Origin of the sequence: Pseudomonas sp. 2995-3 (assembly GCF_002742565.1) — a bacterium.
GTDB lineage: Bacteria > Pseudomonadota > Gammaproteobacteria > Pseudomonadales > Pseudomonadaceae > Aquipseudomonas > Aquipseudomonas edaphica.
This window is the reverse complement of the sequence record NZ_LJSB01000187.1, coordinates 57,672-113,225: the sequence shown is the minus strand read 5'-3', so window position 1 is coordinate 113,225 and position 55,554 is coordinate 57,672. Positions and strand designations below refer to the sequence as shown.

Sequence of the window (55,554 nt, the reverse complement as noted above, 5' to 3'; positions counted from 1 at the left end):
AGTCGAGCTGTATCAATTAGCTCAAAAAGACTTGGACAATAATAGCTACACCAGTGCCACAGCCAAGCTGAAGGCCCTGGAGTCGCGCTATCCGTTCGGGCGCTATGCCGACCAGGCACAGCTCGAGCTGATCTACGCCAACTACAAGAACGCGGAGCCGGAAGCTGCAAAATCCGCCGCCGAGCGTTTCATCCGCCTGCACCCGCAGCACCCGAACGTGGACTACGCCTACTACATGAAGGGCCTGACCTCGTTCGACCAGGATGTTGGCCTGCTGGCGCGCTTCCTGCCGCTGGACATGACCAAGCGTGACCCTGGTGCTGCCCGCGACTCCTTCAACGAGTTCGCCCAGCTCACCAGCCGCTACCCCAACAGCCGCTACTCGCCGGACGCCAAGCAGCGCATGATCTACCTGCGCAACCTGCTGGCGTCCTACGAGATTCACGTGGCCGACTACTACCTGACCCGTCAGGCGTATGTAGCTGCCGCCAACCGTGGTCGTTATGTAGTTGAGAACTTCCAGGAGACCCCATCCGTGGGTGATGGCCTGGCGGTGATGACCCAGGCTTACCAGGCATTGCACCTGGATGCATTGGCAACCACCAGCCTGGAAACCCTGAAGCTCAACTACCCGGACTCCCCAAGTCTGAAAGACGGCCAGTTCGTGCCTCGGGTAGCTGAAGCAGACAACCGTTCCTGGTTGAGCAAATACACCCTGGGCCTGATCAGTTCCCGCCCACCGTTGCCGCCGGGCGAAACCCGCGCCAACCAGGACGTGATGAAGCAGTTCCAGGACGCCAAGGAAGCCATTCCTTCGGAGCTCAAGCCGCATGACGCCAATGGCGACGTGATCGAAGAAGAAGCACCGCAGGCCCTGGGCAACAATGAAGACCGTTCGTGGTTCAGCTACATGACCTTCGGCGTGTTTGACTGATTGCACACAGCGTCATCAAGAAGGAGCCTCTCGAGGCTCCTTTTTTGTGGGCGTCTTGTTATTGCGCTGTGCGCTTGCCACGCGCTTGGCTAAACTGGCGCATTCCCTGTCGAGAAACTGCCCATCATGCTTCGTCTACTGTTCTGGATTGCCGTCATTGCTGCCGCGGTATGGTTCTGGCGCAAATTCAAAAGCCCGGCGGCTAAACAGCAACGCTCCGCCGAGCCGGGCGCGGCCCTGATGGTGCGCTGCGCCCACTGCGGCGTGCACCTGCCGCAGGATCGCGCACTCAATTCACGCCAGGAGTGGTACTGCACCCAGGCGCACCTGGAACAAGCGCCGAAGTCTATTCAGCGTTGATCCGACCGGCGGGCGCATACGGCGCCGGGTCAATGATCGGGGGACGCCCCAACAGCAAGTCAGCGAACAGTTGACAGGATGCCGGCGCGAGCACCAGCCCATTGCGATAATGCCCGCAGTTGAGCCAAAGCCCTTTGAAACCGGGCACTTCACCGATGTAAGGGATACCTTCCGGTGAACCGGGGCGCAAACCGGCCCAGTGACCTACGACCTGCGCGTCTGCCAGCGCGGGAATCAACTCCACCGCCGATGCCTTGAGACTTTCCAAGGCCGACTCGGTCGGGGTCTTGTCGAACCCTTCATGCTCCAGCGTGCTGCCGATCAGAATGTGCCCGTCACGCCGCGGGATCGCATAACGCCCTTTGGCCAGCACCATGCTCGACAAAAAATCCGACGCACATTTGTACAAAATCATTTGGCCTTTGACCGGCTCCACTGGCAGCGACAGACCCAGCTTGCCGAGTATTTCGCCGCTCCAGGCGCCCGCAGCCAGCACCACCTGATCGCCCAGGATCGGCCCCGCAGCGGTATTTACACCCACGACGTTGCCACCTTCAATAACAAACCCCTCCACTTCGCACTGCTCATGAAGGGTCACGCCCGGCAACGCCAACAGCGCAGCCTTGAGGGATTTGACCAGACGCGGGTTGCGCACATTGGCCACGTTCGCCATGTAGATCGCCTGGGAATATCCACCGCCCAGCACCGGCACGGCATCATGGGCGGCCGACACATCTACCTTGCTCAACGGGCGACCTTCTTGGGCAGCCCAAGCCAACGCTTGGGCTTCATCTTCCAGGTCCAACCAGTACAGGCCTGTGGTGTGAACCTCTGGATCAACCCCGGTGGCCGCAAACAGCCGCTCTGCCAACTGCGGGTAAAAATCCTGCGACCAATGGGCCAGTGCGGTGACCGCCGGGCTGTAGCGCCATGGATACAGCGGCGAAACAATGCCGCCACCCGCCCAGGAAGACTCCTGCCCAAGCCCCGACCGCTCCAGCAGCACCACGGCCTGCCCCTCCGTGGCCAGGTTAAACGCGGTCAACAAGCCGATGACACCGCCACCGACAATCACCACTTGCTGTTGCTTAGCCATCATTTGATCCAGCCGATAAAAAGGGAAAAGCGCACCCGGCGCCCATTCATCCAGTACTCTCATCATTGCCCCCAACACGCCTGGCGCGACATTTCAGGTATCGCGCCCGGGTTGCTGCGCACGCCGGTGCTGGACAAGCTGAACTCACCGCATGGGTCATTTGCCATGATGGCGCCGACTGCAGGCGAGGCGACCAGTGTGAATGACTGGGGGCTCAATGCAGTGCTGATTCTATAGTGATCATTGCCGGCACTGGCGCCGCTTGCATCAATAAAAGTGCCGTGGCGCGTGTAAAAACGTTCGAGGTGCTGCGCCTGCTCAATCAACAGTGCAACGATCTGCGCGCGGTAGGCTTTTTTCACCTGCCCGGTATACGCGGGGTAAGCAATCCCGGCCAAAAACGCGATGATCGCGACCGCGCCCAGTAACTCTATCAGGGTAAAACCTTGGCAATCCTTGCCCATTGATACGCTCCTTACTAGTGAAGTTGTCGCCATAGCACCCGATGAACGCTCAGACCGCCCTCTGCCTGTGCATAGACCGCCTCCAGCACCGTGCGCACTTGGCCACTGCTCCCAACCGCCGTCACGCGGTACAACGGGGCCGGTGTTTCGGCAGGCAAACCCGCCATCCCCACGCCCACTCCCAGGGATTGCACGCCATACAGGCCGCCCTTCAGGGCAACCCAAGTGACCGCTGACACGGGGTTTGTGCCAGCCTCTATCACCTGCGACGACTCGATCGGCGGCGCACAGGTATTGACTGCCCGACACACCGGCAGTGTCGCGCCTGCCCGCCGGATCACCGACTCACCCAACCGCAGGCCACTTTCGGCGCTTTGGAATGACTGGTTTCGATGCCATACGCTGCCGGTAATCTTTTGTTGGGACACCGCCCCTTGCATCGATGCCAGGCCGATCAGTGACAGCACCAGCAGAAACACCAGGCTGATCAGTAAAACCATGCCGGCTTGCCCTGCATAAAAGCGTTGAAGATTGAACATGCTGCCCTACCCCAACCGGTTTCGCAGGGCTGCGACGACGCTGTAGGCCTGATCTTTCACGCGCCCGGTCGGGTCTTGCAGCGTCATGCGCAGGCGTACGCTGCGGATCAGCGATTCATCCGCCGGGCTGGCGTCATAGCGCGCTACCTGAGGCGAACCTGGTTTGCCCGCCACGCCGAAACTGATGTCGAAGGCCTGCACGTTGTCCAACAGCACCGCCTTGGCCGGCGCCGCAGGCGTACTGACCTTCAATTGCCCAGTTTCATAGGTGTAGGTGAGTTGGCGCAGCGCAAAGCGGATCTGCCCTGGCATCGGTGGCGGTGAATTCCCCGCGTAGGCTTGGGCCGTGCCGAGGCAGTCAGAGAGCACCGTCCAGTCAGGCGTGCCGCCCTCACCTGCGACATCGGCGGTGACCAGCGTCAGCGACCAGGAACTGCCTGCAGAATGCCAACCCACAGGTTGATCAAAGGCTGACGGTGCGTTGTCGATAGAGGCTGTCGCCAGGCAGCCGAACATGCCCGCCTGGCGGATATCCCGGATCATCTTGCCCAGCACAAACCGCGCGTCATCCTGCAGCAGCATGGCGGCCTGTTGGCTGGCTTGAGTCGCGCGAGCGCTGATCGTCACCTGGCTGACACCCAGCACCAGCAGCAACCCGATAGCCAGCGCGAGCAACAACTCCACCAGGCTGAAGCCACGGACAAAGCTTCTCATTGAGGCGCCTGCGGGTCGCTGGTAATGCGGCTGGTGAGGATGAAGGTTTCCCGCGCCCCGGGCGTATTCGCCCCACGGGCATCATCCCAACTGATGCTCACGGTTACCTCGCCACTGCTGATCACCACCGAGCCTTTGGCGTCCTCGCCGGCGAAGCCGATGATATTGGCTTCGAAGTCATGCAGGTCCAGGTCCCGCACGCTGGCCGTCGCGCTAAGGACGGGGGCGGTTTGCGCGACCCCCCATGCATAGTCGGCGCCTGAGTTGGCGCGGATTCGGTCGAGCATATCGTAGGCAATGAAACTGGCCTGGCTGGTCATCCTTGAGCTGTCGGTGTACTTGAGTGCATTGAGCTGGGTCACTGCGGCGCCCAGCAACCCGACGGCGAGAATCAGCACCGCCACCAGCACTTCGATCAAGGTCATGCCGGTTTGCTGTCGAGGCAGCGCGCAGGGAAAAAGTCTGTTCGGGCAGGCAAGCATTACCGTCGTCATCCGTGTCGAAGGCTGAAAAAAGCAGCGCAATGCTGCTGTGAGACCCAAGACTAGCGCCGGTTTTTGGCTCGCGCTGCTATCGGAACAAAGGGAAATACTTTGGACATAAAGGCCATCATTCAGCCCCGCCGCCGGGCGCTATACCTAGGTCTCCAAACCCATTTTTACCCTTGCCCATGGAGGGACAGACTATGCAACAACGCGGTTTCACCCTGATCGAACTTCTGTTCGGCCTGTTACTGGGCGGCATCCTGGTGACCGTGGCAGTGCCCGCCTTCAAGGGGTTGCTTGCGTCGCAGCAGCAACGCAGCGCGGCACAATCACTTGCCGAAGGCCTGCGGTTGGCGCGCACTGAGGCAATCACCCGCAATCGCGCAGTGATCATTCAGGCGCTGGAGAACGATTGGAGCCGAGGATGGCAAATCATCGTGGATACAAGCGGGCGCGGCGAGCCGGGTACCGACAACCCTATACTGCTGGAACGGCAGGGCAATGGGCGCGTGCTGATGGCGGGCAATGGGCCAGTCAAGAACCAGGTACGCTTCAGCGGGCTGGGTGAGCCGGTGTTTGCGGGAGGTGGCTTCCGCGCCGGTACGGTGCACATCTGCGGCACCGACCCGGTACAGAGCCTCTATCAAGTGGTGCTGGCGCCCAGCGGGCGCATCAGCCTGCGCAGTGAGGCCACCGAGCAGGCGCTGTGCGGCTCCGGCACCGTGGCACTCAGAGCAGCGAACGAACCCGCAGCTCTTTGGGCATGGAGAACGTGATGTTCTCTTCGCGACCGGCCAATTCATCCGCGCCGGTGGCGCCCCAGGCCTGCAGTTGCTGGATCACACCGCGCACCAGCACTTCTGGAGCGGAAGCCCCTGCGGTGATGCCAATACGCTCAACGCCGTCGAACCAACTGCGCTGCATGTCTTCAGCGCCATCGATCAGGTAGGCCGGCGTGGCCATGCGTTCAGCCAGTTCGCGCAAGCGGTTGGAGTTGGAGCTGTTGGGGCTGCCGACCACCAGAACCACATCGCATTCGTCGGCCAGTTGCTTGACCGCGTCCTGGCGGTTTTGCGTGGCGTAGCAGATGTCATCCTTGCGTGGGCCGCCAATTGCCGGGAAACGCGTGCGCAGGGCATCGATCACACGGCTGGTGTCGTCCATCGACAGGGTGGTTTGCGTCACGAAGGCCAGGCGATCAGGGTTTTGAACCTGCAACTCGGCCACGTCTTTTTCGTCTTCTACCAAGTAGATGGCGCCGCCATTACTGGCGTCGTACTGCCCCATGGTGCCTTCGACTTCCGGGTGACCGGCGTGGCCGATCAGGATGCATTCACGGCCGTCGCGGCTATAGCGCGCGACTTCGATATGCACCTTGGTCACCAGCGGGCAGGTGGCGTCAAACACCTTGAGGCCACGGCCCGCCGCTTCGGTACGTACTGCCTGGGACACGCCGTGGGCGCTGAAGATGACGATAACGTCGTCCGGCACCTGGTCGAGTTCTTCGACAAAGATAGCCCCGCGTGCGCGCAGGTCTTCAACCACGAATTTGTTGTGGACGACTTCATGGCGCACGTAAATCGGCGGCCCGAACACTTCCAGGGCGCGATTGACGATTTCGATCGCCCGGTCCACACCGGCGCAGAAGCCACGGGGGTTGGCGAGTTTGATTTGCATGCTGTGCCTCGTGTCTTGCAGGGCAAGAAATTGGATCAACTCAACTCTACAGGAGTGAGCCCCTGTGGGAGCCGGGCTTGCCCGCGATGCAGACGACCGGGTGTATCAGGTACACCGAGGTGATGCTATCGCAGGCAAGCCAGCTCCCACACAAGCCGGCCCCATAAGCGCCGGTTTCGTCAGTCAGAGCGCTTTAACGTCGATGATTTCAACGTCAAACGTCAAGGTTTTACCGGCCAACGGGTGGTTGAAGTCGATGGTCACTTGCGCGTCATCGAAGGTTTTAACCACGCCGGGCAGCTCGGTGTTCGCCGCATCGTTGAAGATCACCAACAGGCCTTCCGACAGGTCCATGTCCTGGAACTGCGAGCGCGGGATGATCTGCACGTTTTGCGGGTTGGGCTGGCCAAAGGCGTTTTCCGGCAGGATCTGCAAGGTGCGCTTGTCGCCGGCCTTGAAACCGAACAGTGCCGCTTCAAAGCCCGGCAGCAGGTTGCCATCACCGACTTTGAAGGTCGCCGGGGCTTTGTCGAACGTGCTGTCGACCGTGTCGCCATTCTCCAGGCGCAGTGCGAAATGCAAAGTGACTTCCGTGTTCTGGCCGATGCGTTGCTCAGCCAATACCTGATCAGTCATTGACGGTCTCTCCGGTTTTCTTGCTTTTGAACATGTCCAACGCCAGCATGATTGCACCGACGGTGATGGCGCTGTCGGCAAAGTTGAACGCAGGGAAGTACCAGCGGTTCTGCCAATGCACCAGAATAAAGTCGATCACATGGCCCAGGGCAATGCGGTCGTACAGGTTGCCCAGCGCGCCGCCCAGCACCAAGGCCAGGGCAATGGCGAGCCAGGTATCATCACGGCCCAGACGCTTGAGCCAGACCACCAGCACAGCGCTGACAACCACCGCGATCAAGGCAAACAGCCAGCGCTGCCAGCCGCCGCTGTCCGCCAGGAAGCTGAAGGCAGCACCGGTGTTGTAGGCCAGGGTCCAGCTGAAGTAGTCAGGAATGACCACAATCTGCTGGAACATCTGCAGGGAGCCTTCGAAATGAGCCTTGCTGACCTGATCAATGACCAGAACCAGCACGCTCAGCACGAGCAAACCCAGACGTCCGAAACGACTGGAAGCATTAGGCATAGTGGCGAACCTCGCCAGCACCGCTGATGTTGTCGACGCAACGACCGCAGATTTCCGGATGCTCCGGGTTCACGCCGACGTCTTCACGGCAGTGCCAGCAACGGGCGCACTTAGGAAAGGCCGACTTGACCACTTTGAGCTTGAGGCCCGGCACTTCGGTGGCCACTGCGTCCGCGGGTGCCTGGGCAAACGGTGCCAGGCTCGCGGTCGAGGTGATCAGTACGAAGCGCAGTTCGTTGCTCAGCTTGGCCAGGTCGGCGGTCAGGCCTTCCTCGGCAAACAGGGTGACTTCGGCTTGCAGGTTGCCACCGACGGCCTTGGCCGCGCGCTGAACTTCCAGCTCCTTGTTCACCGCAACCTTGACGGCCATCACGCCTTCCCAGTACTCGCGGCCCAGTTCGAAGTTGGCCGGCAATTCGGTCAGGCCTTCGTACCAGGTGTTGAGCATCACCGATTCGTTACGCTCGCCCGGCAGGTATTCCCACAGTTCGTCAGCGGTGAAGGCCAGGATCGGTGCGATCCAGCGCACCAGCGCTTCAGAGATGTGGTACAGCGCGGTCTGCGCCGAGCGGCGCGCCTTGCTGTTGGCGCCGGTGGTGTACTGGCGGTCCTTGATGATATCGAGGTAGAAACCACCCAGCTCCTGCACGCAGAAGTTGTGGATCTTGGAGTACACGTTCCAGAAACGGTATTCGCCGTAGTGTTCCTGCAACTCGCGCTGCAGCAACAGCGTACGGTCTACGGCCCAACGGTCCAGGGCGAGCATGTCCTCGGCCGGCAGGATGTCGGTGGCCGGGTTGAAACCGGTCAGGTTCGACAGCAGGAAGCGTGCGGTATTACGGATACGGCGGTAGGCATCGGCGCTACGGGCCAGGATCTGGTCCGACACGGCGATTTCGCCCGAGTAATCGGTCGAGGCGACCCACAGACGCATGATGTCGGCGCCCAAGGTGTCGTTGATCTTTTTCGGCTCGATCACGTTTTTCAGCGACTTGGACATCTTGCGGCCCGTCTCGTCGACGGTGAAGCCGTGGGTCAGCAGTTCGCGGTACGGCGCGTGGTTGTCGATGGCGCAGCCGGTCAGCAACGACGAGTGGAACCAGCCACGGTGTTGGTCCGAGCCTTCCAGGTACAGGTCGGCACGCGGGCCGGTGGCGTGACCCATCGGGTGCGAACCGCGCAGCACGTGCCAGTGGGTGGTACCCGAGTCGAACCACACGTCGAGGGTGTCGCTGATCTTGTCGTACAGCGGCGCTTCGTCGCCCAGCAGTTCGGCGGCGTCCAGCTTGAACCAGGCTTCGATGCCTTCCTGCTCAACGCGCAGCGCCACTGCTTCCATCAGTTCAACGGTACGTGGGTGCAGCTCGCCGCTTTCCTTGTTCAGGAAGAACGGAATCGGCACGCCCCAGTTGCGCTGACGGGAGATGCACCAGTCCGGGCGGTTGGCGATCATCGAGTGCAGGCGCGCCTGGCCCCAGGCCGGGACGAACTTGGTGTCTTCGATGGCTTTGAGCGAGCGCACACGCAGGGTGTCGCCGCTGGTCGGCTCTTTGTCCATGCCGATAAACCACTGCGCGGTAGCGCGGTAGATCAGCGGGGTCTTGTGACGCCAGCAGTGCATGTAGCTGTGCTTGATGGTTTCGGTGTGCAGCAGCGAACCGACTTCACGCAGTTTGTCGATGATCGGCTCGTTGGCCTTGAAGATGAACTGGCCGCCAAAGAACTCCAGCGACGGCGCGTACACGCCATTGCTCTGCACCGGGTTGAGGATGTCATCGTTGACCATGCCGTAGGCTTTGCAGGTCACAAAGTCATCAACGCCGTAGGCCGGCGCGGAGTGAACCACACCAGTACCCGAACCCAGCTCCACGTAGTCAGCCAGGTACACCGGCGACAGACGGTCATAGAACGGGTGACGGAAATTGATCAGTTCCAGCGCAGTGCCGGTGGTGGTGGCGATGACCGAACCTTGCAGCTCGTAGCGCGCCAGGCAGGCTTCGACCATTTCTTCGGCCAGCACCAGCAGGCGATCACCGACGTCCACCAGGGCGTAGGTGAATTCCGGGTGCACGTTCAGCGCCTGGTTGGCCGGGATGGTCCACGGGGTGGTGGTCCAGATCACGATGGCTGCAGGCTTTGGCAGGCTGGATAGGCCAAAGGCTTGGGCCAGCTTGTCGTCGTCGGCGATCGGGAAGGCCACGTCGATGGTCGAGGACTTCTTGTCTTCGTACTCGACTTCCGCTTCAGCCAGGGCCGAACCGCAGTCGAAGCACCAGTTCACGGGCTTGAGGCCCTTGAACACGAAACCGCCTTTAACGATTTCAGCCAAGGCACGGATTTCACCGGCCTCGTTCTTGAAGTTCATGGTCTTGTACGGGTTGTCCCACTCGCCCAGCACGCCCAGGCGGATGAATTCGGACTTCTGCCCTTCGATCTGCTCGGTGGCGTAGGCACGGCACAGTTCGCGGGTTTTATCCGCGCCCAGGTTCTTGCCGTAGGTCACTTCGACTTTGTGTTCGATCGGCAGGCCGTGGCAGTCCCAGCCCGGAACATAAGGCGCGTCGAAGCCCGACAGGGTTTTCGAACGCAGGATCATGTCCTTGAGAATTTTGTTCAGCGCATGACCGATGTGAATCGTGCCGTTGGCATAAGGAGGGCCGTCGTGCAGGACGAACTTCGGACGATCCTTGCCAATTTCGCGCAACTTTCCGTACAGGCCAATACTGTCCCAGCGCTGCAGGATCTGCGGTTCGCGCTGTGGCAGGCCGGCCTTCATTGGGAAGGCGGTGTCCGGAAGGTTTAGCGTGGCTTTATAGTCGGTCATTTAAGGCTCTTCGGTTAGCGATGGGCGCTAGGTGCGGCTAGTGCACGGGCGGCGGCGACATCCGCATTGATCGCCGTTTTCAACGCCTCAAGGGAGGCGAAACGCTGCTCTTCACGCAGCTTCTGGTGGAAAACCACCGTTAAACGCCGGTCATACAAATCACCGGCAAAATCCAAAAGGTGAACTTCCAGGTGGGCCTTGCCATCACCTGCAACCGTGGGCCTGACGCCTATGTTGGCGACTCCCGGCCACGATTGGCCGTCGATGTCGACACTTACCAGGTAAACCCCGGTGAGTGGCACACGACGACGCTTGAGCTGCACGTTGGCGGTTGGCGTGCCCAGTTGGCGCGCCAGCTTCTGGCCGTGCAATACCCGCCCGGCAATGCGGAACGGGCGACCGAGCAAACGCTCGGCCAAGGCGAAGTCGGCAGCCGCCAGTGCGTTACGCACCTGGGTACTGCTCACGCGCAGGCCGTCCAGTTCGACGGTTTGCGCGGCTTCGACGGTAAAACCTTGATTCACACCAGCGTGTTGCAGGAAGTCGAAATCGCCGACGCGGTCGCAGCCGAAACGGAAGTCGTCGCCGACCTCCAGGTGCTGCACGCCCAGGCCATCTACCAGGATACGGTCAACGAACTCGGCGGCGCTGAGGCTTTGCAAACGCTGATTGAAGGCCAGGCACAGCACACGGTCCACGCCCTCTTCAGCCAGCAGTTGCAGCTTGTCGCGCAGGCGGGCCAAGCGCGCCGGAGCCGTCTCGGGGGTAAAGTATTCCCGCGGCTGTGGCTCAAAAATCACCACGCAGCTGGGCACGCCCAACTCGACCGCACGTTCACGCAGCCGGCCCAGGATAGCCTGGTGGCCACGGTGAACACCGTCAAAGTTGCCAATAGTGGCGACGCAGCCCCGATGCTCGGGGCGCAGGTTGTGGAGACCTCGAACCAGCTGCATAACGCGCTTCTTGCTCATAAAGTGGTCGATTATAACCACACCCGGCCCCGGACGACAGGCAACAGCGCAGGCCAAATGGATCGAATCGATAAAACAACCGTTTTATCACGGCAAAGTCTCTAGCCAAGCGACTTTCGATTGAAATCACGCAGACGGAAGCCTTGCAACAGCAACATCCCGAAGTACACCACCACACCTGCCACGACCAGAACACCCAGGCGCATGAAGCGTTCAAGCATATGGCCTTGATCCCAGGCGGGCATGAAGTGCATCAGGCCCAACAACACCGCCGACATCATCGCCACCGCCACCAGCAGCTTGAGGGCAAACAGGCCCCAGCCCGGCTGCGGCTGATACATCTGCTGCTTGCGCAGTTGATAAAACAGCAGGCCCGCGTTGATGCAGGCACCCGCGCTGATGGCCAGGGCCAGGCCGGCATGGGCCAACGGGCCGATAAACACCAGGTTGAGCAGTTGCGTGACGATCAGTGTGAAGATTGCGATCTTGACCGGCGTGCGGATGTTTTGCTGGGCGTAGAAGCCCGGCGCCAGCACTTTGATCACGATAATGCCGAGCAGACCGACGGAGTAGGCGACCAGTGCGCGCTGGGTCATTGACGCGTCAAACGCGCTGAACTGGCCGTATTGGAACAGCGACACGGTCAACGGCTCAGCCAGAATGCCCAGGGCCAGGGAACACGGCAACACCAGCATAAAGCACAGGCGCAGGCCCCAGTCGAGGATGCGCGAATACTCCTGGCGGTCCTTGCTGGCATAGGTGCGCGACAGCGTCGGCAGCAAGATTGTGCCCAAGGCTACACCCAGTACGCCGGACGGCAACTCCATCAAGCGATCGGCGTAGTACATCCAGGAGACCGAACCGGACACCAGCAAGGATGCGAACGCAGTGTTGATGATCAGGGAAATCTGGCTCACCGACACGCCCAGGATCGCCGGCAGCATATTGCGCATCACGCGCCATACGCCGGTGTCCTTGAGGTTCAGGCGCGGCAGCACCAGCATGCCGATTTTTTTCAGGTGCGGCAGTTGGTACAGCAGCTGCGCCAGGCCGCCGGCCAGTACCGCCCAGCCCAGGGCCATAACCGGCGGGTCGAAGTACGGCGTCAGGAACAGCGCGAAAATAATCATGCTGACGTTCAGCAATGTCGGCACGAAGGCCGGTACCGAGAAACGGTTCCAGGTATTGAGGATCGCCCCGGCCAGGGAAGACAGCGAAATCAGCAATATATAAGGAAAGGTCACCCGCAACAGGTCAGTGGTCAGCGCGAATTTTTCCGGGGTATTGGCAAAACCGGGGGCCGTGGCCCAGATCACCCAGGGCGCGGCAAGCATGCCGACGAGGGTTACCAGCATCAGTACCAGGGTCAGCAAGCCCGAGACATAGGCAATAAAGGTACGGGTCGCCTCTTCACCCTGCTGGGTTTTGTATTCGGCCAGGATCGGCACGAACGCCTGGGAGAATGCGCCCTCGGCGAAGATCCGCCGCAACAGGTTGGGCAGTTTAAAGGCAATAAAGAACGCATCCGTGGCCATGCTGGCGCCGAAAATGCGCGCCAGCAGGGTGTCACGCACAAACCCTAAAACCCGGGAGATCATCGTGATAGAGCTGACGGCAGCCAACGATTTGAGCAGATTCATTGAAAGAGTTTGCGCCTTTAGATAAAGAGCAGGCGAACAAAGCGCCCACTTATGCGATACTGCGCGCCTGCAACAGCACAGAGCCAAAGCTCGCGAGTTTACAGGTCAAGCGCCGGAAATAAATCACCCGCCTCTTCAGATCGACCACTCAGCAGTTCGCATCAGCCGCCCTTGACAACCCATCAAGTCATCGGCATGATTCGCGGCCTATTTTGTTTGCTATTTCCTAAAAAGTCTTTCGAGGAGCTCGACGGTGGCCAACACACCTTCCGCCAAAAAACGTGCAAAACAGGCTGAGAAGCGTCGCAGCCACAACGCCAGCCTGCGTTCCATGGTTCGTACCTACATCAAGAATGTAGTTAAAGCCATCGACACCAAAGACGCTGAAAAAGCTCAAGCTGCTTACGTTCTGGCTGTGCCTGTTATCGACCGTATGGCCGATAAAGGCATCATCCACAAGAACAAAGCCGCTCGTCATAAAAGCCGCCTGAATGGCCACATCAAGGCTCTGAACGTCGCTGCAGCAGCCTAAGTGGTAACAACTGCCACGTAACTCAGGTTACGTAACAGTTAAGAAATGCCCCGAACCGAAAGGTCCGGGGCATTTTTGTTTGTGCGCGATAAGATCAAAAATGTGGGAGCGGGCTTGCCCGCGATTGCGGTGGGTCAGTGATGTATAAGGCGGCTGACAGGCCCTCATCGCGGGCAAGCCCGCTCCCACACTTGAACTGCAGTGTATTTTCGGGCGCAAAAAAAACGCCCCGAACCAGTCGGGGCGTTTTTGCTACCTATTGATCAAACCACAATCAATGGTGATGACCGCCTTCACCGTGGACGTGGCCGTGGGCCACTTCTTCCTGGGAGGCGTCGCGGATAGCAACGATCTTCACTTGGAAGTTCAGGCGCTGACCAGCCAGAGGGTGGTTGCCGTCGACAGTCACGTCGTCGCCGTCCAGATCGCGGATGGTGACGATCTGCATCTGGCCGTCCGGAGCGGATGCGTGGAACTGCATGCCCACTTCCAGCTCATCAACGCCTTCGAACATGCTGCGGCTCAGGGTGCTGACCAGTTCGGCGGAGTATTCGCCGTAAGCATCTTCAGGTTCTACGGCGACAGTCAGTTCGTCACCGACGTTCTTGCCTTCCAGAGCCTTCTCCAGGCCCGGGATGATGTTACCTGCACCTTGCAGGTAGACCAGCGGCGCGCCGCCGGCGGAGCTGTCGATGACCTCACCAGCGTCGTTGGTCAGGGTATAGTCGATGGAGACAGCCTTGTTAGCGGCGATCGTCATGGGGCGAGACCTTTTGCATAAGAATGAAGAACGGACAAGTCTAAACAAGGATTTGCCCGAAAGCGAACAGAACCCGGACAGACGGAACCGATCAACGGCATCCTTCATCATCGGTTTCCATCAGGATGAGGACAACCATTGGGTGGCCGAGCTGTCTTGCGGCCACACCCAGCACCTGCGCCACCAGCCGCCATGGCAGTCGCGCGCCTGGGTACTCGATACCGCGCAACGTCTTGAAAAAATAGGCCAACCCTTTACGTGCGGCTGGTGTGCGCAAGCGCCTGAATAACGATAACCTTGGTGCCTGATTCCCGGTAGGCGCTCAGCCATAGAGCGCCACCGAAGCCATGCACCTCCAGAGAATTCGCATGCAGACTTTTTTTATCGCGCCCACCGATTTTGGTGTGGGTCTGACCTCCATCAGCCTTGGGCTGGTGCGCACCCTTGAGCGGGCCGGGCTGAAAGTCGGCTTCTTCAAACCGATTGCCCAGCCACATCCGGGTGACACCGGCCCCGAGCGCTCCACCGAACTGGTCGCGCGCACCCACGGCCTTAAGCCACCACAACCCTTGGGCCTGGCCCATGTGGAACGCATGCTCGGCGACGGCCAGCTCGACGAGCTGCTCGAAGAAATCATCACCCTGTACCAGCAAGCCGCCGTGGGCAAAGACGTGCTGATCGTCGAAGGCATGGTGCCGACCCGCAGCGCCAGCTATGCGGCGCGGGTCAACCTGCACCTGGCCAAGAGCCTCGACGCGGAAGTGATCCTGGTGTCGGCGCCGGAAAACGAAGTGCTCACCGAGCTATCGGGCCGCGTGGAATTGCAGGCCCAACTGTTCGGCGGCCCCAAAGACCCGAAAGTGCTGGGCGTGATCCTCAACAAGGTGCGCACCGACGAAAGCATGGAAGCCTTCTCGGCGCGCCTCAAGGAGCACTCGCCCCTGTTGCGTAGCGGCGATTTCCGCCTGCTCGGGTGCATCCCTTACCAGCCCGAACTCAACGCCCCGCGCACCCGCGACGTGGCCGACCTGATGGGCGCACAGATCCTCAACGCCGGCGACTACGAAACCCGGCGCATGACCAAGATCATCATTTGCGCGCGCACCATGCGTAACACCGTGGAGCTGCTAAAGCCGGGCGTGCTGGTGGTAACGCCGGGCGACCGTGACGACATCATCCTGGCCGTCAGCCTCGCCGCGATCAACGGCGTCCCCTTGGCCGGCCTGTTGCTGACCAGCGACACCCTGCCCGACCCGCGCATCATGGACCTGTGCCGTGGCGCCTTCCAGGCCGGGCTGCCAGTCCTTTCCGTGAGCACTGGCTCCTACGACACGGCCAACCAGCTCAACAGCCTGAACAAAGAAATCCCGATTGATGACCGCGAGCGCGCGGAGATCATCACCGATTTCGTCGCCAGCCACCTCGATGCACGCTGGCTGCACCAACGCTGCGGCACGCCACGGGAAATGCGCCTGTCGCCCGCGGTGTTCCGCTATCAGTTGATCCAGCGCGCCCAGGCCGCCAACAAACGCATCGTGTTGCCCGAGGGCAGCGAGCCGTTGACCGTGCAGGCCGCCGCCATCTGCCAGGCCCGGGGCATTGCGCGCTGCGTGCTGCTGGCCAAACCTGCCGACGTGGAAGCCGTCGCCCGCGCCCACGGCATCGAATTGCCCGAAGGCCTGGAGATTCTCGACCCGGACCTGATTCGCCAGCGCTATGTCGAGCCAATGGTCGCACTGCGCAAGAGCAAGAGCCTCAACGCGCCGATGGCCGAGCAACAATTGGAAGATACGGTGGTGATCGCCACCATGATGCTCGCGCTGGATGAAGTGGACGGCCTGGTTTCCGGGGTTATTCACTCCACCGCCAACACCATCCGCCCTGCCCTGCAGCTGATTAAAACGGCGCCGGGCTGCACCTTGGTGTCGTCGGTGTTCTTTATGCTGTTCCCCGAGCAGGTGCTGGTGTACGGCGACTGCGTGATGAATCCGCACCCAAGCGCCGTGGAACTGGCGGAAATCGCCCTGCAAAGTGCCGACTCCGCCGCTGCCTTCGGCATTACGCCACGGGTGGCGATGATCAGCTATTCCAGCGGTGATTCGGCCAGCGGCGAAGAAGTGGAGAAAGTCCGCGAAGCCACCTTGCTCGCCCACGAACAGCAAAGCTCGCTGCTGATCGATGGGCCATTGCAATACGACGCCGCCGCCAATGAAACCGTCGCCCGGCAGTTGGCGCCCAACAGCCAGGTCGCCGGTAAAGCCACGGTGTTCGTGTTCCCGGACCTGAACACCGGCAACACCACGCACAAGGCCGTGCAGCGCAGCGCCGACTGCGTAAGCCTGGGCCCCATGCTGCAAGGCTTGCGCAAACCGGTGAACGACCTGCCGCGCGGTGCACAAGTGGACGACATCGTGTACACCATCGCCCTGACGGCGATTCAAGCCGCCAACCGACCTATGGATATCTAAATGCTGGATTTTCTACCTGCCGCCGTACGCGGGGTAATCGCGTCCTTGTTGTTGGCGCTGAACACGATCCTGCTGTGTTCGTTCCTGTTTGTTGTCGCGCTGTTCAAGGCGCTGCCATTTGCCAAACGCTTCAGCGAATGGCTGATGAACCACACCCACGAAGCCTGGGTGACCAACAACAAGGGCTGGATGAACCTGGTGCGACGCACACGCTGGCACCTGACTGGCCTTGAAGGCCTGGACTACCAGCACTCGTATCTGGTGACCAGTAACCACCAGAGCTGGGTCGACATCATGGTGCTGCAATACGTGCTCAATCGCCGGATTCGGCCGCTGAAGTTTTTCCTCAAGCAGGAACTGATCTGGGTGCCGGTGATTGGCCTGGCATGGTGGGCGCTGGGCTTCCCGTTTATGAAGCGCTACACCAAGGCTTACCTGGAGAAGCACCCGGAGAAGAAAGGCAAAGACCTGGAAACCACGCGCAAGACCTGCGCGAAGTTTCGCGACAACCCGGTGGGTATTTTCAACTTTGCCGAAGGCACGCGGTTTACGCCGGGCAAGCACGCACAGCAGAAATCGCCGTTCCGTTACCTGCTCAAGCCCAAGGCCGGTGGCATTGCGTTTGTGCTGGATGCCATGGGCGAGCAGCTCAAGTCATTGGTGAACGTGACCATCCACTACCCGGCCGGGCGTCCAGGGTATTGGGATTTGTTGTGCGGGAATGTGAAAGACGTGGTGGTGCGCTTTGAGGAAGTGCAGATTCCAGCCGGGTTTATCGGCAAGAATTATGAGCAGGATGGGGAATATCGGTTGGCGTTCCAGGGGTGGATCAACCGGTTGTGGGAAGACAAGGATGCGCTGCTGGATAAGCTTCACACAGAATACCCAGGCCGCCACTGACCGACCTGTGAATGCAATCTAATGTGGGAGCTGGCTTGCCTGCGATAGCTGAGTGTCAGTTGATGGGTATGTTGCTGACCCACCGCTATCGCAGGCAAGCCAGCTCCCACAGTGACCGCGCCAGACCTTGAGAAAGTAAAAAGCCCGCCACCGAATGATCGGTGGCGGGCTTTTTTGTGGCGGCGAGGTTTAGATCGCGCCGCGCTGGCGCAACAGCTCCAGCACTTGCTTGACGCTGTCTTCCAGCGACGTGGCCTGGGTGTCGATCACCAAGTCGGCATTCAGCGGCACGTCGTACGGGAAGGACTCGCCTGGGATGTTGTCCCCGCCCGCCGCGTACAGGCCTTGCGGATCACGCTCGGCGCACACCAGCGGCGAGGCCTGCACGTAGACGGTGAGCAAGCGGTCGCTGCCGATTAACGCCTTGGCCTGTTCACGGCCTTCGGCATCCGGGGCAACAAACGCGGCCAGGGTCAGCAGGCCGGCTTCGTTGAACTGACGCGCCACGTGAGCAGCACGGCGCCAGTTTTCGGTACGCCCGACGCGGTCCTGCGGCAAGCCCTTGTTCAAGTCGCGGCGCAGGTTCTGGCCATCCAGTACGAATACCGCACGGCCCATGTCAAACAGCTTGCGCTCAACCGCGTAGGCCAAGGTGCTTTTGCCGGCGCCGGACAGGCCGCTGAACAACACGGTAGCCGGTTGCTGGCCGAAGCGTTGGGCGCGCTCTTCGGTGGCTACATGAGCAAGGCGGCCGTGTTGCGCAGCGCCACCATGGCCCACCGGCGGCGCAATAATCATGCCCGCAGCCACAGTACCGTTGGTCAAACGGTCGATGACGATAAACGCACCGGTGGTGCGGTTGCTGTCATAGCCATCCAACGCAATGGCGGCGTCGAGGCTGACCTTGACCCGGCCAATCTCGTTCAGTTGCAGCGAACTTGCCGGGCCTTCGGCCAGGGTGTTCACGTCCACGCGGTGCACGATGCTGGTGATCGAACCCGGCACGTAGCTGGTGGCGCGCTTGATGTCATATTTCTTGCCCGGCAGCATCGGCTCTTCGGCCATCCAGACCAGCATGGCGTCGAAAGCATCGGTGACTTGCGGCACGTTGTCGGCATGCACCAACAGGTCGCCACGGGAGATGTCGATCTCGTCTTCCATGGTCAGGGTCACGGCCTGGCCTGGGCCTGCGTGCTCCAGCTCACCCTCGAAGGTGACGATGGATTTGACGCGGCTGCTCTTGCCCGACGGCAGCACCACGACTTCATCGCCCTTGTGCACGATGCCGCTGGCGAGGGTGCCGGCGAAACCACGGAAGTTCAGGTTCGGACGGTTGACGTACTGCACCGGGAAACGCAGGTCGGTGTAGTTGCGGTCGTTGGCGATCTCGACGGTTTCGAGGATCTCCATCAGCGACTGGCCGGTGTACCAGGGCGAGCGCTCGCTCTTGTTCACCACGTTGTCGCCCTTGAGCGCCGACATCGGTACAAACGCCATGGTGCTCGGCTTGAACGCAATGCCCTCGGCAAACTTCAGGTAATCGGCCTTGATCGACTCGAACACGCTTTGGTCAAAGCCATTGATGTCCATCTTGTTGACGGCAATCACGATGTGCTTGATGCCCAGTAACGAGGCGATATAGCTGTGGCGGCGGGTCTGGGTCTGCACGCCGTAGCGGGCGTCGATCAGAATGATCGCCAGGTCACAGGTGGACGCACCGGTGGCCATGTTGCGGGTGTACTGCTCATGGCCAGGGGTATCGGCGATGATGAATTTGCGCTTGGCGGTGGAGAAGTAGCGGTAGGCAACATCAATGGTGATGCCCTGTTCACGCTCGGCCTGCAGGCCGTCAACCAGCAAGGCCAGGTCGATATCATCGCCCGTGGTGCCGGATTTTTTTGAATCACGGGTGATGGCTTCCAGGTGATCTTCGTAGATCATCTTGGAGTCGTGCAGCAGGCGCCCGATCAGGGTGCTCTTGCCGTCGTCGACGTTGCCGCAGGTCAGGAAGCGCAACATCTCTTTGCGCTCGTGCTGGCCCAGGTAGGCGAGGATGTCCTCGCTGATCAAATCAGATTGATGCGACATTGGTGACAGCCCCTTAGAAATAACCCTGACGTTTTTTATCTTCCATCGAGCCTGCGCCATCGTGATCGATGACCCGGCCCTGGCGCTCGGAAGTTCGCGTCAGGAGCATTTCCTGAATGATGTCCGTCAGCGTCTCGGCTTCGGACTCCACCGCGCCCGTCAACGGGTAGCAGCCAAGGGTACGGAAACGTACTTTCTTTTTGACGATTCGGGCTTTGTCTTCGTCGGACAAGTGCTCGAGGATGCGGTCGTCGTCGATCATGATCAACGTGCCGTTCTTCTCGATCACGTCGCGCTCGGCGGCGAAGTACAGCGGCACAATCGGGATGCCTTCGAGGTAGATGTACTGCCAGATGTCCAGCTCGGTCCAGTTGGACAGCGGGAACACACGGATCGACTCGCCTTTGTTGACGTTGCCGTTGTAGACGTTCCACAGCTCCGGGCGCTGGTTCTTCGGGTCCCAGCGGTGTTTGCTGTCACGGAACGAGTACACACGCTCTTTGGCGCGGGACTTCTCTTCATCGCGACGGGCACCGCCGAAGGCTGCGTCGAAACCATGCTTGTCCAAGGCCTGCTTGAGGCCTTCGGTCTTCATGATGTCGGTGTGCTTGGCGCTGCCGTGGGTGAACGGGTTGATGCCCTGCGCCACACCATCAGGGTTGACGTGGGTGATCAGGTCCAGGCCCAGTTCTTCGACCATTTTGTCGCGGAACTTGTACATCTCCTGGAATTTCCAGCGGGTGTCGACGTGCATCACCGGGAACGGCAATTTGCCCGGGAAGAAGGCCTTGCGCGCCAGATGCAGCATCACGGCGGAGTCTTTACCGATCGAGTAGAGCATCACCGGGTTGTCGAACTCGGCGGCGACCTCGCGGATGATGTGGATGCTTTCCGCCTCCAGCTGTTTCAGATGCGTCAGTTTGTCGACCATGGCTACTCACGGAAAAACGATCTTATGGACGGCCAGCGGGCCGTGTTCGAGCGGGGCATGCTAGCACAGCACCTTCTTCTATTCAGGGAGCCAGCTAGATCGAAACGGTATATGAATATGCCCCTCAGTTTGGCTTGTGGGAGCTGGCTTGTGGGAGCTGGCTTGTGTGGGAGCTGGCTTGCCTGCGATACAGGCACTTCGGTCATTCAGGCAAACCGAGGTGATGCAATCGCAGGCAAGCCAGCTCCCACATTTGAGCCTTGGTGTTCTTTAGATTGGGTTGGGGCAATCGATGAACAGATGTTCCAGCGCGAAACGCCGTGCCAGATAGTCACCCAGTGCCTGCACGCCATAACGCTCAGTAGCGTGATGGCCCGCAGCAATAAAGCTGATGTCGTTTTCCCGCGCGCTGTGGAATGTTTGTTCGGACGCTTCGCCGCTCAGATACAAGTCAACGCCTGCGGCAATAGCATCATCAATGTAGCCTTGGCCGCCGCCCGTGCACCAACCCACCCGGCGGATCATCTCGCTGCCTTCGATCAGCATTGGCTCGCGGCCCATTACATCCTGCACGCGTCGGGCAAAATCACGCGGCGACAAGGGTTCGGCCAGGGAGCCGACCAGGCCGACGATTTTCGGGTTGCTGGGGTCCAGCGGGCCTTCGACGGTGATGTCCAGCTGACGGGCGAGTTGCACGTTGTTGCCCACTTCCGGGTGCAGGTCCAGCGGCAGGTGGTAGGCCAGCAGGCTGATGTCGTGCTTGAGCAGGGTTTTCAGGCGGCGTTGCTTCATGCCGGTGATGCACGGGTTTTCGCCCTTCCAGAAATAACCATGGTGCACCAGCACCAGGTCGGCCTGGGCTTCGACGGCGGCGTCCAGCAACGCTTGGCTGGCCGTGACGCCGCTGACAATGCGCATCACCTGCGGGCGCCCCTCGACCTGCAAGCCATTGGGGCAATAATCGGCAATTTTTGCGCTGCCAAGGTAGCGGTCCGCTTCCTCGACCAGGGTGCTAAGGGGGACAGCCATAAAAGACTCCTAAATATCCCGTTCCGAGGCGCTCGCAGCCTCGTATAATGCGCGACATTATGGGCGCTATCCCGCCCCCTGCAACCTGTCAGGACTTACTTGATGCTCAAGGCACTGCGTTTTTTTGGATGGCCATTGTTGGCTGGCGTGCTGATCGCGATGCTGATTATTCAGCGTTATCCCCAATGGGTGGGCTTACCCAGCCTTGATGTGAACCTGCAACAGGCCCCACAAAGCAGCTCGGTGGTGCAAGGCCCGGTCACCTACGCCGACGCGGTGGTCATCGCCGCGCCTGCAGTGGTCAACCTGTACACCACCAAGGTCATCAATAAACCGGCGCATCCGTTGTTTGAAGACCCGCAGTTTCGCCGCTATTTCGGCGACAACGGGCCCAAGCAGCGCCGGATGGAATCCAGCCTCGGTTCCGGGGTGATCATGAGCCCGGAAGGTTACATCCTCACCAACAACCACGTGACCACCGGCGCCGACCAGATTGTGGTGGCCCTGCGCGACGGCCGTGAAACCCTGGCCCGCGTGGTCGGCAGCGACCCGGAAACCGACCTTGCGGTGCTGAAGATCGACCTCAAGAGCCTGCCCTCGATCACCATCGGCCGCTCCGAAGGGCTGCGCGTCGGTGATGTCGCACTGGCCATCGGCAACCCGTTCGGCGTCGGCCAGACCGTGACCATGGGCATCATCAGCGCCACCGGGCGTAACCAGTTGGGGCTCAACAGCTACGAAGACTTTATCCAGACTGACGCGGCGATCAATCCGGGGAACTCTGGCGGCGCATTGGTGGATGCCAATGGCAACCTGACCGGTATCAACACGGCGATTTTCTCCAAGTCCGGCGGTTCCCAGGGCATCGGCTTTGCGATCCCGGTGAAGCTGGCAATGGAAGTGATGAAGTCGATCATCGAGCACGGCCAGGTAATCCGTGGCTGGCTGGGCATCGAAGTACAGCCGTTGACCAAGGAACTGGCCGAGTCGTTCGGCTTGACCGGGCGCCCGGGCATCGTGGTGGCCGGTATCTTCCGCGACGGCCCGGCGCAGAAAGCCGGCCTGCAATTGGGCGATGTGATCCTGAGCATCGACGGGGAACCGGCCGGTGATGGCCGCAAGTCGATGAACCAGGTGGCGCGGATCAAGCCGACCGATAAGGTGTCGATCCTGGTAATGCGCAACGGCAAAGAGATCAAGCTGTCGGCAGAGATCGGCCTGCGCCCGCCACCCGCCCCGGTGAAAGAAGAGGAATAACGGCTACGGGAGCCCGTTCGCGGGCTCCTGTTACCGAATATTTCAAAAGAAATTCATTCTCAATGGTCATGTTATATTGTTTCAATATCGCTATTGGAACGCTCTATCATGCCGTCTCAAAGATTCGCCCCCGTGGCTGGCCTGGCCTTGGGTTTGCTGCTGGACCCCGCCTACGCCGATGACAACACTGTCGAACTGGACACCATCAGCGTCACCTCCGACGCCTATGAATCCGCCACCGGCCCCGTCAAAGGCTACCGCGCCACCCGTTCCGCCAGCGCGACCAAAACTGACACCGATCTGCGCGACATCCCACAATCAATCAGCGTGATTCCTGCCACGGTGCTCAAGGACCTGGGCAGCACCAGCGTGGAACGTGCTCTGGAGTTTGCCGGCGGCGTGTCCAAGCAAAACAACTTCGGCGGCCTGACGCTTTACGAGTACAGCGTGCGCGGCTTCACCACGTCGGAGTTCTACCAGGACGGTTTCAGCGCCAACCGTGGCTACCCGAGCACCCCGGACGCGGCCAACATCGAGCGCATTGAAGTGCTCAAAGGCCCCGCAGCCAGCCTGTACGGCCGTGGCGATCCCGGCGGCACCGTGAACATTGTCACCAAGAAGCCGCAGCCCGAAGCCTTTACCACCGTGCAAACCAGTGCCGGCAGCTGGGACCGCTATCGCACCGCACTGGATGTGAACACGCCGCTGGACAGCGAAGGCCGCGTGCTGTCGCGGGTCAACCTGGCCGTGGAAGACAACCACAGCTTCCGCGATCACGTCGACGCCCAGCGCGTGTTCGTCGCGCCATCATTCAGTTGGCAGTTGGACCCCGACACCAGCCTTCTCGTAGAAAGCGAGTTCGTGCGCCACAGCTCCACCTTCGACCGGGGCATCGTCGCCAACCATGGCATGTCCCGCTCGACCTTCCTCGGCGAACCCAACGACGGCAATATCCGCAACCACAACAATCGCATCCAGGCCGCGTTGGAACATCACCTTAATGACGCCTGGAAACTGCGCCTGGCCAGCCACTACAAACAGGGCAGCCTGTGGGGTGACGCCTCGGAAAGTCGTGCGCTGAATGCCAACGGCCATACCGTTAACCGCCGCCTGCGCGAACGCTCCACCGGTTGGCACGACAGCATCACCCAGCTGGAACTGCGCGGCCAGTTCGACATCGGCAGTTGGCAGCACGAACTGTTGATCGGCGGCGAATACGAGGACTACCGCAAGAAGGAACGCGTGTCGGCGGTTGCCGGCAGCCTCTACCCCATCGACATCTATAACCCGATCTACGGCCAGACCAAACCCAACGGCGCACGCACCGGCACCGACGTCTTCGAACAGACGAAAAGCCAGGCGCTGAACCTGCAAGACCAGATCATCTTCACCGACCGCCTGCGCGGCATGCTCGGTGCGCGCTTCGAGCATGTCGAACAACGCACCGACGACTTCACCCGCAACCACGCCAAGAGCCGGCATACCCACGACGCCCTGACTCAACGCGCCGGTCTGCTCTATCAGCTAACGCCGCAAGTCGGGGTGTTCGCCAACGCGTCAACCTCGTTCAAACCCAACAACGGTGTGGATGCCGGCGGCAAATCCTTCAAGCCCGAAGAAGGCGTGGGCTATGAAGTGGGGATCAAGAGCGAGCTGTTCGACGACCGTTTGAGCACCACGCTCGCCGCCTTCCATATCGAAAAAGAAAATGTTCTGACCCAGGACCCGGCCACCCTCAACAACAGCCGCGCCATAGGCAAGGCGCGCAGCCAGGGCTTTGACCTGCAACTGAGCGGGCAAGTGACGGACGCGGTACGCGTGATCGGCGCCTTTGCCTATATCGACGCCGAAGTGACCAAGGGCGACAAATCCATCCCCACCGGCAGCCGGATTCTGGGCGTAGCCAAGCGCAGCGGCAGTCTGCTGGGTGTGTATGAATTCCAGAATGGCGCGCTGCGCGGCTCGGACCTGGGCGCGGCGTTCACCTACGTCGGTGATCGCTCCGGCGAGGCCGGCAGCCAGTTCGAACTGCCCGCCTACCACACCGTCGACCTGCTGGCGCATTACAAAGCCAGCGATAGCGTCACGGTGGGCCTGAACCTCAACAACCTATTCGACGAAAAGTACTACGAGCGCTCCTACAGCAATTACTGGGTCACTCCCGGCGAGCCGCGCAACTTCACCGTCAGCCTGACCCTTAACCTGTAAAAGGATGCCCCATGCAAGCCTTCAAATCCCTGGCCGTGATCGGCCTGCTGTTTGCCAGCCAAGTCTCGGCCCACGGCCTGTGGACCGAACAACGACGCGGCAATATCGAAGTGATCTACGGCCACGGCGCCGAAGACAATGCCTTCAAGGCGCAGAAAATCAGCGGCGCCTGGGCGTATGACGCCAGCGGCAAAATGATCCCGGTCACCGTGGAGCGCCTGGCCGACCACGCACGCCTCAAGCCACTCAAATCGCCCGCCGTTTTAGCCGTGGCGTTGGATAACGGGATGTGGTCGCAGACGCCGGACAAGAAGTGGATCAACCAGGGCCGTAGCCAAGTGCCAGGCGCGATTGAGTCGACCCAGACCTTCAAGTACAGCCTGGCGATTTACCAGCCGGGGGCGAAGCTGCCCAAACTGGATCAGATCAAGCTGCTGATCCTGCCGGAAGTCGACCCGCTGACCGTAGGGCCAGGCAAGTCACTGCCGGTGCGGGTGCTGCTGGACGGCAAACCGGCGGCGGGGATCAAGCTGGTGGGCGATTATCGCAATGCGCCGAACACCTTGAGCACTGAGACCGACAAGGACGGCCGCGCCCAGGTGCTGGTGCGTAATGAGGGGTTGAATGTGATTGCCGCGCAGGTGGAGATTCCGCTCAAGGACAACGCCGACGTGGCCACCCGCGGGCTGTTTACTTCGTTGACCTTCCTCGGTGAACCGCACCACGAATAAACCCTGAAAAACACTGTGGGAGCGGGCTTGCCCGCGATGGCGGCCTATCAGTCACCAAATATGTCGACTGACAAACCGCCATCGCGGGCAAGCCCGGCTCCCACAGTTGATCTCTATCGTTTCGACACTCGGACTACAGCGCTACTGGCGCCCGCTTGCACAGCGTATTAAGCGCTGCCGCCCACTGCGGGTCATCGTTCAAGCACGGCACCAACACCAACTCCTCGCCCCCTGCCTCGCGGAACTGCTCCAGCCCGCGATCACCAATCTCCTCCAGGGTCTCGATGCAATCGGCGACAAACGCCGGGCACATCACCAGCAGCTTTTTCACGCCTTGCTGGGCCAAGGTCTCCAGGCGGGCCTCGGTGTAGGGTTCGATCCACTTGGCACGGCCCAGCCGTGACTGGAACGCCACCGACCACTTGCCCTCCGGCAAGCCCATGCGCGCGGCAAAGTCGCGCGCCACGCTGAAGCACTGGGCGCGGTAGCAGGTGGCAAGCACCTCGGGCGAAGCGTTCTTGCAGCAGTCAGCATCCTTGAAGCAATGCTGGCCTGTGGGGTCGAGTTTTTTCAGATGGCGCTCAGGCAACCCATGGAAGCTCAGCAACAAGTGATCGAATTCCTGTGCCACGTACGGCCGGGCGCTGGCGACCAAGGCGTCGAGGTATTCCGGCTGATCGTAGAACGGCTGCAAGATAGAAAACTGCACGTTGAGCTTCTTGTCGCGGACCACACGCTTGGCTTCTTCGATCACCGTGGTCACGGTGCTGTCAGCGAACTGCGGATACAACGGCGCCAGGGTGACTTTTTGAATGCCTTGAGCCGCGAGGCGCGTGAGGGTGGTTTCAAGCGACGGCTCGCCGTAGCGCATCGCCAGCTCCACCGGGCCGTGGGTCCACTGCTGGGTCATTTGCGCTTGTAAGCGACGGCTCAGGACCACAAGCGGCGAACCCTCTTCCCACCAGATCGAGGCGTAGGCATGCGCCGATTGCTCAGGGCGCTTGATCAGGATCAGCGACACCAGCAAGCGCCGCACCGGCCACGGCAGGTCGATCACATAAGGGTCCATCAGGAACTGATTAAGGTAGCTGCGCACATCGGCCACCGAAGTGGACGCCGGTGAACCCAGGTTGACCAGTAACAACGCGTGATCCGTCATGCAACATCCTATGGCTAGAGGCGGCTGGACAAGTCTTCCAGTGCCGCGTGCAACTCAGTGAACTGAAAAGTGAAACCGGCGGCCAGCAACCGTTCGGGGACGGCCTTCTGCCCGCCCAGCAACAACCCGGACAACTCGCCCAGACCGACCTTCAAGGCAAACGCCGGCATCGGCATGAACGCTGGGCGGTGCAGCACCTGGCCCAGGGTGTTGGCAAACTCGCGATTACGTACCGGGTGTGGCGCGCAGGCATTATAAGGACCGCTGGCGTCGTCGTTGTGCAGAAGAAAATCAATCAGGGCGATTTGATCTTTGATATGGACCCACGGCATCCACTGCCGACCATTGCCGATCGGCCCGCCCAGCCCCAGTTTGAACGGCAGCAGCAGGCGCGACAAAAAGCCGCCCTTGGCCGCCAACACCAGGCCAGTGCGCACCAGCACCACGCGGGTGCCGAAGGCTTCGGCGCGCAACGCGGTTTCTTCCCAGGCGATGCACAGTTGGCTGGGGAAATCATCCTGCACCGGGCCACTGGCTTCGGTCAGTTCGCGCTCGCCGCCGTCGCCATACCAGCCCACTGCAGAGCCGGAAATCAACACCGCCGGCTTTTGCGCCAGGCCTTGCATCCAAGCCAGCAAGGTTTCGGTGTGGCCGATGCGGCTGCTCCACAGCAATGCCTTGCGCTTTTTGGTCCATGGGCGATCGGCAATCGGCGCGCCCGCCAGGTTGACCACCGCATCCACCGTGCCGATCACGTCTTGCAAGCGGCCAACACCGAGCACCTCGGCACCGCACCATTTGGCCACGGTATCCGGCTCGCGGCTCCACACGGTCAGGCGATGCCCTTGGGCAAGCCAGTGCAGACAGAGTTGGCGACCGATCAAGCCCGTACCGCCGGTCAGCAAAATATGCATGGGTTTCTCCTCATGTAACGTTTGCCGCCCATCGCTAGTCTATTTTATAAGCATGGATCTTTTGTAAGTGGGCGTTACGTTGGTTTCAGAGGCCGGTTCAGGCCTCCTTCTTAACCCCTCACCCTTAACCTTAGGTCACGCCGTTAGAACAGGTACGCCAAAACTTATACCAAAAAACAATATTGTACAGCTATGGGTGTCGGCGTAGTCTGTACCCAAAGGTAAAACGAGGCCCCCAATGACTGTTCCCATCGCGATCATCGGCACCGGCATCGCCGGTCTTTCCGCCGCCCGAGCGTTACGAGACGCGGGGCACGTTGTACAACTCTTCGATAAAAGCCGTGGCAGTGGTGGCCGCATGTCCAGCAAGCGCAGCGATGCCGGCGCGTTGGACATGGGCGCACAATACTTCACGGCCCGCGACCGGCGCTTCGTCAACGAAGTACAGCGCTGGCAAAGCAACGGCTGGGCCGAACAGTGGAAACCGCAGCTGTACAACTTCAAGTCCGGCCAGCTCACGCCCTCCCCCGACGAGCAGATCCGCTGGGTCGGCACGCCGCGCATGAGCGCTATTACCCGCGCACTGCTTGACGACTTGCCGGTTGAGTTCGGTTGCCGCATCACCGAAGTGTTCCAAGGCAAGCAGCACTGGAACCTGCTGGACGCCGACGGCGGCAATCATGGCCCGTTCAGCCACGTAGTCATTGCCACGCCGGCGCCCCAGGCCACCGCCCTGCTGGCCGCTGCGCCCAAGCTTGCAAGTGCCGCCGCCGGGGTGAAGATGGACCCCACCTGGGCCGTCGCGCTGGCCTTTGACACGCCGCTGGATACGCCGATGCAAGGCTGCTTTGTGCAAGACAGCCCGCTCGACTGGCTGGCGCGCAACCGCAGTAAACCCGGGCGTGACGCCACCCTCGACACCTGGGTGTTGCATGCCACCAGCGCCTGGAGCAAGGCCAATCTCGACTTGCCCAAAGAGGCGGTAATCGAACACCTGCACGGTGCCTTCGCCGAACTGCTGCACAGCGCCATGCCCGCACCGTCCTTTAGCCTGGCCCATCGCTGGCTCTACGCCAGGCCGTCGGAGCGGCATGAATTTGGCGTGCTGGCCGACGCCGACCTGGGCTTGTATGTGTGTGGTGACTGGTGCCTGTCCGGGCGGGTCGAAGGCGCGTGGCTCAGCGGCCAGGAGGCCGCACGCCGCCTGATCGAACACCTGCAATGAACCGTCTCAACCCGACGAAATTGCTGTTGTCGAAGTGGACAGCAGCACGCCCGCGCAACAAGGAAAAACACTTCCTCGTCACCGAACTGTTCCGTGATGACGAAGGCACCGTGCTCGAAATCGAGCTGCAAGCGGTCATGACCCGCCGCGCCGAACGCCTCCCGTGGCAAACCCTGCAAAATGCCGAAGACTGGCGCATGGGTTGGAAATAGCGGGCGCTGAAAATACTTATACAAATAATTTGACTTGTACAGCATCAAACCTATGATGAGATTTAGTTGTACAGAGTTATAAATCTGTATAGGAATTTCGCAGAGGGTTGAGCATGTCCAGCAGCGCAAAACCGAAGATCGCCATCAGTGCCTGCCTGCTCGGCGAAAACGTGCGCTTTAACGGCGGACACAAACAATCCCTGCTGTGCAGCCAAACGCTCGCCGACTATTTCGACTTCGTGCCGTTGTGCCCCGAAGTGGCGATCGGCCTGGGCATCCCCCGCGAACCGATTCGCCTGGTGGGCGACCCTGTCCACCCGCAGGCGGTCGGCACCGTGCACCGTGACCTCAATGTGACGCAGCCATTGGATGATTACGGCCAGCAGATGGCTGTGGAACACACAGACCTGTGCGGCTACATCTTCATGCAGAAGTCGCCGTCGTGCGGGCTGGAGCGGGTCAAGGTCTACCGCGACAACGGCACGCCCGTTGATGGCGGCGGGCGCGGCATTTATGCCCAGGCGTTTTGCGCACGCCACCCCAACCTGCCGGTGGAAGAAGACGGCCGGTTGAATGACCCGGTGCTGCGCGAGAACTTCCTCACCCGCGTGTTCGTGTACGCCAGCTGGCAAGAATTGCTGGCTGAGGGCATCACCCGTCACCGCCTGTTGGCGTTCCACGCGCGCTACAAATACCTGCTGATGGCCCACAGCCCTGTGCATTACAAAAGCCTTGGCCACCTGCTGGGCAGCATGGGCAAGAGCATCAACCTGGATGAACTGGCCGCCGGCTATTTCAGCGAGCTGATGACCGGCCTGAAAAAGTGCGCCACACGCGGCACCCACACCAATGTGCTGCAACACATCAGCGGCTACCTCAAACAAGCCATCAGCGCCGATGACAAGCAGGAAATGCAAACCGTCATCGGCCAATACCGCACCGGCATCGTGCCGCTGGTAGTGCCGCTGACCTTGCTCAAACATCACTTTCGCCAACACCCGGACCGCTACATCGCGCAGCAGGCGTACCTGCAGCCGCACCCGGAAAACCTCAGCCTGCGTAATGCGATCTAGACCATGACACCTGCCCTGCAAGACGACCCTGTCGAAGACATCGCCCAAGCCATCGAAGACGGCTGGCTGCCGATTCGCGAAGTGGCGCGCCAGACCGGCGTCAACGCCGTGACCCTGCGCGCCTGGGAGCGCCGTTATGGCCTGATCGTGCCCCAGCGCACGCCCAAGGGCCATCGGCTGTTCAGCGCCGAACATGTACAACGCATCCACACCATTCTGACCTGGCTCAACCGTGGTGTGCCGGTCAGCCAGGTCAAAGGCTTGATCGATTCCGCCCAGGCCAGCCCCGACAGCGTCGAAAATGAATGGCATGTGCTGCGTCATAAACTGCTCACCGCAATCAGCGAATTGGCCGAACGCCGGGTCGACGACCTGTTCAACCAGGCCATGGCGCTGTACCCGCCGCGCACCTTGTGTGAGCAATTGATGCTGCCGCTGCTCAACGCGCTGGAGCAACGCTGGCAGGGCCAGTTCGGCGCGCAAATGGAGCGAGTGTTTTTTCTGTCCTGGCTGCGCAGCAAGTTCGGCGCGCGCATTTACCACAACAACCGCCAGCTCCAGGGCGCGCCGTTGCTGCTGGTCAACCAGTCAGACGTGCCCCTGGAACCACACCTGTGGCTTAGCGCCTGGCTGGCCAGCAGCGCCGACTGCCCCGTGGAGGTTTTTGATTGGCCTTTGCCGACCGGCGAACTGGCCCTGGCCGTGGAACACCTGCAACCGCGTGCGGTGCTGCTGTACTCAAGCAAAGCCCTCCACTTGTCGGCACTCGGCAAACTGTTGGGCGGCATCAGTTGCCCAATTTTGATTGCCGGACCAACGGTATGCATCCACCAGGACGAGTTAGCCGTATTAACCCGTGACACTCCTGAATTGTTCGTGGCCGAAGACCCCTTGTCAGCCCACCAGTTACTGATCCAGCGTGGAATTGTCTAAATGCATTTGATCTGGCTGCGCACCGACTTGCGCCTACACGACAACACCGCCCTCGCCGCCGCCTGCCAGCGCGGCCCGGTTGCCGCCGTGTACCTGATCACGCCGCAGCAATGGCTGGCCCATGATGATGCACCCTGCAAAGTCGATTTCTGGCTGCGTAACCTCAAGCACCTGAGCCAGGCCCTTGGCGAACTGAACATTCCCTTGCTGATTCGCACCGCCGACACCTGGGACCAGGCGCCCGCCGTGCTGGGCAAACTGTGCCGGGAACTGTCAGTGGAGTCGGTGCACGTCAACGAGGAATACGGCATCCACGAGAGCCGTCGCGATGTGGCCGTGGCCAACGCCCTGGAGGCTGACGGTGTGACGTTCCACAGCTACCTCGACCAACTGTTTTTCCAACCCGGCAGCGTGCTGACCAAAACCGGCACTTACTTTCAGGTGTTCAGTCAGTTCCGCAAGGTCTGCTACAGCCGCCTGCACAGCGCCTTGCCGCGCCTGGTGGCCACGCCGCAACAACAGGCACCGCAGGATGTGCACAGCGACGCCATCCCGGATCAGGTCGACGGTTTCGCGCCGCCCAGCGAGACCTTGCGCGCTTTCTGGCCCGCCGGTGAAGAAGAAGCCCGGCGTCGCCTTGACGCCTTCGCCGACCAACAGATCAGCTACTACAAAGACGAACGCGACTTCCCGGCCAAACCCGGCACCAGCCAGCTCTCGGCCTACCTCGCCGCCGGTGTGGTTTCGCCGCGCCAGTGCCTGCACGCCGCCCTGCAAACCAACCAGGGCGAGTTCGAAAGCGGCGATATCGGCGCCATCACCTGGATCAACGAGTTGCTGTGGCGCGAGTTCTATAAACACATTCTGGTCGGTTACCCACGGGTCTCACGCCACCGTGCGTTCCGCCCCGAAACCGAGGCACTGGCCTGGCGCGATGCGCCCAAGGACTTGGCCGCCTGGCAGCAAGCGCGCACCGGCCTGCCGATCATTGACGCAGCCATGCGCCAACTGCTGGAAACCGGTTGGATGCACAATCGCCTGCGCATGGTGGTGGCGATGTTTTTGACCAAGAACCTGCTGATCGACTGGCGCGAAGGCGAGCGCTTCTTTATGCGCCACTTGATCGACGGCGACCTGGCCGCCAACAACGGCGGCTGGCAGTGGAGTTCGTCCACCGGCACCGACGCGGCACCGTACTTCCGGATTTTCAGCCCGTTGAGCCAGTCGGAAAAGTTCGACAGCGAAGGGGTGTTCATCAAGCACTGGCTGCCAGAGTTGGCGGCGCTGAACAAAAAAGAAGTGCACAACCCCGAAGCCGCCGGTGGCCTGTTCGGCGCGGCAGATTACCCACGCTCGATTGTCGACCTGAAAAAATCCCGCGAGCGCGCCCTCGCCGCCTTCCGCAACCTGCCTTCACGCCAGGAGGTCGCCGAACATGAGTGACTTCCTGCACCGGTTCGCCCAAGCCTTTACCACGCTGGACAAGCACAACCTGCACCTGCTCGACAGCTTGTACAGCCAGGACATTGCCTTCACCGATCCGCTGCACGAAGTGCATGGGCTGCCCGCTTTGCGCGGTTACTTCACCGAGATGTACAGCAACATCAGCCAGTTGAGTTTTGACTTCCATGGCTTCGACCAGGTCGCCGAAGGTGAAGGCTACCTGCGCTGGAAAATGAGTTTTTGCCACCCGCGCCTGGCCAATGGCAAGGTAATCCGGGTGGAAGGTTGCTCGCACCTGATATGGCGCGACAAGGTCTACCGCCATCGCGATTATTTCGATGCGGGCGCGTTGCTCTATGAACACTTACCGGTAGTCGGCCGTGTGGTCAGTTGGCTAAAAAGGAGAATGGGATGAGCCTTGTACCGCCCCGCCGTTATTGGTTGACCGGCGCCAGCAGTGGCATCGGTGCCGCACTGGCCGTCGAACTGCTCAACAGTGGCGCGCATGTGGCGCTCAGCTCGCGCAGCAAAGGCCCGCTGGAAGCGTTCGCCCAGCGTTATCCAGGCCAAGTGCTGGTGGTAGCCGGCGACCTGACCAACAGCCAGACCGTGCGCGAGATCGGCGAACGCATCGGCGAGGTCTGGGGTTCATTGGACACGGTGATCCTCAACGCCGGCACCTGTGAGTATGTCGACGCCCGGCAATTCGACTCCTCCATCGTCGAGCACGTGGTGCGCACCAACCTGCTTGCCAGCAGCTATTGCATCGAAGCTGCACTGCCGCTGTTGCGCAAAGGGCTCACCCCACATCTGGTCGGCGTTGCCAGCGCCGTGACCTACCTGCCAATGCCGCGCGCCGAAGCCTATGGCGCGTCCAAGGCCGGGCTGCGTTACCTGTTCGAATCGCTGCGCATCAGCCTGTCGCCGGAGAACATCGACGTCACGGTGATCAGCCCGGGCTTTGTCGACACCCCGCTGACCGAACGCAATGATTTCCCGATGCCGCTGAGCTGGTCCGCCGAAAAGGCTGCGCGGCATATCTTCGCCAAATTGGAAAAGCGCCCGCTGGAAATCGCCTTCCCCGCGATGTTTATCGCCACCTTGTGGCCATTGTCGAAACTGCCCAACCGCGCGCAACTGATTATCGGCAAACGCATGCTGCGCAGCCCGCCACCGAAGAAGGACGACCTGTGAAGATCGCCATCATCGGCAGCGGTATCGCCGGGCTGACCAGCGCTTACCTGCTCAGTCGGCGCCACGACATCACGCTGTTTGAGGCGGGCGAGCGCATTGGCGGGCACACTCACACGGTCAACGTCACGGTCAAAGGTAAACCCTATGCCGTGGACACCGGTTTTATCGTGTTCAACGACTGGACCTATCCTAATTTCATCCGTCTGCTCGGGCAGATTGGCGTGACCTTCAAGCCCACCGAAATGAGCTTTTCGGTGTGCGACCAGAACGCAGGTTTCGAGTACAACGGTAATAACCTCAACAGCCTGTTTGCCCAGCGCCGCAATATTCTCTCGCCGGGATTCTGGGGCATGTTGCGCGACATTCTGCGCTTTAATCGCCAGGCACCGCTGGACCTGCAAGAGCAACGCATCAGTGCCGATATGACCCTGGGCGACTACCTCGAGGCCGGGGGTTATGGCCCACGCTTTATCCGCCATTACATCGTGCCGATGGGCGCGGCGATCTGGTCGATGTCGCTGGCGGACATGCTCGGTTTTCCGTTGCAGTTCTTTGTGCGGTTCTTCAAGAACCACGGGTTGCTGTCGGTGAACAATCGGCCGCAATGGTGCGTGATCGAAGGTGGTTCCAGCAGTTATATCGAACCTTTGACCCGCAGTTTTCGCGAGCAGATCCGCCTCAATTGCCCTGTGGATAAAGTCGAACGCACAGTCGACGGCGTGGTTATCCACAGCCTCGCCGGCAGCGAGACCTTTGACCGCGTGGTGTTCGCCTGTCACAGCGACCAGGCCCTGGCGTTGCTGGCCGACCCGAGCCAGGCTGAGCAGGACATTCTTGGTGCCCTGCCCTACGCCGACAATGACGTGGTGCTGCACACCGACACGCGCCTGCTGCCCGATCGCAAACTGGCCTGGGCCAGCTGGAATTATCGCCTGAGCGGCAGCGCGCAAACCCAGGCGGCCGTCACTTACGACATGAACATCCTGCAAGGCATCCACAGCGACACCACCTTTTGCGTCAGCCTCAACCAGACGCCGATGATCAACCCGCTGAAGATCCTCGCGCGCTACACCTATGCGCATCCGCAATACAGCCTGGCGGCAGTGGCCGCACAAAACCGCTGGGAAGAATTGCACGGTGCGCGGCACACCTTTTACTGCGGCGCCTACTGGGCCAACGGTTTTCATGAAGACGGCGTGAGCAGCGCATTACGCGTGGCCCAGGCCTTTGGCGAAACCCTATGAACAGCGCCCTGTACAGCGGCTGGATCGCCCATCGCCGGTTTGCGCCCAAGGCCCACGCCTTTCGCTACCGCATCGGCCTGCTGTACCTGGACTTGAGCGAACAAGACGAAGTGCTCGGCCTATCACCCCTGGCCGGCAACAGCCGCCTGGCGCCCTTCGGCTTTCGCCAGCAGGACTACCTGCGTGAATTCACGCGTCACGGCATGAGCTTGAGCGATGCCGTGCGCCAGGAAGTCGGCAAGGCACTGGGGCGCGAGCCCCGGGGCGTTATCTGCCTACTGACCCAGGCCCGCAGTTGGGGCCTGGCTTTTAACCCGGTGAGTTTCTTCTACTGCTTCGAGGCCGACGGGCAACTGGCCGCGATCCTGTGTGAAGTAACCAACACCCCGTGGCGCGAACGTTACCACTATGTGCTGCCGGCCCAGGCGCTCGGCGCCGAGGAACACCAGCACTTCGCCGTGGCCAAGGCGTTCCATGTGTCGCCGTTTTTACCCCGCGACCTGGAATACCGCATGAGTTTCAGCCCGCCGGCCGACAGGCTTGGTGTGCACATGGCCGATTGGCAGGGCACGCAAAAAGTCTTCGACGCCACCTTGAGCCTGCAAAAAGAAACGCTGACCCGCGCCAGCCTGCACCGTTACCTGTGGCGCTTCCCGTGGATGACCGCCAAGACCTGCCTGGCGATTTACTGGCAAGCCATGCGCCTGTTACTCAAACGCACACCGATTTTTTCCCATCAGGCCGCCGATGGCGCCTCTCGCACCGCAGTCGGGTATACCAAGGATCGCCGCCATGAAATCCCCTAGCTTATCGGTCAAGACCAACCGCCTGAACGTCAACGGCGTGACCAGTGCGCTGTTGCGCAAAGGTGTGCTGCGCCAGCTCAGCCAACTGCGCCACGGCCAGTTGGTAGTGATTGAAGAGGGTGAACGCCAGGTGTTCGGCGCACGCGAAGCGCATCTGTTGGGCGAAATCCAGATCCACGATTCGGCGGTCTGGGGCTTGGTGGCCGCCAATGGTTCGATCGGCGCCGGCGAGGCGTTTATCCACGGTTACTGGAGCAGCCCGGACCTCACCGCCGTGGTGCGTGTGATGGTCAGCAACCTTGATGTGCTTGACGCAATGGAAGGCGGCCTGGCGCGCTTGGCGCGACCGTTCACCCAAGGCCTGCACTGGCTTAACCGCAACACCCGCAAGGGCTCGCAGAAAAATATCGCCGCCCACTATGACCTGGGCAACGACCTGTTCGAGGAATTCCTCGACCCGACCATGATGTATTCGGCGGCGCAGTTCCTGACGCCCGACGACAGCCTGGAACAGGCGCAGTTGAACAAGCTGGAACGCATCTGCCAGAAGCTTGCGCTCAAACCCACTGACCATTTGCTCGAAATCGGCACCGGCTGGGGCAGCATGGCGTTGTATGCGGCGCAGCACTATGGCTGCAAGGTCACCACCACGACCTTGTCCAAAGAACAGTTTGCCTACACCGAAAAACGCATCGAGGCCTTGGGCCTTAAGGATCAGGTGAAGCTGCTGCTGCAAGATTATCGCGACCTGACCGGTCAGTACGACAAGCTGGTGTCCATCGAGATGATCGAAGCGGTCGGCCATCGCTTCCTGCCCACCTACTTCAAGCAATGCGCGCACCTGCTCAAAAGCGACGGCCTGATGCTGCTGCAAGCCATCACCATTCGTGAGCAGCGTTTTGAGCAGGCCAAGAACAGCGTCGACTTTATCCAGCGCTATATTTTCCCCGGTGGCGCCCTGCCTTCCGTGCAGAACATGTTGCAGATCGTCAGCCGCGACACCGACATGAACCTGCTGCACATGGAAGACTTCGGCTTGCACTACGCGCGCACCTTGCGCCTGTGGCATGAGAACTTCCGTCGCGCCCATGGCCGCCTTGCCGAGTTGGGCTACGATGAATACTTCCTGCGTCTGTGGGAATTCTACTTGTGCTACTGCGAAGGTGGGTTTATGGAGCGAACGATCGGTACCGCGCAGTTGCTGCTGGCCAAGCCTGCGGCGATCAACCCGCCGTTGCTCGGGCGTTTCAGTGCTTAAAACGCTGGCCAATGCCGTGCTGTTCCAGTGCGGTTGGTTTGCCTGTGTGCTGGGCGGTGACACCCGTTGGTTATGGGTGGGCGCTGGTGTGCTGGTCATCCACCTGCTGTGGACAAGCTCATGGTCTGAAGACGGCCAAGTGCTCCTGGCCGTGACCCTTTTGGGTACCGTAGTCGATACCTCGTTGCGTACCTTTGGCGTGTTTCACTTCGGTTTTCCAGGGCCGCTGATTCCCTTTTGGCTAATCATGCTATGGGCACTGCTCGCCACCACGCTGCGCCATTGCCTGGCCTGGAGCGCACAACCCTGGTGGCGCGCCAGCCTGCTGGGTGCGGTGGGCGGGCCGTTGTCTTACTACGCCGGCAGCCAATTGGCCGGTGTGCGTTTCGGCTACGACACAACGCTAACGCTGATCGGCCTGGCGCTGCTTTGGGCGATCCTGTTCCCCGTCATGCACGGGGTGGCGCGACAGCTTGGCCACTGACGTCCGTCAGAGCATTCATGCGCACCCAGCGCGCTTGCCTTACACTGCGCGCCTATGACCAACATCCCCCACACTCAAATCACCGAACCCGCCGTCACCTGCTCGACGTGCGCGGCCTGCTGCTGCCAGCTGGAAGTCATGCTGATTACCGACACGGGTGTGCCGCAACGCTATATCGATACCGACGACTGGGGCGGTGAAGTGATGCTGCGACTGGATGACGGCTGGTGCGCGGCGCTGGATCGGGACACGATGATGTGCACGATCTACGAGCGGCGGCCGTTGATCTGTCGGGAATTCGAAATGGGTGCGCCGGAGTGCCTGGAAGAGCGCCAGGGCATTGCGACGGCGTATCGCTGAGCCAAAATGTGGTGGATATAAAATGTGGGAGCTGGCTTGCCTGCGATAGCATCACTTCGGTGTAACTGATAAACCGAGGTGTCTGCATCGCAGGCAAGCCAGCTCCCATATGGTTTTGCGCAGGCTTGAGAGTTACAACGGGTAGGTGTAGTGCAACGAGTAGCTCTCTACCCCGTCGTTATTGCTGCTGATGCCCGCATTGGAATAGTGCGTGGCGCGAATGCCCACTTCATGCCCACCGGCGAAGCGCAAACCAAAGCCCAGTCGGTCTTCGAACTGGAAGGCCTGGCCGATGTTGTTGTCTTCAACCCGCGTACGTGAAAACACCGCGACACCGATCCCGGCTTCTATATAGGGCTTGACCTTCTCCCCGGCAAACTCGTACACAAACACCGGCGAGAACGACAGGCTGCTGACACTCGCGCGTTTGTCGCCATCCCAGTAGGTGTAAGCGCCGCTCCAATAGCCGGTCAGTCGGCCCGTATCACTCTGCCACCAGCTTTTATCCCAATCCGACGTCAGCCCCAACCGATAGGTCATGGTCGAATCGCTGGTTCCCCCCACCCCAAATTCCAGGCCGGCGGCCTGGGCCGAAACAGAGTGTCCCACCACAGCGGCCGCAATCGCAGCCAAACAGAACAAGCGCTTCATAAGAGCACATCCTTTGAGATCGAAGTCGTATGGTTTTGTACAGGCTAACGCTATAGAAGCTTGCGCGATGCCAGAAGTTCAGCTTCTAACCGCGATGTTTCACGAATTTTTCACAAGCCAAAATTACGCACAACACCGGGAGATTTCCAGAGTGCCGGTAGGATATTTCTTAGGTGATCGACGTCGCCGCTGGTCCAGAACTGCGCTGGCTCAGGCTTGCCGGGCGACAGCAGGTTACGTTCGCCCAACAGACGCTTGAGCTGACGCGCCACGGCAGCGCCGGTGTCGATCAGGATGATGCTAGGGGGAAGCATCTGTGCCAGAAGCGGCTTGAGGAAGGGGTAATGGGTACAGCCGAGGATGATGGTGTCACAACCGGCGCTCAGCAGCGGGTCGACATAGCCCTGCAACAGCTGGCGCAGCGCGGTGCTGTTGAGGTCACCGGTTTCGATCAACTCCACCAGGCCCGGGCACGGCTGGGTAATCACCCGCACGTCGGTGGCAAAGCGGTCGAGTAATGCTGCGAACTTGGCACTTTGCAATGTGCCGGTGGTGGCGAGCACGCCGACCACGCCACTGCGGGTGGCAGCGGCGGCTGGCTTGACCGCCGGCTCCATACCCACCAAAGGCCAGTCGGGATAGTCCTGGCGCAAATCAGCCACGGCGGCGACGGTTGCGGTGTTGCAGGCAATCACAAAGGCTTTGGCGCCTTGTTCACGAAAAAACTCGGCGACCAAACGGCTACGCTCAAGAATGAACGCCGGGGATTTTTCACCGTAGGGGATATGCCCGCCATCAGCCACGTACAGCAGTGACTCATGGGGCAACAACTGCTGGATTTCATCCAGCACCGACAGGCCGCCGACGCCGGAATCGAACACACCGATGGGCGCGTCCTTAACCATGGGCCGTCCCGCAAACGCTGCAGCCGGGGTCGCGCTTGACGCGCAGTTCGCGAAAACGCGTGGTCAAGGCGTCGATCAGTAGCAAGCGCCCCACCAAGGGTTCACCAAAGCCTGCCAGCAACTTCAGCGCTTCCAGTGCTTGCAGGCTACCGACCAGCCCGACCAACGGACCGACCACACCGGCTTCGCTGCAGGTCAGCTCGGTGTCGCTGCCGTGCCCATATAAACAGTGGTAGCACGGGCTTTCGTCGCGGCGCGGGTCGAACACTGACAATTGCCCTTCCAGGCGAATGGCCGCACCGCTGACCAATGGTTTTCCAGCCGCAACACAAGCGGCGTTGACGGCTTCACGGGTGGCGAAGTTGTCGCTGCAATCGAGCACCACGTCTACTGCGGCCACTGCGGCGGCGAGTGAATCGGCATCCAGCGCAGTGCGATGGGCGACCAACGTAATTTCGGGGTTGATGCCGGCCAGGCGACGCATGGCCGAATCGACCTTGGCCTGCCCGACGCTGTCGGTGTCGTGGATGATCTGGCGTTGCAGGTTGGTCAGGTCGACAGTGTCGAAGTCTGCCAGGTGCAACTCGCCCACGCCGGCAGCGGCCAGGTACAACGCGACTGGCGCACCCAAGCCGCCGAGGCCGACAATCAGCGCATGGCCGTTTTTAAGACGCAGCTGGCCTTCGATGTCGACATGTTGCAACAGAATCTGTCGGCTATAGCGCAACAGCTCCTGGTCGGTCAGCACGGGCGGCGCCCCAACGTGATGCGTTCGTGGCCGCCGAGGTCGATGCGGCTGTGGACCTCTTCAAAGCCCTCACCCGACAACAAATCACGTACCGCCGCAGCTTGGTCGTAACCGTGTTCTAGCAGCAGCCAGCCACCGGTATTCAAGTGGGCTGGGGCCTGAGCGATGATCAACCGCAGATCGTCCAGCCCATCATGGCCCGCCACCAAGGCGCTGGCCGGTTCAAAGCGCACATCGCCTGCCACCAGGTGCGGATCATTATCGGCAATGTAAGGCGGGTTGCTGATGATCAATTCGAAGCGCTGGCCTTGCAGCGCGCTGAACCAATGGCTGTTCAACACCGTGGCGTTCTTCAGGTGCAGGCGCTGGCGGTTGCGTTCGGCCAGGGCTACGGCTTCGAGCACACGGTCAACGGCAGTGACCTGCCAGGCCGGGCGTTCGCTGGCCAGGGCCAGGGCGATCGCGCCGCTGCCGGTGCCCAGGTCGAGGACCTTGGCAGGCGTGGCCGGCAACAATTCAAGGGCGGCTTCCACCAGCAGCTCGGTTTCCGGGCGCGGGATCAGCGTGTGCGGCGCGACCTCCAGGTCGAGCTTCCAGAAACCCTGCTGACCGAGGATGTAGGCCACCGGCTCACCCGTGCGGCGACGCTGCAGGTAATCGGCAAAGGTCAGCGCATCTTCGCTGCTGACGATTTTTTCCGGCCAGGTGTGCAAGTAGCTGCGCGATTTTCCCAAGGCAGCAGCCAGTAACAGTTCCACATCCAGACGCGCAGTGGGCGAGTCAGGCAGGTCAGCGGCGCGCAGAAGGCTGGCAATAATGGTCATTTATTCACCTATCGCCGCCAATTGATCGGCCTGGTATTCGGCCAGCAAAGGCTCGATCACCGCATCAACGCCGCCGGCGAGAATTTCGTCGAGGGAGTAAAGCGTGAGGTTGACCCGGTGGTCGGTGACCCGGCCTTGGGCGAAGTTGTAGGTGCGGATGCGTTCGGAGCGGTCGCCCGAGCCCACCAGCAGCTTGCGCTCGCTGGCAATCGCGTTGGCGGCGGCGCTGGTCTGCTGGTCGTTGAGCTTGGCCGACAGCCAGGACATGGCCCGCGCACGGTTTTTGTGCTGGGAACGCTCTTCCTGGCATTCGACCACGATGCCCGACGGCAAGTGGGTGATCCGGATCGCCGAGTCGGTCTTGTTCACGTGCTGACCACCGGCGCCCGACGAACGGTAGGTGTCGACACGCAAGTCCGCCGGGTTGATCTCAATGGCTTCCTGCTCGTCCGGCTCGGGCAACACGGCCACGGTGCACGCCGAGGTGTGGATACGGCCCTGGGATTCAGTCGCCGGAACCCGCTGCACGCGGTGCGCGCCGGACTCGAATTTAAGCTTGCCGTAGACGTTGTCACCTTCGACCCGGGCGATGACTTCTTTATAGCCGCCGTGCTCACCTTCATTCTCGGACAAAATCTCGACCCGCCAGCCACGTCGCTCGGCGTAGCGCGAGTACATGCGGAACAGGTCGCCGGAGAAGATTGCCGCCTCGTCGCCACCGGTGCCGGCGCGGATTTCGAGGAACACGTTGCGCCCGTCGTTCGGGTCTTTGGGCAGCAGCATGCGTTGCAGGTCGCCTTCCAACTCGGCCAGCTTCTCTTTGGCTTCGCGGACTTCTTCCACGGCCATTTCACGCATGTCCGGGTCGCTGTCCTTGAGCAGCGCCTGGGCGCCTTCGAGGTCGGCCTGCACTTTCATCAGGCTTTTATAGGTGGCCACAATCGGCTCAACTTCGGCGTATTCCTTGGAATAGGCGCGGAACTTGGTCTGATCGGAGATGACCTCGCCATCGCCGAGCAAGGCGGTCAGTTCTTCGAAACGGTCCTGGAGCACGTCCAGTTTATTGAGCAGTGACGCTTTCATTGCGGTTTTTTATCCGAAGAGCTATCTGACGCGCCCTCACCGAGGGCAAAGAGTTCCTGGGCCATGGCCAGCGCATCGAGGCGGCCTTCGGCGGTAAGCTTTTTCAACTGAACGCTGGGGGCGTGGAGCAATTTGTTGGTCAGGCCACGTGCCAATTGCATCAGCACTTCTTCGGCGCTGCTGCCGTTGGCCAGCAAGCGCTGGGCCTTGATCAATTCTTCATCGCGCAGGCGTTCACCCTGCTGACGATACGCCTTAAGCACGTCGACCGCCGCCAGCTCACGCAGGCGCACCATAAAGTCTTCGGCGCCGGTGCTGACCATTTCCTCGGCGGCCTGGGCTGCGCCCTGGCGACTCTTGAGGTTTTCGGCGACCACTTCGTGCAGATCATCGACGCTATAGAGGTAAACGTCGTCCAACTCGCCGACTTCAGGCTCGATATCACGGGGAACAGCGATATCCACCATGAAGATCGGTTTGTGCTTGCGCAGCTTCAGCGCGCTCTCGACCGCGCCTTTGCCCAGGATCGGCAACTGGCTGGCGGTGGAGCTGATGACGATATCGCTGCGCACCAGCTCGGCCGGGATGTCCGAGAGCAACACCGCGTGGGCGCCAAACTGCTCGGCCAGGATGCTCGCGCGCTCCAGGGTGCGGTTGGCGACCACGATACGCTTGACGCCCAGGTCATGCAGGTGGCGAGCGACCAAGGTGATGGTTTCACCGGCGCCGATCAACAGCGCCTGGCTGCGCTGCAAGTCACTGAAAATCTGTTTGGCCAGGCTCACGGCGGCGAACGCGACGGACACCGGGTTTTCACCGATGGCGGTGTCGGTGCGCACCTGCTTGGCCGAATTGAACGTAGCCTGGAACAAACGGCCAAGCAACGGGCCGACGGTGCCAGCCTCGCGGGCCACGGCGTAGGCGGATTTCATCTGGCCGAGGATCTGCGGCTCGCCCAACACCAGCGAGTCGAGCCCTGCGGCGACGCGCATCATGTGACGAACTGCCGCATCCTCTTCGTGCACATATGCACTGGCGCGCAGGTCCTCGAGATCCAAATGGTGATAATCGGCCAGCCAGCGCAGCACCACATCCGCTGAGAGATGTTCCTGCTCTATATAAAGCTCGCTGCGATTGCAGGTCGAAAGGATCGCAGCTTCGCGGCTGTCGGTGAGCCGGCAGAGCTGCTGCAAGGCCTCAACCAACTGCTCTGGCGTAAACGCCACGCGCTCGCGCACGTCTACGGTTGCAGTCTTGTGGTTAATACCGAGTGCGAGGAAGGCCATTCAATATCGCTGATGATGTCGGGAAGCCGACAATTGTCCTACTTCGATAGATCCAGAACAACCACCGTCGTCTATTGTCCTAGTAGCTTGTGCCTATAAAGGCGCCCACTGAGACTCGGTTATGTTTGGCCGAAGGCTTGTGTCATGATGATCCGACCGCAGGTTAGTCGTCCTCTTCCTATATGAATAGATCTTCCGCGTTGCTCCTTGCTTTTGTCTTCCTCAGCGGCTGCCAGGCCTTGGCACCCGTGTCGCCGGACGGTACGCCGCCGGTCGAAGACAGCGCCCCAGCCCCTGAAAAGCCCAAGGTTTACTCCTCGTTCAATGAAGAAACGATCTACAGCCTGCTGACCGCGGAACTCGCCGGCCAGCGCAATCGTTTCGATATTGCCCTGGATAACTATGTGACCCAGGCCATCAACACCCAGGACCCGGGCATTTCGGAGCGTGCGTTTCGCATCGCCGAATACCTGGGCGCTGACCAGGCCGCGCTGGATACTTCGCTGATCTGGGCGAAAAACGCTCCGCAAGACCTGGAAGCGCAACGTGCGGCGGCCGTGCAACTGGCACGCGCCGGGCGCTATGACGACTCCATGGTGTATATGGAGAAAGTCCTGCAGGGCAAGGGCGACACGCATTTCGACTTCCTCGCGCTGTCGGCTGCCGACACTGACCAGGACACGCGCAATGGCTTGATGAAGAGTTTTGACCGCCTGCTGCAAAAGCATCCGAAGAACAGCCAACTGATTTTCGGCAAAGCCTTGCTGCTGCAGCAGGATGATGAAGCCGATGCCGCCCTCAAGCTGCTGGAGCAGAACCCGCCGGAAGACGGCGAGATCGCCCCGATTCTGCTGCGCGCACGCTTGCTGCAGAACCTTAATCGCGGCAAGGAAGCGATTCCACTGCTGGAAAAAAGCATCAAGAAATACCCGGGCGACAAGCGCTTGCTGCTGACCTATGCGCGAATGCTGGTGGAGCAAGACCGCATGGAAGACGCCAAAGTGCAGTTCGCCAACCTGGTCCAGCAATACCCCGACGACGACGAGCTGCGTTACTCCCTGGCACTGGTCTGCCTGGAAGCCAAGGCCTGGGACGAGGCCAAGGGTTATCTGGAGGAGCTGATCGAGCGCGAAAGCCATGTGGATTCGGCGCACCTGAACCTCGGCCGCATCGCGGAAGAACGCAACGACCCGCAGGCTGCGCTGCTTGAGTACGCCCAGGTCGGCCCCGGCAACGATTACCTGCCGGCCCAGCTGCGTCAGGCCGATATCCTGATGAGCAACGGCCGCACCGACGAAGCGGAAAAACGCCTGGCGGCGGCACGTGATGCCGAACCGGACTATGCGATTCAGCTGTACCTGATCCAGGCCGAAACACTATCGGCCAACAAGCAGGGCGAACGCGCCTGGAAATTGCTGCAACAAGCCTTGCTGCAATACCCCGACGATTTGAACCTGCTGTACACCCGCGCCATGCAGGCGGAAAAACGCAATGACCTGGCGCAGATGGAAAAAGACCTGCGCCTGATCATCAAGCGCGACCCGGACAATGCCATGGCGCTCAATGCCCTGGGCTACACCCTGTCGGACCGCACCACGCGTTACGCCGAAGCCAAGGTGCTGATCGAACAAGCCCACAAGCTCAACCCGGAAGACCCGGCCGTGCTCGACAGCCTGGGTTGGGTGAATTACCGCCTGGGCAATCTGGACGAAGCCGAACGCCTGCTGCGCCAGGCACTCGAACGTTTCCCTGACCAAGAGGTGGCAGCCCACCTGGGTGAAGTGCTGTGGGCCAATGGCAAACAGCGCGAAGCGCGACAAATCTGGGAAAAATTCCTCAAGGAACAACCCGAAAGCCCCATCCTGCGCGGCACCATCAAGCGCCTGACCGGATCCGAGACCCTTTAAGCTTATGTTTTTGCGCCACGTTATTGTTTTCAGTTTCATCGCCCTGCTCGCCGGTTGCGCGGGCATCGGCAGTCGTGAATCCGTTGAAGGCCAGGGCAACCCGGCGCAATGGAAACAGCACAAAGAGCAGCTCAGCAGCATCGACGGCTGGCAGATCGACGGCAAGGTCGGGGTCCGCGCGCCGAAAGATTCCGGCAGCGGCACGTTGTTCTGGCTGCAGCGCCAGGACTATTACGATATCCGTTTGTCCGGGCCACTTGGCCGCGGTGCTGCGCGCCTGACCGGCCGGCCTGGGCAAGTGAGCCTGGAAGTGGCCAATCAAGGCCGCTATGAGGCAGCCACGCCGGAAGAACTGCTGGAACAACAGATTGGCTGGAAGCTCCCCGTTTCGCACCTTGTGTGGTGGGTACGCGGCCTGCCTGCGCCGGACAGCAAAAGCAGGCTGAGCCTCAATGGCGACAGTCGCCTGGCCACTCTGGAGCAGGATGGCTGGCAGGTTGAATACCTCAGCTATGTGCAACAGGGCGCCTACTGGCTGCCCGAGCGCATCAAACTGCATGGCACCGACCTTGACGTCACGCTGGTGATCAAGGAATGGCAACCGCGCAAGCTGGGGCAATAACGTGACCGCCACCACCTTGACACTGCCCTCCCCGGCCAAACTCAATTTGATGCTGCACATTCTGGGTCGCCGTGAAGACGGCTACCACGAGTTGCAGACGCTGTTTCAGTTTCTCGATTACGGCGATGAACTCACCTTCGCCGTGCGCGACGATGGCGTGATCCAACTGCACACCGAATTCGAAGGCGTGCCCCACGACAGCAATCTGATCGTCAGGGCCGCGAAAAAACTTCAGGCGCAATCCGGTTGCTCACTCGGCATCGACATCTGGATCGATAAAATTTTGCCCATGGGCGGCGGCATCGGTGGCGGCAGCTCAAATGCCGCGACCACGCTGCTCGGTTTGAATCACTTGTGGCAACTGGGCTGGGACCACGATCGCCTGGCCACGCTGGGCCTGACACTGGGCGCCGACGTGCCGGTTTTCGTGCGTGGGCACGCGGCTTTTGCCGAAGGCGTCGGGGAGAAACTCACCCCGGAATACCCCGAAGAGCCTTGGTATGTCGTGCTTGTTCCGCAAGTATCTGTAAGTACAGCAGAAATTTTTTCAGATCCACTGTTGACACGTAACTCTCCTCCCATTAAAGTGCGCCCCGTTCCCAAGGGAAACAGTCGAAATGACTGCTTACCGGTTGTAGCAAGGCGTTATCCAGAGGTACGTAACGCTTTGAATTTGTTAGGTAAATTTACCGAAGCAAAATTAACCGGAACTGGAAGTTGTGTGTTTGGGGGCTTCCCAAGCAAAGCTGAAGCTGATAAAGTCTCGGCCCTTCTTACAGAGACCCTTACAGGGTTTGTAGCAAAGGGAAGCAACGTTTCGATGTTGCATCGCAAGCTTCAAAGTCTGCTCTAAAAGGAACCGAGTACTGGGTACTCGTTGCAACAGATACAGGGGCGTCGCCAAGCGGTAAGGCAGCAGGTTTTGATCCTGCCATGCGTTGGTTCGAATCCAGCCGCCCCTGCCATTTTCTAATACTCATCCAGGTTACCCTCAGCCTCTAGGTACTGCGCGTGTCCAAGATGATGGTCTTTACGGGGAACGCCAACCCCGATCTGGCTCGACGTGTCGTACGTCAGCTGCATATCCCTCTCGGTGACATCTCTGTCGGTAAATTCTCCGACGGCGAAATTACAGCCGAGATCAATGAAAACGTCCGCGGTAAAGATGTTTTCATTATTCAGCCGACTTGCGCTCCGACCAACGATAACCTGATGGAACTCGTCGTGATGGCTGATGCCTTCCGCCGCTCCTCAGCGACTCGAATCACAGCTGTAATCCCTTACTTTGGTTATGCCCGTCAGGATCGCCGTCCGCGTTCCGCACGTGTGGCTATCAGCGCGAAAGTCGTTGCTGACATGCTGACCGTGGTAGGCATCGACCGTGTTCTCACGGTTGACCTGCACGCTGACCAAATCCAGGGGTTCTTCGATATTCCGGTAGATAACATCTACGGCTCCCCAGTATTGGTGGATGACATTGAAGACCAGCGTTTTGAAAACCTGATGATCGTGTCCCCGGACATTGGTGGCGTCGTGCGTGCACGGGCTGTTGCCAAATCCCTGGGCGTGGACCTCGGGATCATCGACAAACGCCGTGAGAAAGCCAATCACTCTGAAGTGATGCATATCATCGGTGATGTCGAAGGGCGTACCTGTATTCTGGTTGATGACATGGTCGACACCGCCGGCACCCTGTGCCACGCGGCGAAAGCCTTGAAAGAGCATGGTGCAGCAAAAGTCTTCGCCTACTGCACACACCCTGTGCTGTCGGGCCGAGCGATCGAGAACATCGAGAACTCCATGCTGGACGAACTGGTGGTGACTAACACCATCCCGTTGTCCGCAGCAGCTCAAGCCTGTTCGCGTATCCGTCAACTGGATATCGCACCGGTAGTTGCCGAAGCGGTTCGCCGCATCAGCAACGAAGAATCGATCAGCGCGATGTTCCGATAAGGGTCAAACCTTACGAAACATCCCACTGACGAAAAGCGCCCCGCCCCAGCATTCTGTTGGGGCGGGGCTTTTTTGCCCATATCGCCTTTAGCGCTGGTCGCAAACGCTGGGGCGAATGTGGTTATTTTGGAGATACAACATGAACGATTTTACTCTGAATGCTGAAGCGCGTTCCGACCTGGGGAAAGGTGCGAGCCGCCGCCTGCGTCGTCTCGCAAGCCTGGTTCCAGCTGTAGTTTACGGTGGCGACAAAGCCCCTGAATCCATCAGCATGCTGGCCAAAGAAATCGCCAAACTGCTCGAAAACGATGCGGCCTACAGCCACATCATCGAGCTGAATGTTGGTGGCAAGAAGCAGAACGTCATCATCAAGGCCCTGCAACGTCACCCAGCCAAAGGCCACGTGCTGCACGCTGACTTCGTACGCGTAGTAGCCGGTCAGAAACTGACCGCTATCGTGCCTGTGCACTTTGTTGGTGAAGAAGCTCCGGTCAAGAAAGGCGGCGAAGTTTCGCACGTTGTTGCCGAGATCGAAGTGACCTGCCTGCCGAAAGACCTGCCTGAGTTCATCGAAGTCGACCTGTCGGCTCTGGAAATCGGCGACATCGTTCACCTGTCCGACCTCAAAGCCCCTAAAGGCGTTGAGTTTGTTGCACTGGCTCACGGTGATGACAAAGCTGTTGCAAACGTTCACGCTCCACGCGTTGCACCAGAAGCTGAAGAAGGCGCTGCAGAGTAATTCACTCTGTAATGTCGGAGCTTGAGGAAACATCGCGGACCGGAACGTAGCGAGAAAGCGGGCGATAACGCGGCGTTTACTCTTGAGTAAATGATCTTTTGTTGACCGCTTTCGCCGCACACAGGTTGCGGCGATGTTATCCACAACTCCAAAGGAAGGGCCCCTGTCGTGACTGCCATTAAACTGATCGTTGGCCTGGGAAATCCAGGCGCCGAATACGAACAGACCCGGCATAACGCGGGGGCCCTTTTTGTTGAGCGTATCGCCCACGCACAAGGTGTGAACCTTGTGGCCGATCGCAAATATTTTGGCCTGACCGGGCGCTTCTCGCACCAGGGTCAGGATGTTCGTCTGCTGATTCCTACCACCTACATGAACCGCAGCGGCCAGGCTGTCGCGGCGCTTGCGGGCTTCTTCCGGATCAAACCCGAAGAAATCCTGGTGGCCCATGACGAACTGGACCTGCCACCCGGCGTTGCCAAACTCAAGTTAGGCGGCGGGCATGGCGGCCACAATGGCCTGCGCGACATCATTGCGCAGTTGGGTAATCAGAATAATTTTTACCGTCTGCGGCTCGGCATTGGCCACCCAGGCGTTGCCAGTATGGTTTCAAATTTCGTCCTGGGTCGTGCGCCACGCGCCGAACAGGAAAAACTCGATGCCAGCATCGACTTTGCCCTCGGCGTGCTGCCGGATATCTTCGCCGGTGAATGGAACCGCGCGATGAAAAACCTGCACAGCCAGAAGGCCTGACTCTTACCGAGGGGAAACACCATGGGATTCAATTGCGGCATCGTCGGCCTGCCCAACGTCGGCAAATCCACCCTGTTCAACGCCCTGACCAAGTCCGGTATTGCGGCGGAGAACTTCCCCTTCTGCACCATCGAACCCAACAGCGGTATCGTGCCGATGCCAGACCCGCGCCTGGACGCGTTGGCGGCGATCGTCAATCCCAAGCGTATCCTGCCGACCACCATGGAGTTCGTCGACATCGCGGGCCTGGTAGCCGGCGCGTCGAAAGGTGAGGGCCTGGGCAACAAGTTTTTGGCCAACATCCGTGAAACCGATGCCATCGCCCACGTGGTCCGCTGCTTTGAAGACGAGAACGTGATTCACGTCTCCAACAGCGTTGACCCGAAACGCGACATCGAGATCATCGACCTGGAGCTGATCTTCGCCGACCTCGACAGCTGCGAAAAGCAACTGCAGAAAGTCGCGCGTAACGCCAAGGGCGGTGACAAGGACGCAGTGGTTCAGAAAGGCCTGCTGGAACAACTGATCGCACACTTCACCGAAGGCAAGCCGGCACGCAGCCTGATGAAGAACATGGGCGTCGACGAGAAAGCCGTGATCAAAGGCTTCCACCTGCTGACCACCAAGCCTGTGATGTACATCGCCAACGTTGCCGAAGACGGCTTCGAGAACAACCCACTGCTCGACGTGGTCAAGGCCATCGCCGATGAAGAAGGCGCCATCGTGGTGCCGGTGTGCAACAAGATCGAAGCAGAAATCGCCGAGCTCGATGACGGCGAAGAAAAAGACATGTTCCTCGAGGCCCTGGGCCTGGAAGAGCCTGGCCTGAACCGCGTGATCCGCGCTGGCTACGAAATGCTCAACCTGCAGACCTACTTCACCGCCGGTGTTGAAGAAGTCCGCGCCTGGACCGTCAAGGTCGGTGCCACTGCACCGCAGGCCGCCGGCGTGATCCACACCGACTTCGAAAAAGGCTTTATTCGCGCCGAAGTCATCGCCTACAACGACTTCATCCAGTACAAGGGTGAAGCCGGTACCAAGGAAGCCGGTAAATGGCGCCTGGAAGGCAAAGAGTACATCGTCAAGGATGGCGACGTGATGCACTTCCGTTTCAACGTCTAAGCGCCATCGCGGTTTTGCCGCCCACAAAAAAGCCGATGCACTGCATCGGCTTTTTTGTGGGCGGTTGTTTGTATTTCGACAATAGCTATCCTCTTATCTATTTGAAACCTTAAGACGTTTCCTATTTGTCGTAACAAAAACAGCCCAACAACCTCGAGTGACGTTAAGCGACAAGTTAATGACTTTTCCTACGCAAGCCTGGCTTACTCTTACCTGCATACTCGATGATAAATCTTATACTTTACGCTCTGCCCAAACACCGTCTAAATCACAGCCTTTTAATCGTAAACAATCACGCTAGTGGAGCACCCACCCGATGTCGGCCGCCGATCAAAAAGAAAGCGAAACCGATACGCCATTCATTGAAGGCTCGGATATTGAGAACACGATCAATAGCACCGCGACACTGAATGTTGACATCTTGTTGCTGGGGGAAACCGGCACTGGCAAAGATACCCTGGCACAACGAATACATCGCCTGTCCGGCCGTCGAGGTAACTTTGTTGCGGTCAATTGCGCCGCCATTCCGGAGAGCCTCGCCGAAAGCCAATTATTCGGTGTCAACAGTGGTGCTTATACCGGGGCTGTACAATCACGCGCAGGGTTTATCGAAGCGGCTCACTTGGGTACGTTGTATTTGGATGAAATCGACAGCATGCCGCTTTCGCTGCAGGCCAAGCTATTGCGTATGCTCGAATCACGAGGGGTTGAACGGTTGGGCTCAACACGCTTCATCCCCGTCGACATGCGCGTCATCGCGTCCGCTCAACAATCACTGCATGACATGGTCGAGCAAGGCAGCTTCAGGCGGGACCTGTATTTTCGCCTGAACGTTATTAACATCAAGCTGCAGCCGCTGCGTGACCGACGTGAGCGTATCGTACCGTTGTTTCTGGAGATGATTAAACAAGAGGCGGAGCACTTCAACTGCACAGCCCCTCACCCCCCAACCGAACTGCTCCAGCAGTTGTTGTGTCATACGTGGCCGGGCAATGTCCGCGAACTACGCTCCACGGCCAAGCGTTTTGTCCTTGGGCTGCCGCCTTTATCGGCATCGAATGCAGAACCGCTGGAACTGGGCCTGAAAGACCGTCTGCAGCGTATTGAGAAAACGCTCATTGAAGAGTCTTTACATCGTCACACTTACAGCGTGGATTGTGTGGCGTTGGAACTGGGGGTTGCCAAGCGCACGCTCTACTACCGAATGAAGCAACTGGGTGTTTCACTCAACGCGTGTTTGCACGCTCAGGAAGTGCAATAAACGCTGAAACAAGTAGAAATAGGCCGATGGAACTGTTTCCAGAGGCATCGCCACTCAGTGTACGAGCATCGATTATCAAATAACGATGTAGCACGATTAATCGAATGCCTCATGACGAATACTCAACTATCCGATAGACAACCCAAAGGTGAAATCATGACATCTCCAGTCGGCAGCGGTGGCAGCATTACCAGCAAACAACTTTTTGATCAAATGAAAACGCTCACTGAGGAAAAAAACAAAGAAACGCTCGAGATGGCAAAGCTGGATAAAGATGCTTCGATTGCCAGCAAGTGGAGCCAGGTAATTAACAAAGTACAATAAGCAACACAGGCTTTCTCTAGTGTATTAAATAGAGAAAGCCTGTCTATTTTCCTGAGGGAGGTTTATATGCGCACAACGCTTGAAAAAGAGCGGGAAACCTATTCAGGTGCCCCTGTGTTTCCCGTCGAAAAAAGCAGTGATAGCGCCCACGACGCGCATTTCTTCAGTGCAGCACTGGAGCAGAACAATCCCTATCCGTCGGCCCCCTCCGCCCCAGGAAACAGTCGGTCGCTGGTGAGCCAATCAGAGCGGTTGAAATCCAACAACGAAAAAATCCCCAAGCTCCTGCGTGAATATACCAAGACCCAAAACGAGCTGAAAATGGCGGACGCCACACAGACCATTATTGAATCAAAAGAAATCCTCAACATCGGCGTCAAGGTAATAAAACACTGCACTTCGTTTGTTGAGAAAACCACTAACCTGCAATAGGTGAACCATGCGCCGCTGCCGCTTTATTCTCTTGTGGCTGACCCTCTTATCGGTGCTGAGCGGATGCGGTGAAAGCGTCGAACTGCACCGCAAGTTATCCGAGCAGGAAGCCAATGAGGTAATCGCTGAATTGGCAGACAAGCACATTCGGGCACAAAAACAGCTGGAGAAAGACGGCGTGGTCGTTCGCGTGCGCACAGATGATATTGCTGCCGCGGTCCACACCCTTGCCGCCGCCGGGTTACCAAAGACTGCGCGCTCTACGCTGGGCGACGTATTTCGCAAGGAAGGTGTCATCTCGACACCGCTTGAGGAACGGGCGCGCTATATCTATGCCTTGTCTCAGGAGCTGGAAGCGACCTTGTCCAATATCGATGGGGTTCTCGTCGCCAGGGTACACGTGGTACTGCCCGAGCGGGTCGCACCGGGAGAGCCGGTACAGCCGGCCTCGGCATCGGTCTTCATCAAGCATGATCCACGGCTGGAACCCGACAGCTTGCTGCCGCGCATTCGGCGGATGGTCGCCAGTAGCATACCGGGCATGACAACAGCCGTTGCAAACCCGCAAAAACTGACCGTGATCTTCGTACCGGCTACCGCCTACAAGGAAAAGCAGCAACTCGCCTACTTCGGGCCGTTTCTGATTAAGCCCGGGGACCTCGCTTTTTGGCAGACCATGGTGACATTGTTCTTTATCGCCCTGTTAGTGGGGTGCGCTGCAGCGGGGTTCTGGGTGAAAAAGGCGCGCGGCGCCCAACAAGCCGAGCCGAACACGAATGACGCATGACAGCCTCAGTTGGGCCAAGTGGTGGGCCTGCCCATGGCTCGATTCGCCCCATGACTGGCCGCCTTTCGTCCCTTCAGTGCCCTATTCGAGAACACTCTGCCAGAGCCAGCACGCGGCAATGGCAACGGCGTTGGGAATTGATCCATGCCTGCCTGTCGAACCGTCTCCAGCACTGTTGCAGTTGGTACTTGAACCTGAACAACGCAGAGACCTCATCCTCACGCTGGTCGGCGGTGTTTACCAGATCAAGAACCGCACGCCATTGAGCCAAGACCTGCAACTCTGGTGCGTACGCCTTTCCAAGGCACTGCTGCCCAACACCCTGCAAACCCACACTGAAGACCCCCTGCACTATCTACGCGCCTGGGTAGAACCCTCTGTGTGGCAGCGGCTGCGGTTGAGCTTTGACCGCCATCGGGTGCTCGCCCTAGAGAAGACCCCTCGACTGATCGATGCCCACGACAAGCTTGAAACTATTTGGAAGGCCGCAATATGGCGCACCGGCGCGTCAAACAACGAGCCGGTGTTTTCCTTCGCCGAGGAGTCCCAGGACGATGCTGTGCAAACGCACGATTGAGCTACGCAAGCCGCTTCCTTCACGGACCTGCTCGCTGATTCCCTTGGAAACGTTGGCGGACTGCGCCCGCGACACCGAATTGTTAAACAGTGCCCAGGTTCAGGCAGATGAGATCCTGCGCCAGACCTATGTGCAACGCGACCAATTGCTGCTGCAGGCTCAACATGAGTTCTGGCAACGCGCCAATCGCCAATTGCATCTGTGGCACACGCAGCAGCAAGCGGTCCTCGACAACATCGAACGCATCGCCACATCAGTCACCCACAGTGCCATTCGCAGCTTGCTCGAGGACACAACGCCCACTCAACGGGTGTCTGCCATGCTCAAGCAAATGCTCGCAGCCCAGGCCCCGGCGATCCGCGCAAAGTTGGTCTGCAACCCGCAGGATCAGGCGGATGTGGAACATTGGCTGGATCAACACACCGAAGCGCCCTGGCGCCTGCTGTGTGACGAGTCTGTTCAGCCACAGATGTTGATCCTGGAGGCAGAGGAAGGCAGCTTTCGTATCGACTGGGCCTCTTCGATCAATGCCCTGTTGGTGTCTCACACAGACTTTGTTTCAGAGGATTAACTTCTCAACCGCCTGCTGCATTTTTTATCCAGATATTTAAAAAATCGTGGAACGGATCCCAAAGGTAAACCACATAAAAAATACACGTTCAACGGAGATCAGCATATGAAACTCGACGCACGCGAGGGCGGGCAAATCTTCAGGGATTTAAGCAAAAACAACCGGCAGTTCGAACAACTCGGTCAGGGCATCCCTGATGAAATAACCTCGAAAGAGTTTTCATCACTGCTGGGTGAACACTTCAGGCTGAAACAAAACTTGATGCTACAGACGACTGCCGCCGGAGCGGTTCTCGGCCACCGAGCCGAGATGGGAAAAATCATTTTCAATGGGACCTGAGTGTTTCAGCGCGCAGCTCACTCAGTGGCTGGCGGGGGCAGAGCAAGAAATCACGCTGCTGGAGGGCGACGACACTATAACCCTGCGTCGTTACCCGCAGTGTTTTTTGCTCAGCGCTCAACTTACCCATCAGCCAAAGCACGCACAAACAACAATGGAAACCTGGCTACAACTGGGTGGAGCAAGCCTGGCGTACTTTCAGGGAGCGCTTTCAGTCGAGCCCTCCACGGGGCAGCTCTGGCTACTTCAATGCGTCACGCAGGAAGACCATCAGGCCATTCTGTTTAACCAACTCGAATCCCTTCTCAATCAGCGCGACACCTGGCGTTCCACGGCCAAGCGGCTGGCCAGAACGCCCAAAAAATGTGGGCCAACTCCACTGCGTGCGCAGTTTTATTAACTAGAGAATCCTATATGAACACCCTCATTTACAAGCGCTTACGCTTGTCTATCAGCTCGCCCTGTGCGCGTTTTAAACACGCCGACTGGCGTATTCCAATAGTTCTGATGTGCCTGCTGATACCTCTGCAAAGCCCCCTTGCCGCCATTCCCTTGGAATGGAAAAACACGGCGTATGCCTACGAAACCCAGTACAAGCCTGTACGCGAAGTGCTCG

At 59.8% G+C, this 55,554-nt stretch carries 61 protein-coding genes and 1 tRNA gene (2 of these 62 running past the window's edge); 39 read left to right on the top strand and 23 right to left on the bottom strand.

The annotated features are described in order from the left end of the window. Together AOA62_RS17065 and AOA62_RS17060 are read left to right on the top strand one after the other, a co-directional pair. A protein-coding gene (locus AOA62_RS17065) for an outer membrane protein assembly factor BamD (RefSeq protein WP_017137597.1) crosses the window boundary here: on the top strand, positions 1-934 show its 3' portion. It extends 92 nt beyond the left edge of the window; only the last 934 of its 1,026 coding nucleotides appear in the window; its start codon lies off the left edge, out of view; its stop codon occupies positions 932-934. Between the two features lie 126 nt (positions 935-1,060). After that, a complete protein-coding gene (locus tag AOA62_RS17060) occupies positions 1,061-1,294 on the top strand; it encodes a PP0621 family protein (protein ID WP_099549239.1) in 234 nt (77 codons plus the stop codon). On the opposite strand, the gene thiO is transcribed toward AOA62_RS17060, so the two are convergent. The 5 genes from thiO to pilV form a co-directional block, all read right to left on the bottom strand. Next, positions 1,281-2,390, bottom strand: a complete 1,110-nt coding sequence (gene thiO / locus AOA62_RS17055; protein ID WP_099549238.1) for a glycine oxidase ThiO — start codon at positions 2,388-2,390, stop codon at positions 1,281-1,283. The two genes, AOA62_RS17060 and thiO, sit on opposite strands and share 14 nt — an antisense overlap. Before the next feature lie 62 nt (positions 2,391-2,452). Beyond that, positions 2,453-2,854, bottom strand: a complete 402-nt coding sequence (locus AOA62_RS17050) for a type IV pilin protein (protein ID WP_017137600.1) — start codon at positions 2,852-2,854, stop codon at positions 2,453-2,455. 14 nt (positions 2,855-2,868) lie between these two features. Beyond that, entirely contained in the window at positions 2,869-3,393 is a 525-nt protein-coding gene (locus AOA62_RS17045) for a PilX N-terminal domain-containing pilus assembly protein (RefSeq protein WP_099549237.1), read from the bottom strand. A 6-nt stretch (positions 3,394-3,399) separates the two neighbouring features. Continuing rightward, positions 3,400-4,107 (bottom strand): PilW family protein, encoded by a 708-nt coding sequence (locus AOA62_RS17040; RefSeq protein ID WP_017137602.1) that lies wholly within the window; start codon positions 4,105-4,107, stop codon positions 3,400-3,402. Further along, positions 4,104-4,589, bottom strand: a complete 486-nt coding sequence (pilV, locus tag AOA62_RS17035; protein ID WP_099549236.1) for a type IV pilus modification protein PilV — start codon at positions 4,587-4,589, stop codon at positions 4,104-4,106. Before pilV ends, AOA62_RS17040 begins: the two co-directional genes overlap by 4 nt. Before the next feature lie 203 nt (positions 4,590-4,792). On the opposite strand from pilV, the gene AOA62_RS17030 reads away from it, so the two are divergent. Further along, positions 4,793-5,368 (top strand): GspH/FimT family protein, encoded by a 576-nt coding sequence (locus AOA62_RS17030; RefSeq protein WP_099549235.1) that lies wholly within the window; start codon positions 4,793-4,795, stop codon positions 5,366-5,368. On the opposite strand, the gene ispH is transcribed toward AOA62_RS17030, so the two are convergent. From ispH to murJ, 6 genes are all read right to left on the bottom strand, one after another. Continuing rightward, the gene (gene ispH / locus AOA62_RS17025; protein WP_017137605.1) at positions 5,322-6,269 is read right to left on the bottom strand and encodes a 4-hydroxy-3-methylbut-2-enyl diphosphate reductase; all 948 of its coding nucleotides are present in this window, start codon (positions 6,267-6,269) and stop codon (positions 5,322-5,324) included. The genes AOA62_RS17030 and ispH overlap by 47 nt on opposite strands. A 183-nt stretch (positions 6,270-6,452) precedes the next feature. Next, the gene (fkpB, locus tag AOA62_RS17020) at positions 6,453-6,890 is read right to left on the bottom strand and encodes an FKBP-type peptidyl-prolyl cis-trans isomerase (RefSeq protein ID WP_010213263.1); all 438 of its coding nucleotides are present in this window, start codon (positions 6,888-6,890) and stop codon (positions 6,453-6,455) included. A 7-nt stretch (positions 6,891-6,897) separates the two neighbouring features. After that, positions 6,898-7,410 carry a signal peptidase II gene (lspA, locus tag AOA62_RS17015; RefSeq protein ID WP_017137607.1) on the bottom strand — a complete coding sequence of 171 codons (513 nt, stop codon included), beginning with the start codon at positions 7,408-7,410 and terminating at the stop codon, positions 6,898-6,900. Continuing rightward, positions 7,403-10,234 (bottom strand): isoleucine--tRNA ligase, encoded by a 2,832-nt coding sequence (ileS, locus tag AOA62_RS17010; RefSeq protein ID WP_017137608.1) that lies wholly within the window; start codon positions 10,232-10,234, stop codon positions 7,403-7,405. Before ileS ends, lspA begins: the two co-directional genes overlap by 8 nt. A 14-nt stretch (positions 10,235-10,248) precedes the next feature. Further along, positions 10,249-11,187, bottom strand: a complete 939-nt coding sequence (ribF, locus tag AOA62_RS17005) for a bifunctional riboflavin kinase/FAD synthetase (RefSeq protein ID WP_016971190.1) — start codon at positions 11,185-11,187, stop codon at positions 10,249-10,251. 119 nt (positions 11,188-11,306) lie between these two features. Next, entirely contained in the window at positions 11,307-12,845 is a 1,539-nt protein-coding gene (gene murJ / locus AOA62_RS17000) for a murein biosynthesis integral membrane protein MurJ (protein ID WP_056859107.1), read from the bottom strand. 253 nt (positions 12,846-13,098) lie between these two features. Here murJ and rpsT point away from each other — a divergent pair, with 253 nt between their 5' ends. Further along, complete coding sequence (rpsT, locus tag AOA62_RS16995) at positions 13,099-13,377, top strand: 30S ribosomal protein S20 (RefSeq protein WP_003171647.1); 279 nt, start codon at positions 13,099-13,101, stop codon at positions 13,375-13,377. Between the two features lie 274 nt (positions 13,378-13,651). On the opposite strand, the gene AOA62_RS16990 is transcribed toward rpsT, so the two are convergent. Continuing rightward, the gene (locus tag AOA62_RS16990; protein WP_003188398.1) at positions 13,652-14,137 is read right to left on the bottom strand and encodes a peptidylprolyl isomerase; all 486 of its coding nucleotides are present in this window, start codon (positions 14,135-14,137) and stop codon (positions 13,652-13,654) included. On the opposite strand from AOA62_RS16990, the gene AOA62_RS16985 reads away from it, so the two are divergent. The 3 genes from AOA62_RS16985 to AOA62_RS16975 all read left to right on the top strand — a co-directional run bounded on the left by AOA62_RS16985 (position 14,118) and on the right by AOA62_RS16975 (position 17,505). Next, complete coding sequence (locus AOA62_RS16985; protein ID WP_225933027.1) at positions 14,118-14,426, top strand: DUF3565 domain-containing protein; 309 nt, start codon at positions 14,118-14,120, stop codon at positions 14,424-14,426. The two genes, AOA62_RS16990 and AOA62_RS16985, sit on opposite strands and share 20 nt — an antisense overlap. Positions 14,427-14,505: 79 nt before the next feature. Next, positions 14,506-16,605: a phosphate acetyltransferase gene (pta, locus tag AOA62_RS16980; protein WP_056859109.1), complete on the top strand. Its 2,100-nt coding sequence runs from the start codon at positions 14,506-14,508 to the stop codon at positions 16,603-16,605. Continuing rightward, positions 16,606-17,505: an acyltransferase gene (locus tag AOA62_RS16975; RefSeq protein WP_099549234.1), complete on the top strand. Its 900-nt coding sequence runs from the start codon at positions 16,606-16,608 to the stop codon at positions 17,503-17,505. Between the two features lie 189 nt (positions 17,506-17,694). Here AOA62_RS16975 and cysN read toward each other — a convergent pair whose 3' ends face one another. The 3 genes from cysN to AOA62_RS16960 form a co-directional block, all read right to left on the bottom strand. Continuing rightward, positions 17,695-19,593 (bottom strand): sulfate adenylyltransferase subunit CysN, encoded by a 1,899-nt coding sequence (cysN, locus tag AOA62_RS16970; RefSeq protein WP_017137613.1) that lies wholly within the window; start codon positions 19,591-19,593, stop codon positions 17,695-17,697. A gap of 13 nt (positions 19,594-19,606) precedes the next feature. Beyond that, complete coding sequence (gene cysD / locus AOA62_RS16965; RefSeq protein ID WP_017137614.1) at positions 19,607-20,524, bottom strand: sulfate adenylyltransferase subunit CysD; 918 nt, start codon at positions 20,522-20,524, stop codon at positions 19,607-19,609. A 270-nt stretch (positions 20,525-20,794) separates the two neighbouring features. Next, positions 20,795-21,553: a Nif3-like dinuclear metal center hexameric protein gene (locus AOA62_RS16960; protein ID WP_099549233.1), complete on the bottom strand. Its 759-nt coding sequence runs from the start codon at positions 21,551-21,553 to the stop codon at positions 20,795-20,797. A gap of 102 nt (positions 21,554-21,655) precedes the next feature. Between AOA62_RS16960 and algW the strand changes: the two genes are divergently transcribed. The 3 genes from algW to AOA62_RS16945 all read left to right on the top strand — a co-directional run bounded on the left by algW (position 21,656) and on the right by AOA62_RS16945 (position 25,749). Next, positions 21,656-22,810, top strand: coding sequence for a Do family serine endopeptidase AlgW (gene algW, locus AOA62_RS16955; protein WP_017137616.1), 1,155 nt, complete (start codon positions 21,656-21,658; stop codon positions 22,808-22,810). A gap of 108 nt (positions 22,811-22,918) precedes the next feature. Beyond that, positions 22,919-25,018: a TonB-dependent siderophore receptor gene (locus tag AOA62_RS16950; protein ID WP_099549232.1), complete on the top strand. Its 2,100-nt coding sequence runs from the start codon at positions 22,919-22,921 to the stop codon at positions 25,016-25,018. 11 nt (positions 25,019-25,029) lie between these two features. Continuing rightward, positions 25,030-25,749 carry a DUF4198 domain-containing protein gene (locus AOA62_RS16945; RefSeq protein ID WP_017137618.1) on the top strand — a complete coding sequence of 240 codons (720 nt, stop codon included), beginning with the start codon at positions 25,030-25,032 and terminating at the stop codon, positions 25,747-25,749. Positions 25,750-25,882: 133 nt separating this feature from the next. Here the strand turns inward: AOA62_RS16945 and hemH are convergent, their stop codons facing one another. Further along, complete coding sequence (gene hemH, locus AOA62_RS16940) at positions 25,883-26,908, bottom strand: ferrochelatase (protein ID WP_099549231.1); 1,026 nt, start codon at positions 26,906-26,908, stop codon at positions 25,883-25,885. A gap of 14 nt (positions 26,909-26,922) precedes the next feature. After that, the gene (locus tag AOA62_RS16935; RefSeq protein ID WP_099549230.1) at positions 26,923-27,822 is read right to left on the bottom strand and encodes a TIGR01777 family oxidoreductase; all 900 of its coding nucleotides are present in this window, start codon (positions 27,820-27,822) and stop codon (positions 26,923-26,925) included. A 238-nt stretch (positions 27,823-28,060) separates the two neighbouring features. Between AOA62_RS16935 and AOA62_RS16930 the strand changes: the two genes are divergently transcribed. The 12 genes from AOA62_RS16930 to AOA62_RS16875 all read left to right on the top strand — a co-directional run bounded on the left by AOA62_RS16930 (position 28,061) and on the right by AOA62_RS16875 (position 38,054). Beyond that, complete coding sequence (locus AOA62_RS16930; RefSeq protein WP_017137621.1) at positions 28,061-29,047, top strand: NAD(P)/FAD-dependent oxidoreductase; 987 nt, start codon at positions 28,061-28,063, stop codon at positions 29,045-29,047. Further along, positions 29,044-29,259 carry a TIGR02450 family Trp-rich protein gene (locus tag AOA62_RS16925; RefSeq protein WP_017137622.1) on the top strand — a complete coding sequence of 72 codons (216 nt, stop codon included), beginning with the start codon at positions 29,044-29,046 and terminating at the stop codon, positions 29,257-29,259. The genes AOA62_RS16930 and AOA62_RS16925 overlap by 4 nt, the downstream gene beginning before the upstream one ends. 113 nt (positions 29,260-29,372) lie before the next feature. Then, positions 29,373-30,332: a DUF523 and DUF1722 domain-containing protein gene (locus AOA62_RS16920; protein WP_099549229.1), complete on the top strand. Its 960-nt coding sequence runs from the start codon at positions 29,373-29,375 to the stop codon at positions 30,330-30,332. Between the two features lie 3 nt (positions 30,333-30,335). Continuing rightward, positions 30,336-31,265, top strand: coding sequence for a MerR family transcriptional regulator (locus AOA62_RS16915; protein ID WP_017137624.1), 930 nt, complete (start codon positions 30,336-30,338; stop codon positions 31,263-31,265). Then, positions 31,266-32,708: a deoxyribodipyrimidine photo-lyase gene (gene phrB, locus AOA62_RS16910; RefSeq protein WP_017137625.1), complete on the top strand. Its 1,443-nt coding sequence runs from the start codon at positions 31,266-31,268 to the stop codon at positions 32,706-32,708. Next, positions 32,701-33,123 (top strand): nuclear transport factor 2 family protein, encoded by a 423-nt coding sequence (locus AOA62_RS16905; RefSeq protein WP_099549228.1) that lies wholly within the window; start codon positions 32,701-32,703, stop codon positions 33,121-33,123. Before phrB ends, AOA62_RS16905 begins: the two co-directional genes overlap by 8 nt. Then, a complete protein-coding gene (locus AOA62_RS16900; protein ID WP_017137627.1) occupies positions 33,120-33,902 on the top strand; it encodes an SDR family oxidoreductase in 783 nt (260 codons plus the stop codon). Before AOA62_RS16905 ends, AOA62_RS16900 begins: the two co-directional genes overlap by 4 nt. Next, positions 33,899-35,146: an NAD(P)/FAD-dependent oxidoreductase gene (locus AOA62_RS16895; protein WP_099549227.1), complete on the top strand. Its 1,248-nt coding sequence runs from the start codon at positions 33,899-33,901 to the stop codon at positions 35,144-35,146. Before AOA62_RS16900 ends, AOA62_RS16895 begins: the two co-directional genes overlap by 4 nt. Next, entirely contained in the window at positions 35,143-35,952 is an 810-nt protein-coding gene (locus AOA62_RS16890; protein WP_017137629.1) for a DUF1365 domain-containing protein, read from the top strand. Before AOA62_RS16895 ends, AOA62_RS16890 begins: the two co-directional genes overlap by 4 nt. Further along, the gene (locus AOA62_RS16885) at positions 35,939-37,210 is read left to right on the top strand and encodes a cyclopropane-fatty-acyl-phospholipid synthase family protein (protein ID WP_099549226.1); all 1,272 of its coding nucleotides are present in this window, start codon (positions 35,939-35,941) and stop codon (positions 37,208-37,210) included. The genes AOA62_RS16890 and AOA62_RS16885 overlap by 14 nt, the downstream gene beginning before the upstream one ends. After that, complete coding sequence (locus AOA62_RS16880) at positions 37,203-37,694, top strand: DUF2878 domain-containing protein (RefSeq protein ID WP_099549225.1); 492 nt, start codon at positions 37,203-37,205, stop codon at positions 37,692-37,694. The genes AOA62_RS16885 and AOA62_RS16880 overlap by 8 nt, the downstream gene beginning before the upstream one ends. Positions 37,695-37,748: 54 nt before the next feature. Next, positions 37,749-38,054: a YkgJ family cysteine cluster protein gene (locus AOA62_RS16875; RefSeq protein ID WP_017137632.1), complete on the top strand. Its 306-nt coding sequence runs from the start codon at positions 37,749-37,751 to the stop codon at positions 38,052-38,054. Between the two features lie 132 nt (positions 38,055-38,186). On the opposite strand, the gene AOA62_RS16865 is transcribed toward AOA62_RS16875, so the two are convergent. The 6 genes from AOA62_RS16865 to hemA form a co-directional block, all read right to left on the bottom strand. Further along, a complete protein-coding gene (locus AOA62_RS16865) occupies positions 38,187-38,705 on the bottom strand; it encodes an acyloxyacyl hydrolase (protein WP_017137633.1) in 519 nt (172 codons plus the stop codon). A 110-nt stretch (positions 38,706-38,815) separates the two neighbouring features. Continuing rightward, a complete protein-coding gene (gene murI, locus AOA62_RS16860; protein WP_099549224.1) occupies positions 38,816-39,610 on the bottom strand; it encodes a glutamate racemase in 795 nt (264 codons plus the stop codon). After that, positions 39,603-40,358: a molybdopterin-synthase adenylyltransferase MoeB gene (locus tag AOA62_RS16855; protein WP_099549223.1), complete on the bottom strand. Its 756-nt coding sequence runs from the start codon at positions 40,356-40,358 to the stop codon at positions 39,603-39,605. The genes murI and AOA62_RS16855 overlap by 8 nt, the downstream gene beginning before the upstream one ends. After that, entirely contained in the window at positions 40,352-41,182 is an 831-nt protein-coding gene (gene prmC, locus AOA62_RS16850; protein WP_099549222.1) for a peptide chain release factor N(5)-glutamine methyltransferase, read from the bottom strand. The genes AOA62_RS16855 and prmC overlap by 7 nt, the downstream gene beginning before the upstream one ends. After that, positions 41,183-42,265, bottom strand: coding sequence for a peptide chain release factor 1 (gene prfA / locus AOA62_RS16845; protein WP_099549221.1), 1,083 nt, complete (start codon positions 42,263-42,265; stop codon positions 41,183-41,185). After that, positions 42,262-43,551, bottom strand: a complete 1,290-nt coding sequence (gene hemA / locus AOA62_RS16840) for a glutamyl-tRNA reductase (protein WP_017137638.1) — start codon at positions 43,549-43,551, stop codon at positions 42,262-42,264. The genes prfA and hemA overlap by 4 nt, the downstream gene beginning before the upstream one ends. 182 nt (positions 43,552-43,733) lie before the next feature. Between hemA and AOA62_RS16835 the strand changes: the two genes are divergently transcribed. The 17 genes from AOA62_RS16835 to sctC all read left to right on the top strand — a co-directional run. Then, positions 43,734-45,458 carry a tetratricopeptide repeat protein gene (locus tag AOA62_RS16835; protein ID WP_017137639.1) on the top strand — a complete coding sequence of 575 codons (1,725 nt, stop codon included), beginning with the start codon at positions 43,734-43,736 and terminating at the stop codon, positions 45,456-45,458. Between the two features lie 4 nt (positions 45,459-45,462). After that, the gene (gene lolB, locus AOA62_RS16830; protein WP_017137640.1) at positions 45,463-46,080 is read left to right on the top strand and encodes a lipoprotein insertase outer membrane protein LolB; all 618 of its coding nucleotides are present in this window, start codon (positions 45,463-45,465) and stop codon (positions 46,078-46,080) included. 49 nt (positions 46,081-46,129) lie between these two features. Continuing rightward, complete coding sequence (gene ispE, locus AOA62_RS16825) at positions 46,130-46,933, top strand: 4-(cytidine 5'-diphospho)-2-C-methyl-D-erythritol kinase (protein WP_178110933.1); 804 nt, start codon at positions 46,130-46,132, stop codon at positions 46,931-46,933. A gap of 37 nt (positions 46,934-46,970) precedes the next feature. Beyond that, a tRNA-Gln gene (locus tag AOA62_RS16820) sits at positions 46,971-47,045 on the top strand. Positions 47,046-47,091: 46 nt separating this feature from the next. Continuing rightward, complete coding sequence (locus AOA62_RS16815; protein WP_003208392.1) at positions 47,092-48,033, top strand: ribose-phosphate pyrophosphokinase; 942 nt, start codon at positions 47,092-47,094, stop codon at positions 48,031-48,033. Between the two features lie 139 nt (positions 48,034-48,172). After that, on the top strand, positions 48,173-48,772 hold the full coding sequence (locus AOA62_RS16810) for a 50S ribosomal protein L25/general stress protein Ctc (RefSeq protein WP_017137642.1): 600 nt from the start codon (positions 48,173-48,175) through the stop codon (positions 48,770-48,772). A 168-nt stretch (positions 48,773-48,940) separates the two neighbouring features. Then, a complete protein-coding gene (gene pth, locus AOA62_RS16805) occupies positions 48,941-49,525 on the top strand; it encodes an aminoacyl-tRNA hydrolase (protein ID WP_010213318.1) in 585 nt (194 codons plus the stop codon). A gap of 21 nt (positions 49,526-49,546) precedes the next feature. Beyond that, positions 49,547-50,647 (top strand): redox-regulated ATPase YchF, encoded by a 1,101-nt coding sequence (ychF, locus tag AOA62_RS16800; RefSeq protein ID WP_017137643.1) that lies wholly within the window; start codon positions 49,547-49,549, stop codon positions 50,645-50,647. Positions 50,648-50,963: 316 nt separating this feature from the next. After that, positions 50,964-51,908, top strand: a complete 945-nt coding sequence (locus tag AOA62_RS16795) for a sigma 54-interacting transcriptional regulator (protein WP_017137644.1) — start codon at positions 50,964-50,966, stop codon at positions 51,906-51,908. Between the two features lie 111 nt (positions 51,909-52,019). Beyond that, positions 52,020-52,232 carry a hypothetical protein gene (locus AOA62_RS31460; protein WP_143521844.1) on the top strand — a complete coding sequence of 71 codons (213 nt, stop codon included), beginning with the start codon at positions 52,020-52,022 and terminating at the stop codon, positions 52,230-52,232. 66 nt (positions 52,233-52,298) lie between these two features. Next, positions 52,299-52,664: a hypothetical protein gene (locus AOA62_RS16790; RefSeq protein ID WP_099549220.1), complete on the top strand. Its 366-nt coding sequence runs from the start codon at positions 52,299-52,301 to the stop codon at positions 52,662-52,664. Positions 52,665-52,671: 7 nt separating this feature from the next. After that, positions 52,672-53,451, top strand: a complete 780-nt coding sequence (sctJ, locus tag AOA62_RS16785) for a type III secretion system inner membrane ring lipoprotein SctJ (protein WP_017137647.1) — start codon at positions 52,672-52,674, stop codon at positions 53,449-53,451. 118 nt (positions 53,452-53,569) lie between these two features. Next, a complete protein-coding gene (locus tag AOA62_RS16780) occupies positions 53,570-54,028 on the top strand; it encodes a type III secretion protein (protein ID WP_178075642.1) in 459 nt (152 codons plus the stop codon). Beyond that, a complete protein-coding gene (sctL, locus tag AOA62_RS16775; RefSeq protein WP_017137650.1) occupies positions 54,006-54,599 on the top strand; it encodes a type III secretion system stator protein SctL in 594 nt (197 codons plus the stop codon). Before AOA62_RS16780 ends, sctL begins: the two co-directional genes overlap by 23 nt. 105 nt (positions 54,600-54,704) lie before the next feature. Next, entirely contained in the window at positions 54,705-54,938 is a 234-nt protein-coding gene (locus tag AOA62_RS16770; RefSeq protein WP_099549219.1) for a hypothetical protein, read from the top strand. Further along, positions 54,928-55,338, top strand: a complete 411-nt coding sequence (locus AOA62_RS16765; protein WP_099549218.1) for a type III secretion protein — start codon at positions 54,928-54,930, stop codon at positions 55,336-55,338. Before AOA62_RS16770 ends, AOA62_RS16765 begins: the two co-directional genes overlap by 11 nt. 14 nt (positions 55,339-55,352) lie before the next feature. Beyond that, a protein-coding gene (gene sctC / locus AOA62_RS16760) for a type III secretion system outer membrane ring subunit SctC (protein ID WP_099549217.1) crosses the window boundary here: on the top strand, positions 55,353-55,554 show its 5' end (the start). 1,940 nt of this gene lie beyond the right edge of the window; the window shows 202 of its 2,142 coding nt (coding positions 1-202); the start codon lies at positions 55,353-55,355; its stop codon lies off the right edge, out of view.

Excerpts from the sequence above, each read along its gene's own strand:
- ribF (WP_016971190.1), bottom strand. The coding sequence starts at position 11,187 with ATGCAGCTGGTTCGAGGTCTCCACAACCTGCGCCCCGAGCATCGGGGC.
- AOA62_RS31460 (WP_143521844.1), top strand. The coding sequence starts at position 52,020 with ATGACGAATACTCAACTATCCGATAGACAACCCAAAGGTGAAATCATG.
- AOA62_RS16770 (WP_099549219.1), top strand. The coding sequence starts at position 54,705 with ATGAAACTCGACGCACGCGAGGGCGGGCAAATCTTCAGGGATTTAAGC.
- AOA62_RS16835 (WP_017137639.1), top strand. The coding sequence starts at position 43,734 with ATGAATAGATCTTCCGCGTTGCTCCTTGCTTTTGTCTTCCTCAGCGGC.
- ychF (WP_017137643.1), top strand. The coding sequence starts at position 49,547 with ATGGGATTCAATTGCGGCATCGTCGGCCTGCCCAACGTCGGCAAATCC.
- AOA62_RS16790 (WP_099549220.1), top strand. The coding sequence starts at position 52,299 with ATGCGCACAACGCTTGAAAAAGAGCGGGAAACCTATTCAGGTGCCCCT.
- murJ (WP_056859107.1), bottom strand. The coding sequence starts at position 12,845 with ATGAATCTGCTCAAATCGTTGGCTGCCGTCAGCTCTATCACGATGATC.
- prfA (WP_099549221.1), bottom strand. The coding sequence starts at position 42,265 with ATGAAAGCGTCACTGCTCAATAAACTGGACGTGCTCCAGGACCGTTTC.
- ileS (WP_017137608.1), bottom strand. The coding sequence starts at position 10,234 with ATGACCGACTATAAAGCCACGCTAAACCTTCCGGACACCGCCTTCCCA.
- AOA62_RS16795 (WP_017137644.1), top strand. The coding sequence starts at position 50,964 with ATGTCGGCCGCCGATCAAAAAGAAAGCGAAACCGATACGCCATTCATT.
- AOA62_RS16890 (WP_017137629.1), top strand. The coding sequence starts at position 35,143 with ATGAACAGCGCCCTGTACAGCGGCTGGATCGCCCATCGCCGGTTTGCG.
- AOA62_RS16900 (WP_017137627.1), top strand. The coding sequence starts at position 33,120 with ATGAGCCTTGTACCGCCCCGCCGTTATTGGTTGACCGGCGCCAGCAGT.
- AOA62_RS17040 (WP_017137602.1), bottom strand. The coding sequence starts at position 4,107 with ATGAGAAGCTTTGTCCGTGGCTTCAGCCTGGTGGAGTTGTTGCTCGCG.
- AOA62_RS16915 (WP_017137624.1), top strand. The coding sequence starts at position 30,336 with ATGACACCTGCCCTGCAAGACGACCCTGTCGAAGACATCGCCCAAGCC.
- cysN (WP_017137613.1), bottom strand. The coding sequence starts at position 19,593 with ATGTCGCATCAATCTGATTTGATCAGCGAGGACATCCTCGCCTACCTG.
- AOA62_RS16935 (WP_099549230.1), bottom strand. The coding sequence starts at position 27,822 with ATGCATATTTTGCTGACCGGCGGTACGGGCTTGATCGGTCGCCAACTC.
- hemH (WP_099549231.1), bottom strand. The coding sequence starts at position 26,908 with ATGACGGATCACGCGTTGTTACTGGTCAACCTGGGTTCACCGGCGTCC.
- AOA62_RS16810 (WP_017137642.1), top strand. The coding sequence starts at position 48,173 with ATGAACGATTTTACTCTGAATGCTGAAGCGCGTTCCGACCTGGGGAAA.
- lspA (WP_017137607.1), bottom strand. The coding sequence starts at position 7,410 with ATGCCTAATGCTTCCAGTCGTTTCGGACGTCTGGGTTTGCTCGTGCTG.
- sctJ (WP_017137647.1), top strand. The coding sequence starts at position 52,672 with ATGCGCCGCTGCCGCTTTATTCTCTTGTGGCTGACCCTCTTATCGGTG.
- ispE (WP_178110933.1), top strand. The coding sequence starts at position 46,130 with ATGCTGCACATTCTGGGTCGCCGTGAAGACGGCTACCACGAGTTGCAG.
- AOA62_RS16905 (WP_099549228.1), top strand. The coding sequence starts at position 32,701 with ATGAGTGACTTCCTGCACCGGTTCGCCCAAGCCTTTACCACGCTGGAC.
- AOA62_RS16925 (WP_017137622.1), top strand. The coding sequence starts at position 29,044 with ATGAACCGTCTCAACCCGACGAAATTGCTGTTGTCGAAGTGGACAGCA.
- phrB (WP_017137625.1), top strand. The coding sequence starts at position 31,266 with ATGCATTTGATCTGGCTGCGCACCGACTTGCGCCTACACGACAACACC.
- AOA62_RS16875 (WP_017137632.1), top strand. The coding sequence starts at position 37,749 with ATGACCAACATCCCCCACACTCAAATCACCGAACCCGCCGTCACCTGC.
- AOA62_RS16780 (WP_178075642.1), top strand. The coding sequence starts at position 53,570 with ATGGCAACGGCGTTGGGAATTGATCCATGCCTGCCTGTCGAACCGTCT.
- AOA62_RS17060 (WP_099549239.1), top strand. The coding sequence starts at position 1,061 with ATGCTTCGTCTACTGTTCTGGATTGCCGTCATTGCTGCCGCGGTATGG.
- AOA62_RS16920 (WP_099549229.1), top strand. The coding sequence starts at position 29,373 with ATGTCCAGCAGCGCAAAACCGAAGATCGCCATCAGTGCCTGCCTGCTC.
- hemA (WP_017137638.1), bottom strand. The coding sequence starts at position 43,551 with ATGGCCTTCCTCGCACTCGGTATTAACCACAAGACTGCAACCGTAGAC.
- sctL (WP_017137650.1), top strand. The coding sequence starts at position 54,006 with ATGCTGTGCAAACGCACGATTGAGCTACGCAAGCCGCTTCCTTCACGG.
- AOA62_RS17045 (WP_099549237.1), bottom strand. The coding sequence starts at position 3,393 with ATGTTCAATCTTCAACGCTTTTATGCAGGGCAAGCCGGCATGGTTTTA.
- pta (WP_056859109.1), top strand. The coding sequence starts at position 14,506 with ATGCAGACTTTTTTTATCGCGCCCACCGATTTTGGTGTGGGTCTGACC.
- murI (WP_099549224.1), bottom strand. The coding sequence starts at position 39,610 with ATGGTTAAGGACGCGCCCATCGGTGTGTTCGATTCCGGCGTCGGCGGC.
- AOA62_RS16975 (WP_099549234.1), top strand. The coding sequence starts at position 16,606 with ATGCTGGATTTTCTACCTGCCGCCGTACGCGGGGTAATCGCGTCCTTG.
- AOA62_RS16950 (WP_099549232.1), top strand. The coding sequence starts at position 22,919 with ATGCCGTCTCAAAGATTCGCCCCCGTGGCTGGCCTGGCCTTGGGTTTG.
- AOA62_RS16930 (WP_017137621.1), top strand. The coding sequence starts at position 28,061 with ATGACTGTTCCCATCGCGATCATCGGCACCGGCATCGCCGGTCTTTCC.
- AOA62_RS16990 (WP_003188398.1), bottom strand. The coding sequence starts at position 14,137 with ATGACGATCGCCGCTAACAAGGCTGTCTCCATCGACTATACCCTGACC.
- ispH (WP_017137605.1), bottom strand. The coding sequence starts at position 6,269 with ATGCAAATCAAACTCGCCAACCCCCGTGGCTTCTGCGCCGGTGTGGAC.
- AOA62_RS17030 (WP_099549235.1), top strand. The coding sequence starts at position 4,793 with ATGCAACAACGCGGTTTCACCCTGATCGAACTTCTGTTCGGCCTGTTA.
- cysD (WP_017137614.1), bottom strand. The coding sequence starts at position 20,524 with ATGGTCGACAAACTGACGCATCTGAAACAGCTGGAGGCGGAAAGCATC.
- AOA62_RS17050 (WP_017137600.1), bottom strand. The coding sequence starts at position 2,854 with ATGGGCAAGGATTGCCAAGGTTTTACCCTGATAGAGTTACTGGGCGCG.
- algW (WP_017137616.1), top strand. The coding sequence starts at position 21,656 with ATGCTCAAGGCACTGCGTTTTTTTGGATGGCCATTGTTGGCTGGCGTG.
- thiO (WP_099549238.1), bottom strand. The coding sequence starts at position 2,390 with ATGGCTAAGCAACAGCAAGTGGTGATTGTCGGTGGCGGTGTCATCGGC.
- AOA62_RS16960 (WP_099549233.1), bottom strand. The coding sequence starts at position 21,553 with ATGGCTGTCCCCCTTAGCACCCTGGTCGAGGAAGCGGACCGCTACCTT.
- lolB (WP_017137640.1), top strand. The coding sequence starts at position 45,463 with ATGTTTTTGCGCCACGTTATTGTTTTCAGTTTCATCGCCCTGCTCGCC.
- pilV (WP_099549236.1), bottom strand. The coding sequence starts at position 4,589 with ATGCTTGCCTGCCCGAACAGACTTTTTCCCTGCGCGCTGCCTCGACAG.
- AOA62_RS16945 (WP_017137618.1), top strand. The coding sequence starts at position 25,030 with ATGCAAGCCTTCAAATCCCTGGCCGTGATCGGCCTGCTGTTTGCCAGC.
- AOA62_RS16865 (WP_017137633.1), bottom strand. The coding sequence starts at position 38,705 with ATGAAGCGCTTGTTCTGTTTGGCTGCGATTGCGGCCGCTGTGGTGGGA.
- prmC (WP_099549222.1), bottom strand. The coding sequence starts at position 41,182 with ATGACCATTATTGCCAGCCTTCTGCGCGCCGCTGACCTGCCTGACTCG.
- AOA62_RS16765 (WP_099549218.1), top strand. The coding sequence starts at position 54,928 with ATGGGACCTGAGTGTTTCAGCGCGCAGCTCACTCAGTGGCTGGCGGGG.
- AOA62_RS16885 (WP_099549226.1), top strand. The coding sequence starts at position 35,939 with ATGAAATCCCCTAGCTTATCGGTCAAGACCAACCGCCTGAACGTCAAC.